This is a genomic window from Marinospirillum sp. (assembly GCF_014859565.1).
Window position 1 is genome coordinate 1 of sequence record NZ_JACUUA010000003.1, and the last position, 57,671, is coordinate 57,671.

Sequence of the window (57,671 nt, forward strand, 5' to 3'; positions counted from 1 at the left end):
CCGGGGCGCAGTACCAGCACACCAAACTCTTCAATATGATCGTTTTCATCTTCCTGGCTGCCGACTTCTATGGACAGACTGTTGCCTTTCAGGTGTTCGGGGTTGATCAGCAAGGTGGCAGGTAATCCCTGATCCCAGTTGATCTGGATTTCGGTCAGATCCGGCAGATCAATGACTTGTCCATCCGGGGTGACACCCTGCAAGCGTGGCAGCTGAGTCATGTGTTATCTCCTGTAAAAGCGGCTATAAAACATCAAGCATACACCTTGCAGTCATAACATGGCGAATTTACTGGAAGCCTGCCAGGGCTTCATCACTCGGCCAGAGGATTTGTTGTGTTTCTCCACGTTGCAGTACCAGACTGGAGCCTTCTACCTGTTTGGCAAAGTGTTTCAGGTGGGAAACATCTGCAGCCAGCATGTGAGCAGTCATTAAACCGTTGACTGGAGCTTCCAGTGCTGCAATGGATACTCCAACAAAAGAAAAGAAACGACGAACCCCAAAACGGTCATCCGCATAAATGCCCCCAGCTGCACGATCCACCTCGCTGTAAAACTCCAGTGAGTGGCGGGAGAAGTCGTGCAGCACTTTTAACATACGCTCTTGCCAGTCTGGACTACGACAGATGGCAACAAAGTCATCACCACCTATGTGGCCAATAAAATCATCATGCGGGTGCAGGTATTTTTTCAGGCTGGTGGCCAGGCTTTTTAACAGTTCATCACCCAAGGCATAACCATAGGTATCGTTAAAGACCTTGAAGTTATCCAGATCCAGATAACACACCAGTAGTGGTTGTTGCTCTTTTAACCAGTGATCCAGGGTTTCCTGAATCGGACCGTTGCCCGGCAGCAGGGTCAGCGGATTGGCCTGACGGGCATTACGCACTTTTAATTCAGTCATGGTGCGCAGTAAATCCACCACCTGACCGATGCCTTGATATTCTCCTTGGCGAGTGATAATAAAATCATCATCCAGGTGTTCGCGGTTGCGTTCGGTAATGCGTTGGCTGATTTCTTCCAGGCTGCGGCAGGCATCCATGATCAGGGGTTGGTCATGCATCAGCTGGCTGACCGGCTTACGGTAATTCAGTTCTTGTCCGAAGGGTCGCAGCAGGGTGGACATCAACTGGTGGCGCAATAGCAGTCCAACCGGTTGGTTGCGGTTATCCACCACCGGCAAGGAAAACAGCTCTTCATCCTGGCGGAAGATTTCCACAGCTTCGGCCACACTTAAATCCGGCTGGATACTGCGAACCTCACATAACAGACTACCAGCCTGTTCTTGGTGTTGCTCAAAAATCGGTGCCGGGCTTTTTGATGGCTCCAGCAGTTCACTGGCAATCTGGATAGCCGGACGTGACTGAGGGCGGGAGAAATAAAACCCCTGCACCAGTTCAATACCCAGCTCTTGCAACATCTCCAGTTCAGCACGGGTTTCCACACCTTCTGCAATCACTTCTGTGCCCAGAGATTTGGCAATATTGTGGATAAAGCGCAGGAAATCCTGTTTCACCTTGTCCTTGTGTAAACGATGTACAAAGTGCCGGTCCACTTTGACGTAATCAGGTCGTAATTCTGACCAGAGGCGCAGCCCGGAATAACCGGTACCCAGATCATCCAGTGCAATCTGAAAGCCCATGTCGCGGTAATGACCGATGGCTTTACGCATCAATTCAAAATCGTGGGTGGGCTGTTGTTCGGTCAGTTCAATCACCAGTTGGTGCGGCTGTAACCCCGCTCGCCGTACTCGATCCAGTGTTTGACCGGGTTCATGATCCGGCTGGGTGAGTACATCCGGTGAAACGTTGATGAACAACTTGCCAAGTAGTTGTTGTTGTGAAAATCCTTCCAACGCTTTTTCCCGGCTGAGGTTTTCCAGAGGAACCAGCAAACCTTCTTCCCGCGCTACTCGGAACAGCTCCAGTGGGTGATGCAGGTGGCTTTCCAGCGGGCCACGGGTCAGTGCTTCCCAGGCATAAATGCGTTTTTCGGTCAGGTTGATCAACGGCTGATACACCGCCAGCAGGCGTTTTTGCAGTAACAAACTCTGCAGCTCACTCAGTGGCGGCTCCTTGATCTGTGATTGGGCAATATCCGGGGTGTTGTCAGAGAGATAAGTTTTCATTTTTACTCTATTCAAGATCGGATTTTTGATGCTGGGTTGCTTCGAGACGCAAGTCTTCCAGCGTGGCTTCCATCAGATCCAGAAAACCATTTAACTGACTGGCCAGATAACCAATCTCATGGTGGTGCTGTTCGTGTTTTGCTCTGGGGGCAAGATTGCCTCGGCGGCACTGGTGCAGGGTTTCGCTGAAGTCCTGCAGGGTTTGCCAGAGGTGACGAATCACCTGCAGTAATAACAGCAGGCAGAACAACAATGCCGCTAGAGGCAAAAGAGCCCAGAGGGGCTGCCCGCTTATCACCAGCAGCAGGCTAATACCACCCAACAGCAAAGAGACCAGTAGCAGGCGGATGGTTCTGAGTTTTATGGTGTCAGGCAGTGAGTAACTCATGGTTTTTCTCCTGGAAAATGCGACGCATCACCTGAGATAAATCCTGTCCTTTTTGGGCCATCCAACTTTGAATGTGAAAGTGACTGGCTAGAGTACCGCCGTTGTTTTCCAGCATTAGAAGTTGCTGATAAAGAGGCTGGATTTTCTGTCTGATTGCTACAGGAACATAACGACAGATCAGGCAAAAACCAGTCAGTTGTTCCTGCTCATATTCTGGTGTAATGGAAATAAAAGCCCAGCAGGGTGTATCACTGTCATTTTTCAGCAGAAAAAAACCGGAAAAACTTTTGCCCTGGCTCATGTTCAGGTAAAGCGCATCCGTGATTACACGGGGCACCTGACGAGAAATCAGATGTGCCAGATGGCATTCGAGAAACTTTTCTGCCGGTCGTTGTGCCAGTTGTACAAACTCCGGGCCGATGTATTGCAGCATGCCAAACGGGTCAGTGTGCATGATGGCAATCAGGCTTTTACGACTGGTTTCAATTTTGCTTGTCAGGCTTGGTTGCTGGATATTCATAGTGCCTCCTAAAACAGTTTTAGTGCGGGGTTTTAGCCGTGAATACATACACCGTGATTCACAGCGCCCTGCTCGTGCAATTTCCTGGCACACTCCCAGGCAATGCTTTTGTCATTGGCAATGCCGATCACCAAAATCTTTTTTCCTTGCATCAACTGAGACATACACGTCACTCCTGTCAGCTTTCCGAGTCAGTACCTGTTACAGCGCCTAGGCTGCCTGCAACAGGTGACAGAAAAACAACGGGAATGTGATGAATTGCTGACAGTGGTCATTCATCTGTCTGTCATGGCAAAACCCTAATCTTTATTTTGATTAGAGCCTTCGGACAGGAGTCACAGTAATGATCAAAACAACCGATCTGCGTCAGAAGCTGCACGAACTGGTGAGTGGCAGTCAAAGCCGTTTGCAACAACTTGCCGAGTCGCTGCAGGAGGAAGAAGAACGTGCAGCGGATTTGTTATACAACCACCTGCTGGGGCGTGGTAGTGATCAGGTGTATGGCTTTCAGCGTTATATGCATTACACCACCGCCTTTAGTGGTGATCTGGTATTGGCGCGTTATTCTCCCGATGGACGTTTGCTGATTTTTCATGCCGATGCCAGTGGACATGGTTTGTCGGCCACCCTAACCTTGATGCCAGCGGCCAGTGCTTTTCGTGAAGGAGTTGATGCCGGAATGCCGCTGGATCAGTTGGTCAAATCCATTAACCAGACGTTGCACCAGCAGTTACCTGCCAATCGGTTTGTGGCAGCCACCCTGACCGAGATTCATTCGGCTGCCAAAAGCCTGACTGTCTGGAATGGAGCCATGCCACCCGTGTTGCTGCTGGGTCCAACCGGTGAGTGTGTGCGGCGATTTGAATCGGGCAATATGGCGCTGGGGATTATGGCGCAACCGGAACCACAATTGCAGTCTTGCCAGTTGCCTGCAACTGGGCGATTGCTGGGATTCAGTGATGGCCTGACGGATCAGCGTAATGCTGCGGGTGGTGTCTGGGGTGAACTGAGGTTATTACAAGTGCTGCAGGGGGATTCTGGCTCAGGGTTGTTACGTCGGATTATTGAAGACCTGCAGAATTTTTGTGGCAGCAGTTATTTTGATGACGATGTATCACTGTTTGTTGCTGAGGTGGGTCTGGTGTGTAGTAAAACCACCAGACACCATCCGGCAATATAAATCAGTGAGGCAATTGGCTCAGCTCTTTTTCAATATCCTGCTTGAGCTGCTGATTCATCTCTGCCAGTTGCTGGGCATCAGCCAGAGCTTTTTTGCTCAGCTCAGAAAAGAACTCAGCCTGTGACAGACTATAGTGATGGGCAGACTCACTATCCTTCACATCGGCAGCTTTTTTTAACTGCTCCAGCCCAATCAGGCTGTAACCTTCCAGTGCTTTTAACTGGGTATCCGTCATCACAGCCAGTTTATCCACCAGCAGGCTGTTAATACGACGTGCCGGACTCATCCACTCATGGCTCTGAGTCAGCAGGGGCTTCAGCATTTCATTGGAAAATAAAGGGTTGTTCAGCATCATGGTCAGACTCCTTGGCTAGGTTGGGGTGACACACCAGAAGCCTGACAGGGGATTGTTGCAGCTTGATGAAGGGCAGTGTATAGCTCGTCAGTGCAGAGACTTCTGCTGAATGACAGAACCTGCACAACCGTTAAGTGACAAAATCAGGTTCATTGGCGAAGGTTAACCGCTGGTTTTTTATCGCCGCTGAACTCGCGCTTGTATCCTCGACTTGTTACGCTTGCGCTTTTGCCGAAAGAGAAGGTGCTTAGCTTGTCAGTTTGTCCCCTGTGTTATTCAGAGCACACCGATTTATGGCATGCCCAAACACGTAAACCGCTGATCGGCCGGGAATATCACCGTTGTGCAGTGTGTGACCTGGTGTTTGTGCCTGACCACTTTCATTTGGATACCGCCGCAGAGCAGGCAGTGTATCAACAACATGAAAACAATCCGGCAGATGCAGGCTATCGTTGTTTTCTCGGGCGGATGTTTGAGCCGATGCAAAACCTGTTGAAGGCGAGCGGTAAAGCACCTGCCAATATACAGGGGCTGGATTTTGGTTGCGGCCCTGGCCCAACCCTGTCGTTGATGTTTGCTGAGGCAGGTTTTAACTGCCACAACTATGATCTCTATTTTGCTCATTATCCTGAGCTGTTGCAGCAGCAGTATGATTTTATCACCAGCACCGAGGTGTTTGAGCATCTGGCTCAACCGGCACAGGTGCTGGATCAGCTGTTGCGCTGCCTTAAACCGGGTGGACTGCTGGGCATCATGACCCAGCGACCGCGTGATCTGGCCGCTTTCAGTCAATGGCATTACCTGATGGATCCAACCCACATTACCTTTTTCAGCGAAACCTGCTTTGACTGGCTGGCAAAACACTGGCAACTGCAGCAGGTTCATCTGGGGCGGGATGTGATTATTTTAAAAAGCCTGCCCCAGGGGCAGGCTTTTATCTCGGACTAAACCGATGGGTGTTTATTTGCGGCGACGCTTACGCTCGGTGCGGGCATCTTTGGTGAGCTTGAGCTGACGAGCCTTGGCCGCTTCACGATCGGTTTTTTCTTCCGGTGCGTAGGGGTTGTCGCCACTGCGGAATTCAAAGCGCAGCGGGGTGCCGGTGACCTTCAAAATCTTGCGGAAGGTATTCATCAGGTAACGCTTGTAGCTGGTGGGCAGGGCATCGGTCTGGTTACCGTGCACCACAATGATCGGCGGGTTCAAACCACCCTGGTGGGCATAACGCAGTTTGATACGACGACCATTCACCATCGGTGGCTGGTGTTCACTGACCACATCCTGCAGCAGGGTAGTCAGGCGATTGGTTGTCCAGTGACTGGTGCAGGACTTGTAGGCTTTTTCAACCGAGCGGAATAACTCACCCACCCCCGTGCCGTGTAAGGCAGAGATGTAGTGCACATCGGCATAATCCACAAATTCCAGACGACGGCTGACGTCTTTTTTGATCTTGTCGCGGGATTCCTGATCCAGGTGATCCCACTTGTTAACGGCCAGTACCAGTGCCCGACCGGACTCCAGTACAAAGTTCAGCAGGTGCAGATCCTGATCCACCAGTCCAGTGCGACCATCAATCACCATCACCGCCACGTTACATTCCTTGATGGATTGCAGGGTTTTGACGATGGAGAATTTTTCTGCTATTTCCGTGACATTCTTGCGGCGGCGAATACCCGCAGTATCGACCAGCGTATAAGGCTTGCCGTTACGCTCAAAAGGGATGGTGATCGCATCACGCGTAGTGCCGGGCTGGTCAAATACAATAACGCGTTCTTCACCCAGGATACGGTTCACCAAGGTGGATTTACCCACATTGGGGCGACCAATGATGCCAAATTTCAGCTGGCGTGCGGCGTGTTTTTTGGATTCCTGCTCCAGTTCAACATCCTGTTCTTCAACACTGAGCAGGTCGACTTCACCCCATACAGGTTCTGTGGAAACAGGTTCCGGCATTGGCCCCAGCAACTCATCCAGCAGCCGGGTGATCATGGTACTAACCCCCCGGTTGTGAACGGCAGCAATCATCCAGGGTTCGGTGTTCATACCCAATGCATAAAACTCGGCACTGAAGGCGTGAGCATCCAGTCCATCGGTTTTGTTAACCACCAGATGGGCTTTTTTGTTGTTAACACGCAGGTACTGGGCAATCATTTCATCCGCAGCGGTCATGCCGGAACGGGCATCAACAATAAACAGCACCAGATCCGCTTCATCTATGGCGCGCAGTGACTGGCGTGCCATTTCAGCATCAATACCTTCTTCATCCCCACTGATACCACCAGTGTCGATGACAATGTAAGGACGTCCATCCACCTTGCCTTCACCATACTGGCGATCACGGGTCAGGCCAGGAAAGTCGGCAACCAGTGCATCACGGCTGCGGGTCAAACGATTAAAAAGCGTGGATTTGCCGACATTGGGTCGGCCCACCAGGGCAATAACAGGAGTCATGATGTTTATTTCTTCAGGGTAAACAGCCCAAGGCGGCCGCGTATGGAGTGCACCAGCAGTCGATCTTCATTAACCACTGGCGTTGCCCGGATACCATCCAGGTCAAAGTTGCGACGGCCTGTCAGTTCACCTGTTTCCGGATTAAGCAGATGGAGGTAGCCTTGAAAATCAGCAACCACCAGTGTGCCGGATAACAGAACAGGCTCTGTCAGTTCGCGGCCAAAAAGTGCATCTTGCATCCAGAGGCTGTTGCCACTGAACAGATCCAGCGCATGAATGCGGCTGGCTTCATCCACTACAAATACCTTTCTGTCATGGATGACCGGTGCATGATAACTGGATAAATCGCGGCTCCAGCGGCTGCGACCGGTAAAAGGGTCGAGCGCATGAGTCTGACCCTGATAAGAGTTGGCTATCAGTTGTCCTTCAGCAAGACGCGGCTGACCGTTTACATCAACCAGACGCTCAATATCGGTACGTCCCTGAGGCTGAGCAACACGAGCTTCCCAACGGGCTTGTCCGGTACGGTTATCTACAGCGACAACCTTGCCATTGGCAAAACCGGCAAAGGTTTGCAGGCTGGTGACCGTTGGTGTGGCGGTACCGCGCAGGGTTAATGCCGGGATCAGGCTGTCATGTAACCACAACTGCCGTCCGGTTTCGCGCTGAAATCCAGTCAGTTTACCGTCAGCGGTATGCACCACCAGCAGTTCATTGTGAATCTGGGCAGGGCTAAGGGCTTCACTGGACAGGCGCTCACGCCAGAGTTCATTGCCGGTGTTTAAATCAAGAGCCAGCAAATCACCGTTCTGAGTGGTGATATACAAAGTTGTGTTGTGCAGGGTTATACCTGAGCTGACACCAACTCCAAGGTCTTTTGACCAGAGCAGATCGGAGCGCAGAAAACCGCTGCGGGTTAGATCAAACGCCTGAACCTGTCCCTGTGCATCAGCAGCAATCAGATACTTGCCTTGCAGGGCAGGCAACAGCTGATAACCTCTCCAACGCTCACCATAACCCGAGTGATCCTGCCAGACACTGTGCAGTCGAGCTTCACCTGAATGTGATGGTAAGGGGGCTGGTGGGTACTGGGGTTCCGGCAGGCTACTGCAACCTGCCAGCAATACCGCCAGCAGGGTCGCAGTGATCCCTTTAAACAAGGTTTGATGCATCAGGCGTCCCCGTGGGCAGCCAGATTATCCAGCTTCATTTCCACCAGTGGTGCAGATTCACCTGCCGCACGGCTGGCATCCAGTGCACGCTGATAAGCTTCACGGGCTTGCAGAGCATCACCTTTGGACATCAGCAGATCACCACGCAGTGACTGGATTTCTGCAGTGAAGCCACCACTGTTGGGTACTTCCAGTAATACCAGGGCTTCATCAACCTGATCCAGAGAGTTCAGGATACGCGCCAGACGCAGGCGGGCAACCAGCTCAATGGCTTCTACACGGGTGGATTCCAGAGCAGAGCGCAGATGAGTCTGAGCCTGATCCAATTGATCACGTTCCACCGCCAGACGAGCGGCAAACAGGCGGGCGTAATCTGAATAAATGCTCTTGCTGAAGTCCGTGGTGAGGCGACGAATCAATTCATCAGCCTGCTGCTCACGGCTGTCACCCGTACCATTCATAACAATCTGGGTCAGATCGGTGTACAGCTGGGAGGCAGACTCAGCTTGGTTGACCTGATGACCTTCCCAGGCTTTCCATCCACCCACACCAGCGAGAGCGATGACAACACCGGCAATCATGGATTTTCCGTTTTTACTCCACCACTCTTTCAGGGATTCAAGTTGCTCTTCTTCACTACGCATAACGGATTTATCCTGAAGTTTATCAATGCAAAATGAGGGCTATCTTAACTGAGCTCAGCAGCTTTGCAAATGTTGATGCAGGAAACCTGCCAGATCACTCAATGCCACTTCGCTTTGTTCTTTGTTTTCGCGCAGGTATTTTACTGAAGCGACACCCCGCGCCATTTCATCTTCACCCAGTAATACCGCCAGGGCAGCACCGGATTTATCAGCTCGTTTGATCTGCTGTTTAAAACTGCCACCACCACAATGGGTCAGGATTCGCAGCTCTGGTTGTTCACTGCGCAGGCGTTCAGCCAGCAGCAGTGCATAACGATCAGCACCTTCACCGGAAGCCGCCATGTAAACATCCAGCTGTTGTTCCAGTTCTGCTGGAAAAACCGCCAGAGTCTCCAGTAACAGCACCAGGCGTTCCACACCCATGGCAAAACCAACAGCGGGTGTTGCCTTGCCACCCAGTTGCTCGACCAGTGCATCATAACGACCACCTGCACAAACCGTGCCTTGAGAGCCTAATGCAGTGGTAGTCCACTCAAATACAGTCTTGCCGTAGTAGTCCAGCCCTCTGACCAGTCGCGGATTAAGGGTATAGGTGATGCCAGCGGCATCCAGAAACTGGCAAAGACCGGCAAAATGTTGCCGACTCTCTTCATCCAGATACTGCTCAAAAGAAGGAGCATCCTGCAGAATTTCGCGGGTGCGGGTATCCTTGGAATCCAGAATGCGCAGCGGGTTGGTGCTCAGGCGACGCTGGCTGTCTTCATCCAGTTCACTTTTAAAGCTTTCCAGATAAGCGGTCAGTGCACTGCGGTATTCAGCACGGGCGGCAGAGCTGCCCAGTGTGTTCAGTTCCAGTGTTAGATGATCAAGAATCCCCAGATCACGCCATAAACGTGCCGACAGCAGAATTAATTCAGCATCAATGTCGGGGCCGTTAAGACCAAAGGTTTCCACACCGATTTGGTGAAACTGGCGGTAACGTCCTTTTTGCGGACGTTCGTGGCGAAACATCGGTCCTTGATACCAGAGACGCTGTTGCTGATTAAACAGCAGGCCATGTTGTTCAGCCGCCCGCACACAACCGGCGGTACCTTCCGGGCGCAGGGTGAGGCTATCACCGTTGCGGTCTTCAAAGGTGTACATCTCTTTTTCGACAATATCCGTGACTTCACCAATGGAGCGTTTAAACAGAGCGGTTTGCTCAACAATCGGCATACGGATTTCGCGGTAGCCATAACGAGACAGCAGCTGGCGTACCTTGCCTTCCAGAAACTGCCAGCGGGGGCTGACATCGGGGAGCAGATCGTTCATACCGCGTATGGCTTGAATCTTCTTGGACACTGATGATTTTCCTGTGATGATCTTGAAAATAATAAAATCGAGTCTTTAACCGCGCAGAATCAGTTGATCCAGGGCGGCTTGTTTTTCAGCGGCTTTTTCACGGATCAATTGCTCAAGGTGATCCACTAGGCCGTCACTGACAGTTTTACTGGCCGGTTTGCCGTCGATGTAAATCAGGTGTTGGGGTGAGCCGCCAGTCAGACCAAGATCCGCCTCACGGGCTTCGCCGGGACCATTCACCACACAACCGATTACTGCCACATCCAGCGGGGTCAGCAGGTCTTCCACACGATTTTCGAGTTCGTTCATGGTGGCGACTACATCAAAGTTCTGACGTGAACAACTGGGGCAGGCAATAAAGTTGATGCCTTTGCTGCGTAAGCGCAGACTTTTTAACAGATCAAAACCGACTTTTACTTCTTCCACCGGATCAGCTGCCAGTGAAACACGCAGGGTGTCACCTATGCCTTCCATCAGCAGGATACCCAGACCCACCGCTGACTTAACCGTGCCGGAACGCAGGCCACCGGCTTCGGTGATACCCAGATGCAGAGGTTGTTCCACCTCGCTGGCCAGCTGACGATAAGCAGCAACAGCCATAAACACATCCGAAGCCTTAACACTGATTTTGTATTCCTGAAAGTCCAGGCGATCCAGGTAGCTGGCATGGCGCAAGGCAGATTCCACCAGAGCGGCAGGGGTTGGCTCGCCGTATTTTTTTTGTAGGTCTTTTTCCAGTGAACCGGCGTTTACACCGATACGAATTGAAATACCTTTATCCCGTGCGGCTGCAACAACTTCACGCACTCGGGCTTCATTGCCGATGTTGCCGGGGTTGATGCGTAAACAATCCACACCCAGTTCCGCCACCCGCAGGGCAATTTTGTGATCAAAATGAATATCGGCAATCAGCGGTGTTTGTACCAGCTGACGAATTTTACCAAAGGCTTCTGCGGCTTCCATGCTGGGTACGGATACCCGCACCAAATCCACTCCGGCCTTTTCCATGCGACGTATCTGGGCAACCGTGGCATCCACATCACAGGTTTCTGTGTTGGTCATGCTCTGAACACTGATGGGTGCATCACCACCCACCAGAACGGAGCCGACACGAATCTGGCGGGACTTGCGACGTTGAATCGGGGAGGTGTGCTGCATGATGTGTACCGGATAGCGTGAGGAGTTAATCAATACGGGTTAATCAATACTGATGGAAGCATAGCCATTGGGACGAATGCGTGAGGTGAAGTCATAGGCTGCACCCCGGTAATAAACGGATGCTACATGGCCGTAACCAAATACCATGCGGAAAGGGGGTTGCCCTTCCAGCACGATGGCTTCACCTTCACGCATCAGACTGGCGTGCAGGATACGATCAGTCTGGTCGCGTACTTCCACCCAGCAATCACCACTGAAGCTGAGTGCAACCAGACGATCATTACCTAAGGTTGTTGATGCAACATCTGTACCTGACTCAAGGTTGCGTACCGAAACAACTGGAGGTAATGCCGGTGTGGCGGGAGAGGCCCGCTGCCTGACGACTGCTGGCGGTGGAGTGGATTCAGGTTCTGCTGGTTGCTGTTGTGGTGCATCAGCTGCCTCAATAGGCGTTTCATCACTGAGCTGAGTTTCAGTTTCTGAATTAGCTGCTTCCGGCTGCTCCAGTGGGGCAATGATGGTTTGCCCGTCCAGTGTCTCTACCTTGACTTCCTGACTGGAAACTCCCGGTAGATTTTCAACACTGCGGCTTTGCCACCAGATAATAATAATGCTGATCAACGCCAGCACCACCAGCACACTAAAGAGTTTAAACAGCAGACTACTGGTGTTCTTTTCCGGTTTCAGACTCTGTACCGGGCGGTTTTTTTCCTGTTCTTGCATCTCGGGATAATGAGCATGAAAACAACGCAGCACTTCTTCGGCATCAATGCCAAGAAAACGTGCATAGGCGCGTAGGTAACCCTTTACAAAGGTAGTGCTGTGTAGCGGCTCAAATTGTTCATTTTCCAGTGCTGTTACATAAGCCGGTAGAAAATTCAGTTTTAGTGCCACTTCTTCTTTGGAGAGGCCTTTGGCTTCACGTGCTTTTTTCAGAAGCTCGCCGGGACGACTGCAGTTAACCTGGTGGGCGTTATCGCCATCCGGGTGCTGCTGATTTTCTTGTTGCTGGTCTGTCATGATCTCTGGAATCCTCAGTTTGCAGGTTCCTGGTTATGGTTGGCTGAAGTCTTTAAAAGGTCTTCAATATACCGCTGCTCTGGTTGATTACCGGTTTTTTGAGCCAGATCAAGTGCGGCTCTAAGTGTGGGTTCGTCTCTGACACCTGCACTACGCAGAAAGTGCCAGTGTTGCTCTGCCCGGTTGAGTTGTCCCTGATCCAGGCGCAGCATCAATAATTCCCGGTGTGAATTCACAGCGCTGCGATTAAGTTCCACGGCGCGTTGAAAGTGATCAGTGGCAGCACTTTGTTGATTTAATTGCAGCTCAACATACCCCAGATTCTCAAAAATCATCGAACGATTGGGGTAACGGATGTCTTCACTGGCTTTTTTCAGCTCAGTCCGTGCCTCATCATAACGGCTTTGGCTGAATAAAAAAGCGGCATAGTTGTTTCTGGCAGCAGTTTTATGTGGGTCTGCTTGTAAAGTTTTTTTAAAGTAGTCATCTGCAAGCTGGTTTTCACCCTGCTCCTGCAGGCTTAAAGCCATGCCGTGCAGGGCTCTGGCATGGCGAGGTCGCAAGTCCAGTGCCAACTGAAAATCCTGCATGGCTCGTATCGGTTGATCAAATTCAAGGTAACCCATACCCCGGTTGGCATAAGCCAGAGCCTGTTTGTCAGGATCGGTTTGTTCCCAGGGTGGTGTTGTGGCGCAACCAGTCAGCAGGATCAGCAACAACAAGGGAATCAATTTTGACATCACATGACTCCTTAATTGGATGGTGGCAGATCCAGCTGGGTGGCGGCAATACGGTTCTGATCCGCATAACGGGCACTGCGACGGGTTTTATCCTGCACCCTGCCAACCAGCTGACCACAGGCTGCGTCTATATCTTCACCACGGGTGGTGCGTATCGGTGCTGAGTAACCCTGTTCGTGTAACCAGCTCTGAAAACGCATCACCTGATTACGCGATGGGCGTTCGTAGCCTGAGTCCGGAAAAGGGTTAAACGGAATCAGGTTGATCTTGCAGGGCAGTTGTTTTAACAGTGCTGCCAGTTCCAGTGCATGCTGCTGTTGGTCGTTGATTCCGGCCATCAGGGTGTATTCAACAGTAATCTCACGGGAGTCACCGCATTTTTTTAGATAACGCTTGCAGGCATCCAGCAGTTCCTGAATTGGGTATTTACGATTGATGGGCACCAGTTGGTTGCGCAGTTCATCATTGGGCGCATGTAAAGAGATGGCCAGTGAGACATCAATATCGTCGCCCAATTGATCCAGCTGGGGTACCAGCCCGGAGGTAGAGAGGGTGACACGGCGTTTGGACAGGCCGTATCCATTGTCATCCAGCATGATGCGCATGGCATCCACTGCTGGTTGATAATTCATCAGTGGTTCACCCATCCCCATCATCACCACATTGGTGACCGGACGATTACTACTGTCCTTGCGGGGGCCGAAGGATTTTTGCGCCACCCACACCTGTCCGATAATTTCAGCAGGAGTGAGGTTGCGCTGAAACCCCTGCTTGCCGGTGGAGCAGAAAGAACAATCCAGTGAACAGCCCACCTGTGAAGAAACACAAAGAGTGCGGCGATTGTCTCCAACCGGAATGAGTACCGCTTCAACATGGCTGCCATTACCCACTTCCAGTACCCATTTACGTGTACCGTCAGAGGAAATGTCTTCCAGCACCACCTTGGGTGGGCGGATTTCAGCACAGGCGTTGAGTTTTTCCCGCAGCACTTTACTGAGGTCGGTCATTTGTTCAAACGAATCAGCACAACGGTGGTGCATCCATTTCATGATCTGGGCAGCGCGGAATTTTTTTTCGCCCAGTTGCACAACAAAAAACTCCTCTAGCTGCGGCAGGGTTTTGCCCAGCAGGTTGATTTTTTCTGATGTTGAGCTGGTGGAATCGAAGCACGTCATGGTGATTGCCTGGTTACCAAAAGGGTGAAGTCTGGCTAAAAAAGGTCGGCGTTACAAGCAGCTGTTAAAAGCAACAAAAGGGCAGACGCTGGTCTGCCCTTCTGATTTTCGGTAAAAACGGATCAACCGCGTGGGCAGATTTCGTTGTCACCGAAGAAATAGGCAATCTCACGAGCTGCCGAAGTGGTTGCATCAGAACCGTGCACTGCATTGGCATCAATAGAGCTGGCAAAGTCAGCACGGATAGTGCCTGCAGCGGCTTCTTTAGGGTTGGTGGCACCCATCAGATCACGGTTTTTTAATACCGCGCCTTCACCTTCCAGCACCTGTACAACAACTGGACCGGAGGTCATGAAAGCAACCAGGTCTTTGAAAAAAGGACGCTCTTTGTGTTCGGCGTAAAAACCTTCTGCCTGTTCACGGCTCAGGTGTTGCATTTTGGCGGCGACAATCTGCAGGCCTGCTTTTTCAAAGCGCGACAGAATTTCGCCAATAACATTTTTGGCAACAGCATCGGGCTTAATGATGGACAGTGTACGCTCAACAGCCATGTAAATCTCCAGTGAGAGGGGTTATAAAAAATGTGGATTAAACTTTCGGCGTAATTATACGCTGAAGCTTTCTCCACAACCACACTCGTCTTTCACACGGGGGTTGTTAAAGCGGAAATAACGGTTCAGACCGTCTTTGACATAATCCACCTCCGTGCCATCCATCATTGGCAGACTGTCCTGATCCACAATCACCTTCACACCATGCTGCTCAAAAACCGCATCATTGGCTTCAATACGATCGGCAAAATCCAGCACATAAGAAAAACCGGAACAACCACTGGGTTTTATTTTCACACGCAAACCTTCACCCTCGCCGCGATCTTTAAGGCAGCGGGTGATGTGTTCAGCGGCAGCGGCAGAAATGGAAACGGACATGATGGTTTACCTCTTTAGTCTTGCATCTTCAGACGCTCAAGCGCCTGATTCAGTTGTTGTCCAGCGCTTCTGGCTTGATCCTGAGTTAGGTAACGCCCGAAGCTGAAGCGGATGGAACTAAGTGCCAGTTCACGCTCCAGTCCCAGTGCAGTTAATACATAAGACGGGTCAAGGCTGGCAGAGTTGCATGCTGATCCGGTGGAAACGGCAAGTTCTGGAAGCGCCATAATCAGCGTTTCCGCCTCAATACCGGGGAAACCCAGATTAAGGATGCCCGGCCAGTTGTCTGATCTGGCCGCATGCTGCTGATAAAAATCCGGGTTCAGCTGCTGCAAAAATTGCTCGCGGCAGCGGGTGATGTGTTCCCGGTCAGCCTGCAAACTAGCTTGTGCCATTTCAGCAGCCAGCCCCATGCCCACTAACTGATGGGTCGGCAGGGTGCCGGAGCGCATGCCACGTTCATGGCCACCGCCGTGAATGATAGCCTGCAGATGTACCGCAGGCTGGCGGCGCACATACAGTGCACCCACACCCTTGGGGCCATAAAACTTGTGGGCGCTGATTGACAGTAGATCCACCTGCAACTCATGAACATTAATTGGCAGTTTACCGGCGGCTTGGGCAGCATCGACATGAAAAAGTGCTGTGTGATCTTTTAGTAATTCACCCACCTGGGCTACTGGATTTACACAGCCCAGCTCATTGTTGACCAGCATCAGTGACACCATAAGGGTATTGGGTGTCAGCGCTTCAGCGACCTGTTCCACACGGATACAGCCTTGGGCATCGGGTTGCAAACGGGTAATCTTATAACCCTGAGCTTCCAGCCAGCTGCAAGTATCCAGCACCGCCTTGTGTTCCAGTGCCGAGGTGATGATATGCCGCCCCTTGTCCGGATTGGCACGTGCAGCACCAATCAAGGCCAGGTTATTGGCTTCAGTGGCGCCGGAAGTCCAGACCATTTCGCGCAGGTCGGCGTTAAGCAAGCCCGCCACCTGACGCCGGGCTTTTTCAACCGCTTGTTCCGCCTGCCAGCCTGCCAGATGTGAACGTGAAGCCGGATTGGCAAAACAGCCATCCAGCGTCAGGTATTCAGACATCAGCGCGGCGACTTCAGGGGCTGCCGGTGTGGTGGCTGCATAATCCAGATAAATCAAGGGGTTCATTACACAATCGAGCCTAGGAGTTAAACAGCAGAAAGGTGAATTTTTTCAGAAAAATTCGATGGACTCTGGAGCGGCTGGCTGGTGTTTTTTTCCAGTTTAGCCTTCAGGCCTTCCTCTTTTTCCACCAGCTCAGCCAGGCTGATGCCATTAAGAAACTGGTGAATCTGATCAGAAAGCTGGCACCACAGGTGATGAGTCAGGCAGGTATGACCCTGACGGCAATCACCCTTACCACGGCAGCGGGTGGCATCCACCGACTCATTCACAGCATCAATCACCTGGGCAATAAAAATTTCCGAGCTGTCACGTGCCAGCTGATAACCACCACCCGGGCCACGGACACTGGTGACCAGTTCGTTGCGGCGCAGTCTGGCAAATAGCTGCTCCAGATAAGACAAGGAAATTTCCTGTCGGCTGGAAATATCAGCCAGAGAAACCGGACCCTTGCGTGCATTTAGCGCAAGATCCAGCATGGCCGTGACCGCGTAGCGGCCTTTGGTAGTCAGTCGCATGAAAAAAATTTCCCTTAATAAAGGTAGGTGCACTGATTATGCAAAGACCGCGTATTTTAGTCAAGTAATGGCGTAATTTCAGTTGCTTTCCTGGCTGCGCAGGTAGTCCTCATAGTTGCCGTTAAAGTCGACAATGCCGGTCGGTGTCAACTCAATGATGCGGGTTGCCAGCGTGGAAACAAACTCACGGTCGTGGCTGACAAACAGCAGGGTACCGGCATAGTTTTCCAGCGCCAGGTTCAGTGATTCGATGGACTCCATATCCAGGTGGTTGGTGGGTTCATCCATCACCAGAATATTGGGACGCTGCAGCATCAGTTTGCCAAACAGCATGCGTCCCTGCTCACCGCCAGAGATCACTTTTACGGACTTGTCGATGTCTTTCTGGGAAAATAGCAAACGCCCCAGCGTGCCACGAATCACCTGCTCGTCGTCTTTTTCCTGCCCCCAGTAAGCCATCCAGTCATACAGGGGTTTATTCTGCTCAAACTCGTGAGCATGATCCTGAGCGTAATAACCGATGTTGGCATTCTCTGACCACTTCACCTTGCCGCTGCTGGGTTCCAGATCTCCCACCAGGCATTTCAGCAGCGTGGATTTACCAATACCATTGGGGCCGATGATGGCAATACGCTCACCCACATTGACCTGCAGGTTAAAACCGCGAAAGAGTTCTTCGTCGAAGGATTTGGACAGACCTTCCACTTCCAGCGCGGTACGGTGCAGTTTTTTGTCCTGCTCAAAACGAATAAACGGGTTCTGACGGCTGGAGGGTTTGATCTCGGCCAGCTGGATTTTGTCGATCTGTTTGGCACGGGAGGTGGCCTGCTTGGATTTCGAAGCGTTGGCCGAGAAGCGGCTGACAAAGGCCTTCAGATCCGCAATCTGGGCTTTTTTCTTGGCGTTATCCGCCTGCATCTGCTCGCGTGCCTGGGTGGAGGCCAGCATGTATTCGTCATAGTTGCCGTGGTACAGGCGCAGTTCGCCATAATCCAGGTCAGCCATGTGGGTGCAGACACTATTCAGGAAATGGCGGTCGTGCGAAATAATCACCATGGTGCAATTGCGCTGGTTCAGCACACCTTCCAACCAGCGAATGGTGTTGATATCCAGGTTGTTGGTCGGTTCGTCCAGTAGCAGAATTTCCGGATCAGAAAACAGTGCCTGAGCCAGCAGTACCCGCAGCTTAAAACCGGGGGCAATTTCACTCATCGGGCCGTAGTGCTGCTCTACTGGAATACCCACACCAATCAACAACTCACCGGCACGGGATTCAGCGGTATAACCATCCAGCTCGGCAAATTCACCTTCCAGTTCACCGGCACGAATGCCGTCTTCTTCAGTCATTTCTGCTTTGGAATAGATGGCATCACGCTCGGCTTTGATCGTCCAGAGTTCTTCGTGCCCCATGATCACCGTGTCGATGACACTGTATTGCTCGTAAGCAAACTGATCCTGCCGTAGCTTACCCAGGCGCTCGTTTGGCTCCTTGGACACATTACCGGCCGATGGTTCCAAATCACCACCGAGGATTTTCATAAAAGTGGACTTACCGGAGCCATTAGCTCCGATCAGGCCGTAACGGTTGCCGTTACCGAATTTGACAGAGACGTTTTCAAACAGTGGCTTGGCGCCAAACTGCATGGTGATGTTGGCCGTGGTCAGCAAGGGAATTTACTCAATTGGATGAACAGAAAAAATAAGAAGGGAAACAGGCTGCGCATTATGCCACAGCACCAGCCGTTACCAAAATGAACGACTGATGATTATTTGCCTGCAGGCGTATGTTGCAAGGTACTGAGCGGGTCGACCAGAAGCTGTAACAGGCCAGAGCGGCATTCAAAATAAACCACGCGGAAGGTATCAACATTCAGGCCGGCATCAGGCTGTTGATACCGGCCTTAATTCAGAGCTTGCAGAAAGCTTTTGGCCTGCTGCAGAACCATCACCTCGGTAGTTTCTGTTTCGATATCATGCAGAATCACCAGTTCACCACGCTGCAACTGTTGTTTCAGTTGAGTTGTCCAGTTCTGGATACCCTCTTCACTGGTGGTGTCATAACCCTGACGGGTGACAAACACCTCCAGCAGGGCATCCAGCGTGGTTGCTTCCAGCAGCGAAGACGGGATTTCCACAAAACGTTGGTGCATAGCAGAAAGTTACCTTTAAAACGAGCAGGGGCAAATATGAGATGAACAGTGTAACAAGTTGCAGTAGCTATTCCAGTTCAGACAAGCACTGCAGTAAACCCGCTTCATCCAGCACCGCCACACCCAGTGATTCCGCTTTAGTCAGTTTCGAACCGGCGGCAGCACCCGCCACCACACGGCTGGTCTTTTTTGAGACACTGCCAGAAACCTTGGCTCCCAGCGCCTCCAGCCGCTCTTTGGCCTGATCGCGGGTCAGGCTGTCCAGACTGCCGGTCAGCACCCAGGTCTGGCCGGTTAGCGGCAGGTCTTCGCGGCGGCGCTCGGCTTCTGGCCAAGCAATGCCCTGATCCAGCAAATCCTGTATGGTTTCCAAGTTATGGGGCTCAGCAAAAAAGGCGCGGATATGCTGCGCGACTATTGGGCCGATGTCATCCACATCCAGCAGCTCTTCTTTGCTGGCTTTCATCAGGGCATCCAGGGTGCCAAAATAGCGGGCTAGGTTGGCTGCGGTGGCTTCACCGACTTCACGGATGCCCAGTGCATAAATAAAACGCGCCAGGGTGGTTTGTTTGCTGGTTTGTAAAGCTTGCAGCAAATTGGATGCTGATTTTTCAGCCATGCGCTCCAGCGCGGCCAGTGGCTCCAGCTCCAGGCGATAAAGATCAGCGGGGCTTTTTACCCGCTCAGCATCCACCAGCTGCTCAATCAGTTTGTCACCTAGGCCTTCAATATCCATGGCCTTGCGACTGGCAAAATGTTTCAGCGCCTCCTTGCGCTGGGCGGCACAATACAGGCCACCAGTACAGCGATACACCGCCTCACCTTCGGCACGCTCCACATGGGAACCACATACCGGGCAAGCTGCTGGCACCTGAACTTCTCTGGCATCCGCAGGACGCTGTTCAATAATCACCCGGACAATTTGCGGAATCACATCACCGGCGCGGCGCACAATCACACTATCGCCGATGCGTACACCCAGCCGTGCCACTTCATCCATATTGTGCAGGGTGGCGTTGGATACGGTGACACCCGCTACCTGCACTGGCTCTAGCCGAGCCACCGGGGTGACAGCACCGGTACGTCCCACCTGAAACTCCACATCCAGCAGCTGGGTGATTTGTTCCTGTGCCGGGTATTTAAAAGCGGTTGCCCAACGCGGCTCACGGGCACGAAAACCCAGTTCGGCCTGCAGGCGTAGATCATTGATTTTTAGTACTGCTCCATCAATATCAAAGGGTAATTGATCACGCTGAGCCGCCAAGTTATCACAGAAATTCTTTAATCCGGCATAACCCTGCACACAACTCAACAGGCTGCTGATTTTAAAACCCCAGCCTTTTAACTGTTGCATGGCCAGCCAGTGGGTGGCGGCGGCAAAACCTTCACTGATCTGCGCTACTTGATAAGCGGTGAACTCCAGCGGGCGGGTGGCGGTGATACGTGGGTCGAGTTGACGCAGACTACCGGCAGCGGCGTTGCGTGGATTGGCAAGGGTTTTTTCACCGGCCAGACGTGCCCGTTCATTTATGGCTTCAAAAGTAGCACGTGGCATATACACTTCACCGCGTACTTCCAGCAGCGCTGGCAAGGGCTGATCGGGTGTTTCACGGCGCAGGCGCAAGGGGATGGAGCGCAGAGTTTTCAGGTTTTCGGTGATGCCTTCGCCCGTTTGTCCATCACCCCGCGTAACACCCTGCACTAACTGACCCTTCTGATAAATCAGGCTGATGGCCAGACCATCCAGTTTGGGTTCACAGCAGAATTCTGCTTGATCCACTGCCCGCCCCAGATCATCCAGCTCCCGCATCACACGGCTTACAAAAGCTTGTAGGCTTGCATCATCAAAGACGTTACCCAAGGACAACATGGGTACTTGATGAGTGACAGATGGAAAGGCTTTCAGTGGCTCGGCCCCCACCCGCTGGGTCGGGGAGTCCGCAGAGATTAGCTCAGGATGTTCACTCTCTAACTGTTGTAATTCACGAAACAGCCGGTCGTATTCAGCATCCGGCACACTGGGATCATCCAGCACATAATAACGGTAGTTGTGTTCGTTCAGCTGCTGGCGCAGCGACTGAATACGTTGATTAGCAGTTGCGGTAGTCATCTGGCAGGTATCCTGCAGGTCAAAGTGCCTGATTCAAATTCAGCTGAATCAGGTCTTGCCTGCTTTTCTGGCTTTCAGGCGGGTCTGGTGTTCAAAATCCTTGATGCGCTGGCGGTAGTGTTCCACCGTCTGCTGGGTCAGGTTACTGCGTTGTTCATCCTGCAGTTCTGCACCCCAGTGTTTTTCCATCACTCGAGCTGTTGCCAGCATTCGCTCAAAGACGGCCATGGGCTGACGTGCATTGGGCAGTGGCATCACCAGCACCAGACCTGCCGTGCTGAAGTCACTCATCTGTTCATCTTCAAAACAACCCGGCGCAAACATATTAACCAACGAAAAGCCAAGAACGGACTGACCATTCTTTTCTTCCACATAATGATAAAAACCGGACAAGCTCAAACGCATCCCAATGATGTCCATGAATTTTCTCAGATGAGAGCCGGGGAAGGGTTTGTCATCCGGTGCCTGAACATTGATGGTCAAAAACTCTTCAGCAACTGCCCAGGCACTTTTCTCCACATTCATCAGAAAAGCTGCGCGCAAGTGGTTTTCCTGATCTTCAGTATCATCTTCACTCTGGTAGGCTTCCAGTTCTGCTGCGGTTAAAGCAGGGGTTTCTTCAGCTGGCGCCGCTGCCCGGTCAGTACTGTGGGTTGATTGCATTCCTGCTGGCAGTTCCAGATCGACTAGGTCGTCCAAAGATTGAAATTGATCATCTAGGTTGTTTTCATATTCAAAGGCTTGGGGTTCATCTGCATCAGGCTCAGTGTGCAGCTGTTTACGATCCTGCAAGCGCTGCAGCTCACGTTGCTGTTCTTGCATGGAGCGCTTGGATTCAGCCACAAAATCAGGGTCCAGCTCAAACTGGCGGCGCATTCTTTCCCACGCCAGTTCTTCATCCTCTTCTTGACGGGGCTGATGATGCAGAGAGGTTTCAGCTTCAGCCCATTCGTTCTCAGCCTGAGGATCATCATCGGTGTCTACTTCAGAAAAAGCCGGCTGTTGGTGTTTATTCTGTTGATCCTGCGGCATTGACTCATCAGCAGGACTGAGTTTGTTACGCAGTACCGGAATAGGATCGTCATCAAAAACTTCGATCTTGTCAAAGAGGGGGTCAAGCTCTTGCTGAGCCGCAGAGTTTCTGGCGTCTTCATCCCGTATTCCGGGCAGCTCACGGGCAATTTGGGCACGGCGTTCGGCTTCTTCAGGGTCTTCATAATCATCATCAGCCTGACGACGAGCAGCACGCTTGCGGCGTAGGGCATCGAGCAGCACCAGTACAAAAACTACAGCACCCAGCAGTATCAAGCCTTCTTGCAAACCCATATAAAATTCTGCCTCTGCCCCTGAACCTTCAAAACACGGAATGTTACCAAGTTTATGTAAGGCTTACAGTAAAAATAACGTCAGCTTGCGACCATAGCAGAAGCTTCTTCAAGGTCAACACTCACCAATCTGGAGACACCTGGCTCCTGCATGGTGACCCCCATCAGCTGTTCAGCACTTTCCATCGCTTGTTTATTGTGGGTAATGTAGATGAATTGAATGCGACCGGACATTTCTTTCACCAGTCGTGCATAACGTCCAACGTTGGCATCATCCAGTGGTGCATCCACCTCGTCCAGCATACAAAAGGGTGCAGGGTTCAGCTCAAAAATGGAAAACACCAGAGCCAGCGCGGTCAGGGCTTTTTCACCGCCGGATAATAGATGAATGGTGGCATTTTTTTTACCGGGCGGTCGTGCCATGATGGCTACACCGGTTTCCAGCAGGTCATCACCGATCAACTGCAACCAGGCCGTGCCACCACCAAACACGCGCGGAAAAAGTTCCTGTAATCCCTGATTAACCTGTTCAAAGGTTTCCTTGAAGCGCAGACGGGTTTCCCGGTCGATACGACTGATGGCCTGATCCAGGGTATTCAGTGCATCTTCCAGTTCAGCATTCTGGGCATCCAGATAATCCTTGCGCTCAGCCTGCTGGTCGTATTCTTCAATGGCGGCCAGGTTGATGGCTCCCAGGCGACGAATGCGTTCTTGGGTATCTTCCAATTCTGCTTGCCAGCGGGATTCCAGTGCATCTTCCGGCAGCTGCTCCATCACCAAACGCAGGGTGAGATCCAGCTCACGCAGCTGCTCCAAATGGCTGTCACGCTTGACCATTAACCCCTGCTGTTGCAGGCGCTGTTGTTCCAGCAGGCCGCGCAGGCGATCCAGTTCCCGATCCTGCAGCGTGCGTTGTTGTTCCAGTTCCCGTTGTTCCTGTTGTGCCAGTTGTTGCACCTGCCGCAGCTGTTGTACCTGTTCTTCCTGCTGCTGGTGTTCTTGCAACAGATTATCCAACTGTTCGGTGTGTTCATCACCGGGTTCGCGTGCGGCTTCCAGCTCCAGCAACAGTTGCTGATGTTTTTCCAGCTGTGCCTGACGCTGGTGTTGCAGGCGCTGTAACGCCTGATTGGCCGCCTGCTCACGGGTGATTAATTGTTGTTGCCGCAGTCGGGCTTCCTGCAAGGCCTGTTGCTTTAGACGCGACTGCTGGCGGGCTGTATCACGCTGCTGCTGCAGGGTTTCGCGCTGCTGCTGACGGTTATCCCGCTGCTCAGTGTTGCTCTCTACCTGCAGCAGAGATTCCTGCCACTGGTGTTGATCCTGCTCCAGTTGCTCCAGCAGGTTATGTTGTTCCTGCTGCAGCTGGTGTAATTCTTCTTGCAGTTGCTGGCTACGCTGCTGACTGTGCTGGATACGGGTTTGCAGGCTGGCATGACTACTGCTGAGTTCCGCCAGTTGGGTCTGCAGGGGTTTGCGCTGTCGGGTTAATTCCTGCAGCTGGGTTTCACAGCTCTCCAGTGCCACAGCGGTCTGATCTTCCTGCTGTTGCAACACCTCCAGCTGTTGTTCCAGCTGCGCCTGTAATTCTTCCAGCCGTCGGATTTCCTGCTGTCTGGCCAGCACACCGGTATTCCTTGCCTGTTTCGCCTGCAAATGCAGGCCATCAACAAACATCTGTTCACCGCGTGGTGTGATCAGGCTATGACCGGGGGGTAAATTCTGGCGTGTTGCACTGGCCTGACTCAGGGTTTCACAGGTATGGATTTGTTGTAATCGAGCAGTCAGGCTGGCGGGTAGTTGCCGGGGATTATGGATTTTTTGCCACAGGCTAGGGTAGCTGGTTTCAACCATCGCTTGCCCCTGCTGATACAACAGCAGATCACCGGCAGGCAGATCCTGCAAACGCTCCGGCAAGTTGTTATCCAGTGGTACTTCACTGAGCAAAGCACTAAGACTGTCTTTTAATGCCACTTCGACAGCTTTTTCCCAGCCACTTTCGACTTGTAACACTTCTCCGAGGCGTGGCCAGTGATGCAGTTCCTGTTCTTGCAACCAGTGCTCCAGCTCAGCATCCTGTCCATCCAGCTCTGCCTGCTGCAAGGCCTGCAGTGAAGCTAACCGCCCCTGTTGCTGTTGCAGTTGGGTGGTTAACTGGTTCAGTTGCTGCCGCAGTTGTTTCTGTTGTTCCTGTAACTGGCTGCGTTCTTCGCGCCGAGTGTCTTCACTGGCATCCATTTCCAGCAGCCGATCCTGCAGGGCTTCACGCTCCATTGCCAGTTGTTCAACCTGTTCTTCTTCGTCACTGATGTCTGTCAGGCTGGTTTGTTGTTCCTGCAGACGGCTCATTCGTTCACGCAGGCTGTGCAGGCTGCGTTCATGCTGCTGGATACGCGCCTGTGCCAATGCGGCTTCACGCTGATCCTTTTCCGCACCCGATACAAAACTGTCCCAGCTGTGCTGCAGTTGATGCAGTTGTTCTTCCAGCTGATCCAGCGTTTCCTGCTCGATGGCATCCTGTTCCGCCAGCTCCTCCACCAGCGGGGTGGTTTCTGCCAGTTCTTCCTGCAACTGGATTAACAGTTCCTGATCCTGTTGTTGTTCTTCTTCCGCTTTACGCTGCTGCTGCGCCAGTTGCTCCAGCTCCACCTGTAACTGACGTTCACGTTGCTGGCGGTGTTGCAGACCCTGTTCCAGACGGGCAATTTGCAGGCTGGTTTCGGTGAGGGTTTTCTGGGCAAGATCCAGTGCATCACTGGCCTGAGCCTGACGTTCACGACTGGATTCCAGCCGAGCTTCACCTTGACGCAGGGTGACTAGGCAGGCTTCTTGCTTTAATTCCAATTCAGCCAGCTGTTCAAGGGTAGCCGCCAGTCGGTGATCCGCTTCACGCCAGCGCAAAACCGCCAGTTCGGATTTATACCGCCGTTCACTGGCTTTGAGTTGCTGAAAACGCCGTGCTGCCTCTGCCTGACGACCCAGACGTTCCAGTTGGCGACCCAGCTCATCACGCACATCGCTGAGACGCTCCAGATTTTCTTGGGTGCGTTTCATGCGGTTTTCGGTTTCGCGGCGGCGTTCTTTGTATTTGGAGATCCCTGCAGCTTCTTCCAGATACACCCGCAACTCTTCCGGGCGTGCCTCGATCAGGCGCGAGATCATGCCTTGTTCAATAATGGCGTAACTGCGCGCACCTAAGCCGGTGCCAAGAAACAGATCGGTGATATCCCGGCGGCGGCATTTGGTGCCATTCAGCAGGTAACTGGACTGGGCGTCACGGGTGACCACCCGCTTGACGGATATTTCAGCATACTGGGCATAAGCCCCGCCCAGTTTGCCTTCACGATTATCAAAAATCAGTTCGATTGAAGCCTGACCGACCGGCTTGCGATTACGCGAGCCGTTAAAAATCACGTCGGTCATGGATTCGCCACGCAGGTACTTGGCGGAAGACTCACCCATCACCCAGCGCACCGCATCAATGACGTTGGATTTGCCACAGCCGTTGGGACCGACAATGGCCGTCATGTTGCTTTTAAAACTCACCGTGGTGGGGTCCACAAAGGACTTGAACCCCGCCAGCTTGATGGCTTTCAGGCGCATGGATGTGGTTTTCCCTTACAACTGTCGGTTGATTTCCAGCTCCACGCGCTGCTGACCATCCACCTTCAGCACCTCGGTTTGTCCTTGCCAGTCACCTTCCTGAGCCTGAGGCGTGCCACCCATGGCTACACGCGCATGAATCACTACTCGTTCCACCGAGGACAACTTGTGATCCGGCATCATGGACTGTTTATCACTCAGTTGTACTGTGGCCGGTAAATCCGCCACACTCAGACGGGCAGCAGCAACCGGTGCACCTGTACCACCCTCCGGTTGTACAAAAATGAATACAGTAGCTCTGGGATCAGTCAGCAAGGAAGCAGCATTACTGAGGCTGACTGTCACGGCAAACAGCGGCCCTGTGCTGCCTTCCAATGGTTCCATACCCAGGCGTTGACGCACATCCTCAATCCCTTCACGTAGAGATTCCACCGCGGAGATATTACCTGCGCGGGGTAAAGCAGCTTCCCAGTGACGACGTGCGGCATCCCAGTCCTGCTGCTGGTAAGCGACCATACCCATAAAGCTGAGTGTCGCTGGGTCGTTCGGGTCCAGCGCAAAGGCCTGATCAATCAGCGCCTGAACTCTGGGTGTGGCTCTGCTGCCATCACGGAAATACAAAGCCTGCGCCTGTTGTGCCAGCAAACGTGCACTGGGGCCATCAATCCGGATGATTTCTTCGATTGCCGCTGCACCCTCTTCCAGCCGCCCCATATCCAGATAAATACGCGCCAGCAGTGACCAGCCTTCAACATCATCCGGGTTAGCTTTTACAGTATCTTCCAGGCGTTTTAACAGGCTACCAAAATCCTGCTGCCCTTCCCGTATCAACTGTTGCTGGGCAAAGTACATTTCCAGCCCCGGAACAGCACCAATACGACTGTACAACATCCATGAAAAAGCCAGCACTGCTGCCATCACCAGTACCAGACTACTGATCACCAGCGGTTTACCAGCAGTCTGCCAGGTTTGTTGTTTGCTGAACTGTGCATCATCCAGCAGCAGGTCTTCCACCTCGGCTTTCATCTGTGGGTAGGCATCACTTTCGATACGACCTTCCTGCAAATCCAGATCCAGCTGAGCCAGTTTTTGTTTGTAAAGGTCAATATTGGCCAGTTGCCGAGCATTTTGCTGACCGTGCAGCAAGACTGTCAGTTTTTCTCTGCGGACTGCTGGCCAGACCAGAAACAGTGCCGTCAGAACAGCCAGCAGGAAAAGTCCGATCCACAAGGGTGTCATGAGGATTCCTTGTTATTTTGTATAAAGTTTTTTTGTATGGCGTTGTTTGATTTAGGCTGTTGTTGCTCCAGCTCCAGTATCTGCTGCAGGCGCAGCTGACGCTCCGATGTGGAGGTTTCATTCACCACTGTGGTACTGGTGCCAGTTTTTCTGCTGCGGGCAAGAAAAAACACCAACAACAGACCTGCCAGTACCAGAAGGGGCGGCATAAACCATAACAGCCAGGTATCACTGCGAACCGGTGGACGGTACATGATGAACTCACCAAAACGTGCTTTCATGTAGTCAAAAACCTGTTCATCGGTATATCCCTCTTCAAGAGTGCGAAACAGCTCTTGTCGCATATCAAAAGCACTGGGTGAATTGGAATCCACTATGCTCTGGTTTTCACACTTGGGGCAACGTAGTTCTCCACCCAGCTGCTGAAAGCGCAGGCGATTGTTTTCACTACTGAAGTCATAAACTTCTATCGCCGCCTGCGAGGCAGAAAACACCAGTAACAACAGCAATAAAATCAGCGGACGTTTTGCCATTTGTGCACCTCCGGCAGGATCTTTCCATCAACCAGAGCTGGTGTAATCACCCCGGCGAGGTGGTAACGTACAATGCCTTGCCGATCAATCAGGAAGGTTTCCGGTGCGCCATACACACCCAGATCAAAGGCCAGTGCCCGCACACCATCCGGCTCAAACAGATTAAACGCGTAGGGATTACCCAGCTGTGCCAGATAGCGGAAAGCCTTCGGGCGTTCATCCTTATAGTTAAGTCCCACAACTGGCACACCCATCTGAGCCATACGCAGGATTTCATCATGCTCGTCATAACAGCTGGGACACCAACTGCCCCAGACATTCAGCAGAAACACTTCACCCAGCAGCTCATCACGGGTGATGATCCTGGACTCATCATCCAGCAGCGGCAAGGAAAAGTCCGGCAGGGGTTTATTCAGCAAGGCAGAATCCCGTGCACCCGGATCCATACTCAGCCCTTTGTATAAAAACACCCCCACCACGACAAAAATGATCAAAGGTATAAACAGCAGGAAACGTCTCATCATTTACTCCGTTTTCACGCCCTGAGCGGGTGGAAGAGATGCTACACGGGCGCGATAACGGCGATCACTGATGGCCAGAAAACCACCCAGAGCCGCTATAAAAGCACCCAGCCATAACCAGCGCACATAGGGTTTGTAATGAATACGCATGGCCCAGGCATCTTCTGCCAGCTCATCACCCATTGCCACATACACATCTTTCAACAGCCCCCAGTCAATCGCTACCTGAGTCATGGGCATACCCCGTACAGGATAAAGGCGCTTTTCCGGTGTCAGAGTGCTCAGCAGGCGTCCCTGACTGTTACGCACTTCAACAATGGCACGGTCAGCAATAAAATTGGGGCCTTCACGATGCGTTAGTTCGGTCATGGTGAAATGATAATCCTTGACCACCACTGTCTCACCCAGCGCCATACGCACATCCCGCTCTTCACCGTAGTTGGACACCATAGTGACACCCAGCACAATTAGAGCAGCACCGATGTGCCCCCAGAACATACCCCAGCGGCTGCGGGTGATGCCTTTCCAGCCATTTCTGCCGCGTGAAGCTTCCCATAAATCTCGAAGACTGGTGGTGACGACCCACAGGAACAAGGTCAGACCCAGTGCAACCAGCAGTCGCCATTCACCATCATACAGCCAGGGCAGCAGCACAAAACCCAGCACCAATGCAATAGCACCAGCCAACCAGACTTTTTTCTTCAGCTTTTGCCACTGCATGGCTTTCCAGTCTGTCATCGGCCCCAGACCCATAAACACACCCAGCAGCAGCATCTGTGGCACAAACAGGGCATTAAAATAAGGAGGACCTACCGATATTTTGCCTTTGCCCAATGCATCCAGCAGTAGTGGGTAGAGGGTACCCAGCAGCACCGTAATACAAGCCACCACCAGCAGAATATTATTAGCCAGCAGGAAAACGTCTTTTGATAACAGTGAATAACTGACTCGCGCCTTGAGGTTGGGAACCCGCAGAGCATAAACCAGCAGCGAAATGCCGACTGTAACAGCCAGCAGCACCAGCAGGAAAAAACCACGATCAGGATCATTGGCAAAAGCGTGAACAGAATTAAGCACACCGGAGCGAACCAGGAAAAACCCGACCAGACTGAGTGAGAAGGTGGTGATTGCCAGCAGTAATGTCCAGCTTTTAAACACCCCGCGTTTTTCAGTCACTGCCAGTGAGTGCATCAGGGCAGTACCGGTCAGCCAGGGCATGAAGGAAGCATTTTCCACCGGATCCCAGAACCACCAGCCGCCCCAGCCCAGTTCGTAATAAGCCCACCAGGAACCCAGTGCAATACCGGCAGTAAGAAACGCCCAGGCCGAGGTCGTCCAGGGACGGCTCCAGCGCGCCCAGGCTGAATCCAACTGGCCGGTCCAGAGTGAAGCCAGCGCAAAAGCAAAGGTGACCGCAAAACCAACATATCCCATATACAACAAGGGCGGATGGAATATCAGTCCGGGATCTTGCAGCATTGGATTCAGGTCTGCACCATCCATCGGAATACGTGGCAGAAAACGGTCAAACGGATTGGAAGTCAGGATCACAAACAACATCATGCCGATACTGATAAAACCCAGTACCGACAATACCCGCGACAACATCTCAACGGGTAGACCGCGACTCAGAGATACAGCAAAACTCCAGCCAGCCAGAATCCACAACCACAGCAACAGCGAGCCTTCGTGGGCACCCCAGACGGCACTGAATTTATAGTACCAGGGCAGTGCAGAGTTGGAGTTGTTGGCAACATAGATAACACTGAAATCATCCAGCAGAAAACTGGCGGTCAGGAAGGCAAAGCTGATAGTCAGCAAGGCAAACTGTGCCCAAACTGCCGGCTGGGCATAAGCCAGCCAGAGAGGCTGGCGGGTGAAGCTGCCAATCATAGGCAGCAAAGCCTGCACACAGGCCATTGCCAGTGCAAGAATCAGCGCAAACTGCCCCAGCTCTGGCAGAAAAAGAACATCCATTCAATACACCTTGTCAGGTCGGTGGGTCGAAAAATCAGTATTGTTGTTCGGCAGCGGGTGGTGCAAAGGGTGAGTGATCCGGCATCTGACCAGCTGCTTTTAGGGCTTCAGCCACTTCGGGAGGCATATAGTTTTCATCGTGACGTGCCAGCACCTGACTGGCCATCAGCTCACCCTGCTCATTAAGGCGACCAACAGCCACCACACCCTGTCCTTCGCGGAACAGATCCGGCAGGATCTTCTCAAAATTGATCCAGACCTCTTCGTTGTAATCCGTCACCGCAAAACGTACTTTCAGGCTGGAAGGATCACGCTGCACACTGCCTTCGACCACCATGCCACCCGCGCGGATCTCCCGATCCAGCGGCGCTTCACCCTGCACTATCTGAGTTGGAGCGTAAAACAGGTTGATGTTGGAGCTGAGTGCAAACAGCGTCAAACCCACGGCAATCGACACCGTGCCCAGCATCAAACCGATCAGCAACAGCTTTTGTTTACGTTTTGGTGTCATGCTTAAGTCACCCTTGATTACATTAAAAACGATTATTCCGCAGTGGAGCTTTCTGCCTGATAAGCAGCTTGCTCCCGTCGCAATTGACGCAGCAACTGCGCTTTAGTGCGTTTAAGACCCCACCAGGGCAGCAGGATATTTAAAACCATCAGCAACAAACTGATGCCAAACGAGCTCCACACATATAACGCGTGGCCACCCATATGAAGGAAGTCAGACAAGTTGTCAAAATACATAGTTCACTTCCGTTGCAAAATTTCGCGAACCCAGCCAGCTTTGTATTCGCGCCGCAGGATTTCCGCTCTGGCACGCAACAATACTGACCAGCCCAGCAAGGCATAAAAACCCAGTACCATAATCAACAACGGCACCCACATGGAGGCAGGCATGGCTGGTTTTTCTGTCAGGGTAAAGGTGGCGGGTTGATGCAGGGTATACCACCAATCCACCGAGTATTTAATGATAGGAATGTTGATCACGCCAACGATGGCCAGCAGTGCACAGGCTTTGGCAGCAACTTCCTGAGGTTTAACCGCTTCACGCAGTGCTATCACCCCCAGATAAAGAAAAAACAGGATCAGCATGGCTGTCAGGCGAGCATCCCACATCCACCAGGTACCCCAGGTTGGCACTCCCCAGATGGCACCTGTGACCAGCGCAATAAAGGTCATTGCGGCACCCACGGGAGCTAGCGCCTGTGCCACCACATCGGCCATTTTCATTTTCCACACCAGCAGCACCACACCAGCTACAGCCATCATTATGTAAACCGACTGCGCCAGAAAAGCGGCGGGCACATGGATGTAGATAATCCGAAAACTGTTACCCTGCTGATAATCCATCGGGGCATAGGCCAAACCCCAGACCAGTCCTACCGCCAGCAAAAGGACAGTGGATATTGCAAACCAGGGCAACCAGGTGCCGGTGATCTGATAAAACCATTTAGGCGAGCCAAGACGATGATAAAGCGTTTTCAGCCAGTTCCACACGTTCAGTTACCCTTTTGTTATTTTCATTCGCCGGAAACCGCAATCCGCAAGGCGGCTGCTATTGCCCAGGGCGCCAGTGCCAGCGCCAGCAGTGTTAATGCCGCCAGCAGGGCAAGGTGAGCGCCTGGTGGGTGACCACCAATCGCTGCCTGCATGGCTCCGGTGCCAAAAATCAGCACCGGGATATAAAAAGGCAGTACCAGCAGCGTCATTAATACCCCGGATTTGCCAACCCCAGTTGTCAGCGCAGCTCCTATGGCACCCACCAGCGTGAGCGCCAGACTGCCCAGCAACAGCGATAACATCAATACACCCTGCCCTTGCCAGGGCAAATAAAGCATCACCCCCATAAAAGGCGACAACAGCACCAGTGGCAGGCTACTCAGTAACCAGTGCACTGCCAACTTGGCCAGTGCCAAAGGCGCGGCAGGATAACCACTGACCAGCATTTGTTCCAGCGATCCATCCTGCAGATCCGGGCGAAACAAAGCATCCAGCGACATCAGCACAGCCAGTAATGCTGCCACCCAGAGCACTCCCGGTGCAACCGGCGCAAGGATTTCTTCGGTGGGAGAAATACCCAGTGGGAAAAGCACCACCACCAGTGCAAAAAACACCAGCGGATTAACCAGATCACCCCGCCGCCTAACTTGTAATCGCCATTCACGTTTTAAGGCTGCAGAAAAGACCACACCCAGCCCCGGCAAGTTCGTTTTTTTTGTCTGCAGGCGACAAAAAGCCGCAGCTTTTACTGTGCCAGTGACAAGCAAATCAGTCATGAGTGTGCACCCAGGTGTACTTTTCTTAATCCGGGCAGGGTTTCCAGTGCGTGATGACTGGTCAGTATCACTGCTCCGCCTTGATTGGCGTGAGATACCAGCAAGGATTCCATTGCGGTCACTCCATCTTTATCCAGCGCGGTAAAAGGTTCATCCAGCAACCACAGCGGACGTTGTGTGAACAACAGGCGTGCCAGTGCTACACGTCTTTTCTGCCCTGCCGAGAGGTGCTGGCAAGGATGATCTTCATAACCCTGCAAACCAACCTGACGCAGCGCCTGCTCCAGCAGGGCTTCATCCTGCAGGCCTTCCAGAGCAGCAAACCAGCTCAGATTTTCCAGCGGAGTCAGGTCAGCTTTGATACCGGCCAGATGACCAATAAACAACATCGACTGAAGAAATTCTTCCTGCTGATCCTGTATGGGTTTACCCTGCCAGTAGACCTCTCCTTCAGCATGGGGTAACAAACCCGCCAGCAGGCGCATCAGGCTGGTTTTTCCCACGCCATTGGGGCCTTCCAGCTGCAGGATGTCACCGAGATGAACCTCAAAATTCAGGTGTGAAAAAAGCACTCGTTCATCTCGCTCACAACTGAGCTGATGCACAGCGAGCAGGGGCACTGAACTGGTGGGTTGCTGGATATTCAAACGAGGAACCTTACAAAATTGCGGTTCAAATAGGTGCCACACTTTACTATGATCCCGCTTAAACCGCTACCCGACACGCGTGCCTAAGGCGGTCGCTTACAGGAGAGAAACCATGCAGGGTATGCCACTGACCACTACCAGCAGATCAGACAGCCTGCCAGCAGGCAGCCCTGTCAGTATGCGTGCAACACCGCTGGAAGGCCGACCACTTGCAAGTGGGCAGATCAGCAGTGGGCAGGTGATTTCCAGCCAACCAGCTGCACAGGGTGACGGCTACCGGGTGCAGGTACAGCTAACCAGTGGTGAACAACTGACACTGCGAACGGATCGCCCATTAGCGGAAGGACAACAATTACAGCTGCAAGGCCGCAATGATGGCCAGCTGCAGCTGCGCTTGCTACCCCCAACTCCTGCCACAGTTGCCAGTCGATTACTGGCTCAGCTTCCGGCACTGCAAATTCAGCTCAGCGGTACCAACAACTTGCAATTGCCGGTTGGCAGCGGTATTCGTGGTGAAGTCAGCAGCAGCCTGACACAAGGCGGCAGGCAACTGGTTTCCTTACAACTTTCCTCTGGGCAGACACTGCAGCTACCTTTGGATCGTCCGCTGGCTACCGGCCAGCAGATCCACCTGACCCGCACCGAAGCAGGCTTGGAGTTGCGGTTACTGACCCGTGAAATGGCACAGCAGCTGGATCAACTGCTGCCAGCCCAGAATCCCGGCAGCAATACGGCATCAAACCGTAACACACCACCACCTGCCAGTTTGCAGACTCTGCTGGAAATGGCCGGTGCACAACTCAGGCAAGCCCTGCCTCGTCAGGCACCCTTGTCACAACCGCTGCAACAGCTGGCACAACTGGTCAGACAACTACCAACCACACCCGGTAATGAGACCCCACGCACGGCGGATCGCCCGGTAACCACAACCAACAGTAGCACCAGCCCACAAACCAGCAATCCGGTGAATACCCTCCGAGAGCATCTGGGTGGATTGTTACGGCTGATACCTCAGGGCAATCAACCCCCTACAGCCAATGCCCTGCAGCAGTTTATTCCGTTCAGCGGATTGCTGCTGGAAGCCAATATCGCTAGAGGAGCTCAGACCTCTCCGACTGGTGGTGATCTTAAACTCTTATTGCAGCAAGCCAGCGCTCTGATCCGGCAGGGTGCCTTGCAGGGACAGACCAGCACCCCCAGACAACAACAGGTAACCCAGCAGATAGCCCAACAGCTGCAGGCTGCTGAATCTCGTATTCAAGTTTTACAGCAAAGCAGCTTACAGGCTACCCAAGCCACTCATGAGCGGGGGCAGCCAGGCCAGATACTGCAGTTGGATTTGCCTTATGCTATTCGTGGTGACTGGTTTCAGGCACAGCTGGAAATTCGCCGCTGGATTGATGAAAAGGATGCGGAGGCGGCATTGGAAGAGCTGGAGCGTCAGACACGCTGCTGGGAAGTACAGCTGAGTTTTGATTTACAGGATTGGGGTAAAATTCATACCCTGCTGCGTCTCAAGGGTGAGCAGCTGAAAGCGGACATCTGGGTGGAATCAGAAACAGCCTTTGCACCGATCAGTCATCAGGCTGAATTATTGGAGGCACGATTACGCAGAGTGGGTGCAGAAGTTGAGCGGGTGGATTGTCATCTGGGCACACCTTCCAAACTGAAAAATAGCACAAACAACCAGCAAATCATTGATACACGGATATAAGCATGCGACTGACACCCCAGGCACCCCGTCGACCCAAACGCGCCATGGCGCTGCAATATGATGGGCTGGGTGCACCACGCCTGACAGCAAAAGGCTGTGCAGAAACAGCAGAAAGGATTATGGCAATTGCGGAAGAACACGGCATCCCGATTTATGAAGATCCGGGGTTAGCCGCTGCTCTGGCACATCTGGAGCTGGGCGAGGAAATTCCTGAATTATTGTATCTGGCAATTGCGGAGGTACTGGCGTTTGTATACGGGCTGGACACACTCAAGCAGAAAACATCCAGACAGCCCGGGGTTTAATTCATGCTGTAGTGCTCTTCCCTGATTGGCCTTTCTTTCTGGGCTTTTAATTCAGTGTGCACCAGTGTGATCAATTCAGCTTCAACCCTGGCAAGACCACAGTTCTCTATCAGGTCTTCAGCCGTGGCGCCCATTTCTACCAGACGCACCGCATAGGCATAAGGCAGGCTACCGGGGTCACGCTGTTCAAACTCCATTTGACGTTCCATGGTGGAGTTCAGTCGTTTTTCAACCTCCACCAGTCGCTGCCCAACACCAATGGAACCACTGCCCATGGCATGGGTTTCATTACGCAAAGCCTTGACCAGCAGGTAGGTTTCATTGCGTGCATCAGTCAGGCGCTCTTTCAGTTGTCGTATGTGTGAAAAACACACCAGTGACAACCCCAGACCCAGAGCAGCCAGCAATAAAGCAAACAATTCAAACCAACCCGGTAAAGGCATCAGATGGCTGCCAGCTCAGACCACTCTTCTTCTGACATCAGCTTGTTCAGCTCGACCAGAATGAGCAGTTCATTGTTTTTGTTGCAGACACCCTGAATGAACTTGGCACTTTCTTCGTTACCAACATTCGGTGCAGTTTCAATTTCAGACTGCTTGAGGTAAACCACCTCGGCAACAGAATCAACCATAATACCTACAACCTGCTGATCGGCTTCAATGATCATGATACGTGTAGCATCACTGACATCACTGGGCGGCAGGCCAAAACGCTGGCGGGTATCAATGACAGTGACCACATTACCGCGCAGGTTGATGATGCCCAGCACGTAATCTGGAGCACCGGGAACGGGTGCAATTTCTGTATAACGCAGAACTTCTTGAACCATCATGACATTAATGCCATAGGTTTCTTCAGCCAGACGGAAGGTCACATACTGGAGTACCGGATCAGAAGTGCTTTCAGTCTGAATTTTTTGTGGGCTAGACATGGTTCAATCCTTTCGTTCAGAATTTGGGAAACACCCATGAGTTGTTATGCTAATACACCTCTGCAGGGAAGAACAGCACTCTTCACACCCAGATTACTGCTCCACCTGCAAAAGCGGCTAATCATCCAAATCTTTTAAAGCACTCAGGTTGGCAGGCTCCATCTGGCCATGACCTTCCCGAAGCAGTCGATCAAATGCGGCTACATCAATCAGCGCACACATATGATCAATGACAGTTCCAGCCAGCCAGGGGCGTTTGCCCAGCGAAGTACGCCAGCGCACTTGATCCGGCTGCAGTGAAATGGAGCGATCCACAGCATTACACGACAAACCCCAGGCACTGTTGTGAATACGAATGATCAGTTTATACGGCTCAGGATTACTGGTAATCAACGCTGGCGGCAACACCCACTGGGCCGTATCCACCATACAAACATTCATATTGTTTGAGCGCAACATGCCAATAAACCAGTCTGGCTGACCAAACAAGGGAGTGGGTTCTTTTTCAATCTTGATGATGCCACCCAACTCAACCAGTGGCACCGCAAGGGTTAAACCTTTCACCTTGAATAACAAACACTCAAAACGCTCCTGCGCCCAGACCGGACGACCATTTTTCCAACCCGGAGGTGATGGCGGTTGATCGGGAACCTGAGGAGTATCCGGAGTCACTACCGGTTGTGCAGCCTGAATTTCTGGTTTAGATTCAGCAACTACAGGCTCAGCAAGCACTTCTGCAGCAATCGGTTCAGGTTCTGCAATAATTGGCGCAACAACAGGCTCAGGTTCTGTTATGACCGGCTCCGGCAGAGGATCAGGTAGTTTCAGATCAGGTAAAATCACCTGAGGTGTTGTAACAACCTCCGCCATCACCGGACGTGCCGGCTCTGCAGCAGCCTGTCTGGCACGAACCATAGAATCACTGAGTTGACGTGCCTGCAGGGATTCTTCCCGCCGCGGGCTGCTCGGCTCAAGATAGTCATCAATCACCTGGTCATCGTCAGATGGATCTTCACGCAGCAGTGCCTCAAGATACCCTTCAATCGCCTGCTGGGGTGTTTCATGCCAGCTCATCAGCCATCCTCCTGCTCTGAAGCGCTCTGACGACGAAGCTCATTTTCTTTTTCCTGCAAAAACTTCAGTAAAACCGTATAGGCATGTACGCCACGGCTGTTGGGGTCAAGCATGGATGCGGGCATACCCGCCACACTGGCATCACGGAACTTGGTATCCACCGGCACCATAGAGTGCCAGATCACGTCACCATAGGTGTTACGCAACAACCGCAGGCTTTGAATGGATGCCTGAGTACGGCGATCATAGAGTGTTGGAACCACGGTGTAGGGCAAAGCCTGTTTGCGCGCTTTATTGATCATTTTCAGGGTACGCATCATGCGCTCCAGACCTTTGATGGCCAGGAACTCGGTCTGCACAGGAATAATCAGCTGTTCGCAAGCCGCCAGAGCGTTGATCATCAGCAAACCCAGCACCGGCGGGCTATCAATCAATACATAGTCAAAACGGTTCCACAGCTGTGCCAGCGACTTGGCAATCACCAATCCCATACCACTTTGACCACTCATCTGGCGTTCCAAGGTAGCCAGTGCCGTGGAGGCAGCAATGATTTTCATCCGGTCATGGCCAGTATCCAGCAACAGACTGGCCGGTAAGGACTCGGGAACCTGCTTGTGCTGAAAGAGGTCATAGACACTTCTCTCAACGCTATCAGGATCGTATTTAAAATAACTGGTCAGCGAGCCGTGTGGATCAAGATCCAGCAGCAATACCTGATGGCCACGGTCGGCAAGAATACCGCCGAGAGTCACGGCTGTCGTGGTTTTGCCAACACCGCCTTTTTGATTAGCAACTGCCCAGACATGCATACCCGTTTCAACTCCTGTTGACCACCTGAGCTCAGGTGACGTCGCTGATTAACTTGTCGGTGATATCCGCAAGATTGATTATTTCATCGACCAGCCCAGCTTTGGCTACAGCCATGGGCATCCCATAAATGACAGAGCTGGCTTCATCCTGTGCCCAGATCACTGAACCCGTTTCTTTTAACATTCTGCAGCCTTCACGCCCATCAGCACCCATTCCGGTTAGCACTACTGCCAGTATCTTGCCCGGGTACACACTGGCAGCCGACCCGAAGGTGACATCAACACAGGGTTTGTAATTGAGCCGCTCGTCACCTGGCAAAATTCTGATACTGCCGCGTTTATCAATCATCATCTGCTTGCCACCAGGCGCCAGCAATGCCAGTCCAGGTTTCAGTTGATCTCCATCCGCTGCTTCTTTCACTTGAATCTGACACAGGGTATTCAGCCGGTCAGCAAAAGCCCCGGTGAAGGTGGATGGCATGTGCTGAATCAAAACTATAGGGGCAGGGAAGTTGGCTGGCAAACGTGTTAAAACCGTTTGTAATGCCATGGGACCACCCGTAGATGTTCCAATCATCACCAGCGAAAAATGGCGTGGCTGTGCCCTGGGTTTGCTCGCTGGAACCAGACTGGCCTTGGCCGCTGCTCGTTCTGCCTGCTGGTGTTCCTGATTTTTACGTGCTTCTTCGCGGCGAGCAGCAATCCGGTCGGCAAGCGATCCTCGCCTTACCTCTGCTACAGGTTGACGCGAAGCCACCGCAGGCGCTGGTGTGGCGGCAGCTCTACCGGCTGGTGCAGCCGAACGTCCAATACGGGATGTACGGCTACGAGCAACTGTAATAATTCGCTCACAGAGCACCTTGGCCATCTTCTCAGTATTACGAGAAATATCCTCAAAGTTTTTCGGTAGGTAATCCACCGCTCCGGCTTCAAGTGCATCCAGAGTGATACGAGCACCTTCATGGGTCAGCGATGAAAACATCAATACAGGAGTCGGTTGCTGCGCCATGATTTCGCGTACTGCAGAAATGCCATCCATCACCGGCATTTCGTAATCCATCGTGATAACGTCAGGCTTCAGTTCCAGCGTTTTCTCAACAGCTTCCTTACCATTTGAGGCCGTTCCTATCGCTTTGATGCGCGGGTCTGTCTCCAGCAGTTCACAGACTCTGCGCCGAAAAAAACCTGAGTCATCAACCACCAGAACGGTGATTGGCATGTTTCTCTCCCAACCTGTTATTTGTTTCAGCGACGGCCTGTGTAGTGTTTTAATAATCCCGGAATATCCAGAATCAGTGCTATCCGACCATCACCGGTAATGGTCGCCCCGGCAAGTCCTGGAGTACCATGTAACATGGTGCCCAGAGGTTTGATCACCACTTCTTCCTGCCCGATCAGATCATCCACTACAAAACCAACCTGCTGGTTGCCTATGGAGACAACAACCACATGCGCTTCTTTTAATTCTTCACTGGATATACTCCGCTTGGAGATATCCCGTACCAACCAGCGGCGCAGATAAAACAGCGGTAGCGTACGTTCACGGATAATAATGACTTCCTGACCATCAATCTTGTTGGCCCTGGAAATATCCAACTGGAAAATTTCGTTGACGTTAACTAGCGGCAAGGCAAAAGTCTGATCCTGCAGCTTGATCATCAGAGTTGGCATAATCGCCAGCGTCAAAGGCACTTTAATGATAATTTTGCTGCCTTTACCCAGCTCGGACCAAACGTTAATGGTACCGTTAAGCTGGGAAATCTTGGTTTTCACCACATCCATGCCCACACCACGACCGGATACATCTGAGATTTCATCCTTGGTGGACAGGCCGGCAGCAAAAATCAGATTAAAGGCTTCCTGATCATTCAGACGATCAGCAGCATCCTGATCCAGCTGGCCTTTTTCTACTGCCTTACGCTTGAGCACCTTCGGATCCATACCAGCACCATCATCAGAGATGGTCAAAAGGATATGATCCCCTTCCTGCTCGGCAGCCAAAATAACTTTACCAACCCGATCTTTGCCCATTTTTTCGCGTACATCGGGCATCTCAATACCGTGGTCAGCCGAGTTGCGTACCAGGTGAACCAGCGGGTCAGCCAGTGCTTCAACCAGGTTTTTATCCAGATCGGTATCTTCACCAATCATTTCCAGTGTCATTTCTTTGTTCATTTTCCGTGACAGGTCACGGATAACACGCGGGAAACGACCAAAAACTTTCTTGATAGGCTGCATCCGGGTTTTCATTACCGAGGACTGCAGATCAGCAGTAACTACATCCAGATTGGCTACTGCCTTGGCCAACTCACTGTCTGTGCTGTCAGAACCAAGGCGTACCAGACGGTTGCGCACCAGAACCAGCTCGCCCACCATATTCATGATTTCATCCAGACGGGATGTATCAACACGAACCGTATTGTCGGCAGCGGGTTCTTTTTTGGCAGGAAGTTTGGCTTGAACAGCAGGCGCTTTGTCTTCAGATACAACAGCAGGAGCAGGAGCAGGAGCAGGAGCAGGTTTGGGTGCCGGTTTTGGCGCTGCCTTTGGTACAGGTGCTGCAGTAGTTTCAACAGCTCCAGGCCCCTTACCTTTACCATGTAGTTGATCCAGCAAAGCATCAAATTCATCTTCCGTGATCAGGTCATCACCAGCTTTTTTAGCTGCAGGTGGTGGTGTTGGCGCAGCAGCCGGCGCCTCAGCACCCGGCCCTTTGCCTTTACCGTGCAGCTGATCCAGCAGAGCATCAAATTCATCTTCCGTGATCAGGTCACTGTTAGCTGCTGCTGCCGGTGGTGCCTGTTCTGTACCAGCATGACGTTCTTTTTCCATCGCCGCACGGTCTTCAGGACCAAGGGCATTCAGCAGGCTTTCAAATTCAGCGTCGGTGATATCACCATCTGCAGCTGCTGTCGCTACTGGTACTGGATTATCTTCGGATGGAGCACCAGGAGGTGCGCCCGCTTCATCTTCCGGTAAAGCGTAATATGCCAGGGATTCCAGCAGTGCCTGATCAGCCGAGTCAGGAACTTCGTTGGCTCGAACCGTCTCAAACATTTCATTAACAGCGTCAAGAGCACTGAGAACCGTATCCATCAACTCGGGTGTGACCCGGCGCTGATTCTTGCGGAGAGTATCAAATACGTTTTCTGCATTATGGCAGCATTCAACCAATGGAGTGATTTGCAAAAAACCTGCACCCCCCTTTACGGTATGAAAACCACGGAAAATGGCATTCAGCAGTTCGGGGTCATCCGGGGATTGCTCCAGGTCGACCAACTGCTCAGAAAGCTGTTCCAGAATTTCGCCTGCTTCTACAAGGAAATCCTGCAGAATATCCTGATCTGCATCGAGACTCATCCATCGGCTCCTTTAAAACCCGAGACTGGAGAGAAGGTCATCAACCTCATCCTGACCTGAAACAACATCAACACCACATTTTTCGGCATTAACGACAGGGCCTTCAGGAAGCTTTTGGTCAATGACCTCAGTATTTTTAATAGCATCCGGATGCCGGATACCCGTTATTCTGTCCACTTGGCTGGCCATACGCACCAGATTGACCAGACTATCTTCAACCTCATGCACCAGGGTAATCACTTTTTTCACGACCTGACCAGTAAGATCCTGGTAATCCTGTGCCAGTGTGATTTCACTGAAATTATTGCCCAGGGTTGCTGACTGTGTTTCCGTGCTGATCAGAAAGGAGTCCATTCTTTTGTACAGATCCCTGAATTCCTGGGGTTTCATTTCTCGTCGTATTAATCGTACCCATTCTGCACGCAAGGCACTGGCTTCACGACCTAGAGCATCAGCAATCGGCACACATTCTTCAACCTTATCCATGGTTCTGTTGGCGGCATTTTGGGTCAGTTTGATCACGTAGTTCAGGCGATCGGTTGCATCCGCCATTTCAGAGAGCTCACTGAGCTGCCCCATGACATCAGGAGTTTCCAGGTGGAAATCCCTGATGGCATCATGCAGCGCCCGTGTCAGTTGCCCAACCTCCTGGAACAGATTACGGTTGCGGGCATCATTGATCGTCTCAAGCAGATTGACCGCATCAGCTAGATCCCCCTGCTCTATTTTATCAACCAGTTCACTTGTTGCACTGCGTAGCAGCTCTTCAAAGTTTTCCGGCTGATGTTTCTGATCAGTCATGCATCCACCCTGACTCAGGATTCAACACAAAAAAGCGACTATTTTTGAATGCGTTCAAAAATTTTCTCGATTTTTTCCTTCAACACTGCCGCTGTGAAAGGTTTAACAATGTAACCGTTCACACCGGCTTGTGCTGCAGCAACAATCTGTTCACGTTTGGACTCTGCTGTCACCATAAGAATCGGCAGGTCTTTCAGATCCGGATCAGCGCGTACATGTTTTAACAGGTCGAAACCTGTCATACCAGGCATATTCCAGTCTGTTACCAGAAAATCAAAATTACCGGTATTTAGCATGGGAATAGCAGTAAGACCATCATCCGCTTCAAAGGTATTGTTAAAACCCAGATCGCGAAGCAGATTTTTGATGATTCGTCTCATAGTGGCAAAATCATCCACAATGAGAATTTTCATGTCTTTATTCAAGGCAACCTCCGTTAAACCTTGCAAGCAGCGGTAATGATTATAGTACAACCAAGCCTGAAGAAAGGCATGCTATACATTTTTCCAATCAGCAAGCCTTCCGCGCAAACGCGCCGCAGCTTGACTTAAAATCTGACTGATACGGGATTCACTCACGGAAAGAATGGCACCTATCTCCTTCAGATTAAGCTCTTCGTTATAGTACAGCGAAAGTACCATTTGTTCACGCTCAGGCAAAGCTGAAATTGCATTAGCCAGCGATTCCTGAAAGCGTGATTCCTGCACTTCAGCGAATGGTTCCGCACCATTTTTGTCCGGAAGCTCAAACGCAGAATTCTCCTGACTGCTCAACTCATCAAAGCTGAACAGTCTTGAACCTGATGTATCTGCCAGAAACTGGTTGTATTCCTCTAACGAAACACCCATTTCTGCTGCGATTTCATGATCCTGCGCTTCACGTCCGGTGCGAGATTCAACACTGCGAACGGCGTCGCTGACTCGCCGGTTATTTCGGTGCACCGATCTTGGCACCCAGTCCTGACGGCGCACTTCATCCAACATGGCACCACGGATACGGATGGAGGCAAAGGTTTCAAAACTGGCACCTTTTTCAGCATCAAAGTTTCTTGATGCCTCAATTAATCCCATCGATCCGGATTGCAAAAGATCATCTCGCTGTACACTGGAAGGCAGACGCGCAAGCAGATGGTATGCAATTCTGCGCACCAGTGACGAGTATTGCTCAAGCAGCTTGGAATCTGCAAGCTGCTGATTACGCGAATAAAGATTAAGGCCTTTTGTTGCTGTCATTCATCAGCCCGCTGTCGTCCAATCACACTTCTTCATTGCGCTCAACGTCTCTGGCAAAACGTGCCAGCAATGACGCAGGGCTTGCCAACTGCACATCGTCAGGGATTCTCTGTCCGTTGGTGATATAACTGACCGGCAGACGTTTTTCCAGTACCAGTCCCAGTACCTCTCCCAAATTTACCGCTTCATCCAACTTGGTTAGCACACAACCATTCAAACCGGCCTCACGATACGCCTCATAGGTATCCAGCAGCACACCCGCCTGACTGGTTGCCGGTAACACCATAAAACGTCGGATACGTGCTTGTGTGGATCCCAGAAGATTCATTTGAGCCTGTAAATTGGGATCACGAACATTCAAACCGGCAGTATCAATCAACACAAGGCTTTTATTACGCAGGGATTTAAGAGTCATGTCCAGTGCATTATTTTCGTCAACCACCCGCACTGTGACACCCAGAATACGGCCAAAGGTACGTAACTGCTCATAAGCAGCGATGCGATAACAATCGGTGGTGACCAGCGCCAGTCCTTCAGCGCCATGCTTGAGTACATAACGTGCAGCCAGTTTGCCAAGCGTGGTTGTCTTACCTACTCCTGTAGGTCCCAGCAGTGCTACTACACCACCCTTATCAATAAACTCTTCATCCAGGGTCTGCACTTCACCCTTAAGGCGCTCCAACACCTGCTGCCATGCTGCACGGCTGTCTGTTTCTGCATCCAGCACCAACAGTTTCAGCAATCGTTTTACGTAGCCATCACTAAAACCTGCTCGCAGCAAGCGGGATCGAACCAGTGCCTCAGTAGGATTACGCAATGCATCCTGCTCACGCAGCTGATCCCGAACCAGCTCTCGCAGACTCTGGATTTCAGATTGCATGGCCTTCATGGCCAGATCACCCTGACTGGTTGAGGTGCTTGTCGAACGAGGTGAAAAGTCTTCCGATGCCATACCTGAGTCCTGCCCAAGTCCGGGTGTAAATCCCTCGGAGAGATTACCCAGCTGGCGCATTCTGGCTTTTTTCTGAAAGGCATTTTCAGTCAACCCAGAATCAAAGCGGGCACCGGAAAGAATGCGCTGACGTGCTTCATCCAGCTCACGTTGCAGGGCATCACCCTGATCGGCCTGTTTTAAAGCATCAGAAAAATTACGCGGAGTTTCATCCCCCTCATAATCGAGCGCACAGACTATTTCGACACCGTTTTCAACCTTGCGATTGGAAACTATCACTGCATCGGCACCCAGTTCTTCACGAACCAGTCGCATAGCCTGCCGGGAATCTGCCCCGAAAAAGCGCTTTACCCGCATTCAAAAACCTCGTTAGCCTGCGTCCAGTGTCAACTCACTGACCAATGGTTGCAACAATGGTAATTTGTTTGTTATCCGGTATTTCCTGGTACGACAGCACATGTACGTTCTGGATACCATAACGTACAAAGCGTGCCATAACCGGCCTGACTGGTGCTGCAGTAACCAACACAGCAGGATTACCGGCCATTTCCTGCTGTTGCGCCACCTCACTGAGAGACTGCTGCAACTTCTCAGCCATGGCAGGCTCCAGTATAAGCTGATCCGTTTCACCGCCCTGCTGTGCGGCCTGTTGCACACTTTTAAGCAGCAACTGTTCCAACTGGGGCTCCAGTGTAATAACCGCCAGGTGATCACTCGGACCGGTTATGGCCTGAACAATGGAGCGGGACAGCATGACACGAACCGCTGAGGTTAGCTGAATCGGGTCACGAGTCGTATGCGCCGCCTCGACTAGTGCCTGCGCAATGGAACGAAAATCTCTGACCGGCACCTGTTCTGTCAGCAAGTTTTGCAATACTTTCAACAATATTGATAGGGTAACACTGTCCGGAACCAGCTGCTCGGAAAGTTTTGGTGCTGTTTGTGCCAGCATTTCGAGCATTTTTTGTACATCGTCATGACCAATCAACTCATGGGCATAATCATGCATCACCTGATTCAGCTGGGTAGCAATTACAGTACTGGCATCCACCACGGTATAACCCAGCGTTTGAGCTTCTTCGCGCTGGCTTGGATTGATCCACACCGCTTCCAGTCCAAAAGCTGGGTCACGTCCTTTAATACCATTAATGGGGCCGTAGACCTGACCGGGATTGATGGCCATTTCCCGCTCTGGGTGAACTTCGGCCTCACCCACGGTAACGCCCTTCAGAATAATGCGGTAACTGTTAGGTGTTAAATCCAGGTTGTCTCGGATATGAACCGAAGGCATTAAAAAACCCAGATCCTGCGAAAGTTTTTTACGGATACCTTTGATGCGACCCAGCAATTGCCCACCTTGGGTCTTGTCAACCAGCGGAATCAGGCGATAACCCACTTCCAGTCCCAGCAGGTCAACAGGTGCAACATCCTGCCAATTGAGTTCTTTCTGATCAATCACGTCCGGATCCGGTGTAATTGGCAGGCGACTGGCCGCCATTTCGGTTGCCTTTTTCTCATCCAGCTTTTTCTGAATGATCCGGTGTATCATCCAGGCACCACCACCAGCCAGTGCCGCCAAACCCAGAAAAGCCACATGAGGCATACCAGGAATCAAACCCATAATAGCCATCAGTACAGCAGCAACTGCCAGAGCCTTGGGAGTACCAAACATCTGGGTCGAAATTTGGGTCGAGAGGTTTTGGCTGGAGTTAACACGCGTCACCATGATTGCAGCCGCTACGGACAACATCAGTGACGGAATCTGTGCTACCAGGCCATCACCAATGGTCAACAACACATAACGTTCAGCAGCCACTGCAAAGGTCAGATCGTGCTGCAGCATACCAATCAGCAGACCGCCCACCACGTTGATCACTAGAATCATGATGCCAGCAACAGCATCACCACGGACAAACTTACTGGCACCATCCATGGAACCGTAGAAATCAGCTTCTGAAGCAATTTCTTCACGCCGTGCCTTGGCTTCAGCCTGATCAATCAAACCGGCATTCAAGTCAGCATCAATGGCCATCTGTTTACCGGGCATGGCATCCAGAGTAAATCGGGCACTAACCTCGGAGATACGACCAGCCCCCTTGGTGATAACCACAAAGTTGATGATCATCAGGATCATAAAAACGATGGCACCCACCACGTAGTTGCCACCGATCAATACCGAGCCAAAGGCCTCGATGACCTTACCGGCAGCATCACCCCCCTCATGGCCGTTTAACAGCACGATACGGGTGGATGCCACGTTCAATGCCAGCCGGAACAGGGTGGCAACCAGCAGGATGGTGGGGAATACCGCAAAATCCAATGGCCGCAAAGAATATACAGCCACCAGCAGAATCACAATGGCAAAAGCGATGTTAAAGGTGAAAAAAACATCCAGCAGAAATACCGGTATCGGCAGGGTCATCATGCCCAACAGTGCCAACAGCAGAATGGGAATACCTATCTGGCTTTTGACAGCGCTCTGCAGAAAATTCTGAAACTGAGTTCGATCCATGGTTCACCTTGTAACATTACATACACCGATGCCAGTCAGCACCGATGCAGAAGTATGCCAAGATATGACCATGAAATAAACTCATGATCCTTATCCGTGCTGAGTAGAATTGTAAATCAGTCGGGACCCGGATCCAGTTCCGGCGGGACTTCAACACGCGGCACACTGGCAGGACGCTTGGCTTTTCCGGTTTTATGCTGTTTAAGCTGGAAAACATAGGCCAATACCTGTGCCACTGCCATATAAAGAGTATGCGGGATTTCATCACCAATTTCTGTGGAAAAATAAATGGCTCGGGTCAAGGGAGGCAGCTGTAACACCGGTATTTCATAATGGTCGGCAATTTCACGAATTTTTGCCGCAATGTGATCACTGCCTTTTGCCAGTACCTTAGGAGCACCATTACCCAGCTCATCATATTTGAGCGCCACCGCATAATGAGTCGGGTTGGTGATCACCACATCAGCCTGTGGCACATCAGCCATCATACGGCGTTGTGCTATTTCCATCTGCATTCTTCTGATTCGGCTTTTTACCTCTGGCTTACCCTCGGTGTTCTTGTATTCATCCTTGACCTCCTGCCGGGTCATTTTTAACTTTTCATTGTGTTGGTGCAATTGCCAAGGAATATCAATTAATACCACTAGAATCAAGGACAGACTGATTGCCAGAAAAGACCAGATCACCAGATAACTGCCTTTGGCTATGGCCGGCTCCAGCGCCATGGCACCTAGACTGGCAAATTCCTCCTTTAAACCCCAGATAATGATAAAAGCGGTGGTGCCGACCAACAGGACTTTGGCCACTGACTTTACAAACTCCACCAAAGAATTTTTTGAGAAAATCCTCTTAATCCCTGAAATAGGGTTCAATTTACTGAACTTGGGTATCAGTGCTTTAGCTGTCATATTCCAGCCACCCACAATAATCTGGGAAAGAGCACCGGCAAAAAAGAGCACAATCAGCAGTGGCAGGACAACTCCTATGGCATGCCAGACAGAGGTGCCAAAGTGGCTAAACATCGCATCATGAGTGATCACGTCATAACGTTGCAGATCAAAATTGAAGGCAAAAATGTCCAGTGCTTTGTTGCCCATCCAGGCACCAAAAACCAGCATTGCCATTCCTCCGCCCAACAACAGCAAAGCAGTACTGAGCTCTTTGGAGCGTGCCACCTCACCATCACGACGAGATTCTTCACGCTTTTTCGACGTGGGTTCTTCTGTTTTTTCTTGCCCATCCTGATTCTCTGCCATCAGCTCAGCTCCAGCCAAACGCGCAATAAATCAAAGATATCCCGTGACATACGGTCAAAGTGAAACAGGTACTCGGTACTCCAGATCCACAACTCCAGCAGACCCATCAGCATCATTACTGGAAAGCCGATCACAAAAATATTCAGTTGCGGTGCCGCGCGTGTCACTACACCCAGTGCCACGTTCACCACTAGCTTGGCAATAATAATAGGTAAAGCCATCAGTAGTGCACCAGCAAACAGCCAGCCACCCTGTACAACAAGCAACCAGGCGCGTTCACGATTTAACCCTTCCATGCCAATAGGAATAATGGTGAAACTTTCAGCCAGGGTGTAAATCACCACCAAATGACCACCTACAGCCAGAAACACCAGGTTGGTCATGATCACCATATACTGGCTGAGTACTGTGACGTTGATTCCGCTGGTTGGGTCAGCCATCTGTGCCATACCCATACCAATTTGCATCGCCACAATCTGACCAAAAATAATAAAAACCTGGAACAACAGCTGCACCATAAAACCCAGACTGATACCTATCAGCAACTGCTGTGCTACCAGCAGCCAAGTTTGAGGTGACAAGGCATCCATGACTGGTACTGGTGGCAGCAAGGGCATCAGTAGCAGAGTCACCATAAAAGACAGTCCGATACGCACGCGTGGCTGCACCATGTTGGCACCAAAAATCGGCACCACCATAAAAAAACCGCCGATACGGAAAAAAGGCCAGAGAAAAGTGCCTATCCAAGCGGTCAGTTCTGCATCGGTCAGCAGCGGCATGGAGGCATCAACCAATCATGTAGGGGATATTCTCTGCTAGACGCTGAAAAAACTCCATCAGCATACGCAGTATCATCGGGCCTGCCACAATCAGCGCCAGCAGTGTAGCCATCAGGCGGGGAAGAAAACTGAGGGTTTGTTCGTTGATCTGGGTTGCCGCCTGAAATACGGCCACTGCAAGTCCAACCAGCAGGCTGGGTACCACACCGATGGCAACAATGGTAATCACCAAAAACAAGGCTTGTCGCAACAGATCAACCACTGCTTCGGGGGTCATAAGCTTCTCCGATCAGTAACCATAACTGGCTGCCAGAGTGCCCATCACCAGTGTCCAGCCATCCACCAATACAAACAGCATGATTTTGAATGGCAAAGAAATGATGATGGGTGACAACATCATCATACCCATAGCCATCAAAATACTAGCCACTACCATGTCCAGTATAAGAAACGGAATAAACAACATAAACCCGATCTGAAAGGCAGTTTTCAGCTCACTGGTGACAAATGCAGGAACCAGCACCACAAAAGGCACATCTTCAGGTGATTCAATCACATCATAACCACCAATACGGGCAAACATATCCAGATCCACCTCACGGGTCTGGGATAACATAAATTCCTGGATGGGTGCCCTGGCCAGCTGCACGGCTTCCAGCGGCGCTACTTCTTCAGCGATATAAGGCTGCAGCGCTTCAGCATTAATGCGCTCCCAGACTGGTGTCATAATAAAAAAAGTCAGAAACAACGCCAGACCGAGAAGAATCTGATTAGAGGGCGTTTGCTGCAAACCCATGGCCTGACGCAGAATCGACAGCACAATAATGATTCGGGTAAAACTGGTCATCATAATCAGGATCGACGGCAGCAGTGTTAGTGCCGTCATGATCGCCAGAATCTGGATGGTTACCGAGTAGGTCTGACTTCCGTCATCATTCTGCACCATACGCAGCGCTTCAATACCCGGTGCTTGTGCCATCACGTCCAGCGGCAGCAATAACAACAGCGCTAATGCTAGCCAGCTAGTCTGTTTTACCCGCATCATTTTTATTACTCTCCGGAACCTTATTGGTCGGCTGCACATGATCGGTTGTTCTGGATTTCCATTGTTTTAGCAGCTGGGCAAAGGGTGCGGGGGTCTGCTCTGCAGTTGGCTTGATGGGATCATCCAACTGATGCAGGCAGGTGATCTGGTGGCTAGTGACACCCAACACCAGTTGCTGATCACCAACCTGAACCAGCAGGATTTTTTCTCTGTTACCCAGCTGTAATACTGCCAGTACCTTCATCGCCCCACCTGAGGCCATGGCACCAGGTACCAGACGCAGGCGTTTTGCCAGCCAAGCCAGAAAAAACATCAACAATAAAACAACCAGTAATCCCAGCGCAATCTGAGTGGCAGCAGAGCCAACACCCGGCATAGGACGATCACTGGCCGCCAGCAATGGCTGGCAGAACAAACCAAACAAAAGCAGCAGACAGGTGAAACCTGTCCGCTGCAAAGTGGCAAACCACAATTTGAACTGCATCAGATCTTCAACGCAAACGTTTAATGCGCTCAGACGGACTGACAACATCCGTCAGGCGGATGCCGAACTTTTCATTCACCATCACCACCTCGCCATGGGCGATCAGTGTACCGTTGACCTTCACGTCCAGCGGCTCACCCGCCAGTCGATCCAGCTCAATCACCGAGCCCTGGTTTAACTGCAGCAAGTTGCGTATGGCAATTTCTGTGCTGCCGACTTCCATGGCAATGGTTACCGGGATATCCATGATGACTTCAAGATTCGGGTTGTCACCGTCAAAACCGACCGAGTCGTCCTCAAGATACTCCAGCGGCGCAGATTGAATATCATCTTCCGTCAACTGATTTGTATCGGAAGCCTCTGCAACAGCCTGCTCTTCCAAAGCCGCACCCCAGTCATCATTTGCATCCAGACCATCGTCCGCAGCTGCTTCAGACTGTTCGTTCATTGCTGATGCCCAGTCATCATCGGTACCTGACTCATCCAGTGCTGATGCCCAGTCTTCGTTATTTTCTTCTTCGCTCATATTCCATTCCTAACTGCTGCAATACTGAATCAGACAGTGCTGATTAACGTACCAGCCTGATTTGTTCTTTGATCTTCAGCGCAAGATTCTCGCCAGATCGCCCCATTTTGCATTTAAATACTGGTACACCATTGGCTTGCAAAGTCACATGATCCGGCAGGTCAATCGGAATGATGTCACCTGCTTCCAGGTGCACCAAATCTCTAAGTGTTAAACCCTTTTCTGCCACTTTTACATTCAAGGGTATTTTTGCTTCCATGATATCGGCTCGTAATGCTCTGACCCAGCGCTCATCAATATCGTCCACATCTGACTGAACACCAGAATCCAGCTCTTCACGCACCGGTTCAATCATTGAATAAGGAATGGTGATATGCAGGTCACCACCACCACCATCCAGCTCAATATGGAAGGTGCTGACCACCACCACTTCACTTGGACTAACAATGTTAGCCATCGCCGGGTTAACTTCAAAACCGATGTATTCGAAGTTCAGTGGCAACACAGTTGCCCAGGCTTCTTTTAAGTCTATAAAAACCTGTTCAAGCACCTTTTGCACAATACGGATTTCAGTCGGGGTAAATTCCCGGCCTTCGATCTTGGCGTGACGACCATCTCCACCAAAAAAGTTATCCACCAGCTTAAAAACTAGTTTGGCATCCATAACAAACAGAGAAGTGCCACGCAAAGGACGAATTTTCACCAGATTAAGACTAGTGGGCACATACAGGGTGTGTACGTACTCACCAAACTTCATGATCTGCACACCACCGGAGGCAACATGAGCACTGCGCCGCAACAGGTTAAACAGGCTGATACGGGTATAACGTGCAAAACGCTCGTTGATCATTTCCAGTGTGGGCATTCGCCCACGGACAATACGATCCTGACTGGTGATGTCATACGTCTGAACATCGCCTGCACCTTGAGCGGCTTCGGAAGGATCCGGCAGATCATCATCATCCACACCATGAAGGAGTAGGTCTATTTCATCCTGCGATAGCAGATCCTGAACTGCCATATAATCTCACCTTAGTCAGTCAAACGGATACCAAGTGATACCGGACTCAGTTATTGCATTACAAAATCGGTAATCAACACTTCATCAATTCGTACATTTTCCCGTTCCACTACACCCTGCACCACTTCTGCGGCAGTCATCTGCAATTGCAGCTTGCCTTCGGGTGTTTGTAGTGTCTGGTAGTCCTGTCGTGTAAACAGCATATTCAGATTATTCTTGATCAGCGGCATATGCTTTTCTATGGCCTGAGCAGCCTGCTGATTCGGTGCCTTGACCGCCAAAGAAATCTGCATAAAACGTTGACGGCGATCAGATGAAACCAGTGGTGCTACAAAGGGTTCTTCAAACGTATAATAAAAGGCAGTATTAAGGCTAGGCTGATTGCTGCCGGGCATCAGTGAAGTTCTTTCCTCTCCTGATGAGTCACGATCTAGAAAGAACAGGGTGCCACCAACGGCCAAAGCGGCAATGATTGCTAACCCGACAACCAAACCACCAATCAATATCAATTTATTGCTCTTGCCTTCTTGCTCTTCAGCCATAGCCTACTCCTCAGATTAGCATCCATTTGTCCACACAACGCCCAGAAAAAGTATCATGCGATATTTCAGGCGTAATAGTCTATCAGACCTAACGGCTGATTCAGCACTGGTATCTGTTCCAGTCCATTTTCCAAGTCTGATCCTGCCAGCGACTGCCCGGCAGATCCTGATCCGGAATGATCACCTTCACCATCCTGACCGGCAAAAGACTCTTCTGATACCTGAGCATCCGCCAGCATCAAACCTTCTGATTCCATCATTTGTTTAAGATGTGGCAGGGATTGTTCCAGCAGTTCTCTAGCATGAGCATTCGGAGCCTGGAATATAATACTGGCCATATCACCCTGCATACGGATCTGCACACGAACACTGCCAAGATTAGGTGGATCAAGACGCATCTCGGCCACTTGCATGTTTTTTGCATTCATCATGCTGATACGATTCGACAGTGCCTGAGCGTTCGCTTGAGCAGCTGCGTGAGTCATCATCGGCAGAGGAGGCAGTCCCGCGGCCAACCGCGCCATATTCTGTGCAGCAGCAGGAGACTGAATACCTTGCAACCCTTGACCCGCCGATTGCAGCAACTGTTGCAGTGAGTCACTGCCGCGCGACACAGTAGGTACTGCGGTAGCATCAGCACGACTCAAACGGCTGACCACATCAGCAAAACGCTCGGGGCGAGCATCCTGCTGCCGCGAATCTTCTTTACCCGGCGGTGAATCACCTCTGGATGCATCAGAGCGTGCTGCAGTATCCATCTTGATACCAATGTCTTTTGCAGAGGTCACCGTACCTTCGGTACCTCTGGTGGCACTAGTATCCGTCATCAGTTTTAACTCACCCGCTGCTCCGGCGGGTGATTGAATGGCAGCCACCTTGCTGAAATCCACATTCGAACTTGCCAGATCCTGAACCAACTGATTAAAACCCGTGATCAACGCCGCAGCGTTGTTTTTATCTTCCGTCAACTGAGCCAGCAGCTGCTGTAATTGTTCTGGCAATAAATCCTGCAACCCATCAGGGTTTTCTTTGAGTGTTTGCTGCAAGCCTTGTAGCTCTTCAGGTGTCAGGGATGCCAACCAGGATCTTAACTGTTCAAGCAAGGCTTCTTGCTCCTCAGGTGGAAGAGCGGCAAGAAAATTCCGCGCCTCCTCCTCCAGCGGCAAGGTTTCGCCACTTGATGCATCTCTAGCTGGCACCCGTTCCACATTTCGATTGCTGCGCTCAACCCCCTGTCCCTGCTGACTGGCAATAGAGGCATCTGAACGTGAGGGAGACCTTGATTCCTGCTGCCGCTCTTCATTCAGACGCGCTTGCAGATGGCCTTTGAACTCGGACTGATGAACTCGGCTTCTTTCCTGTATTCGTGCAGAGTCAGCTTGTACTGGCTTGCTATCCAGAAGAAAGTTGAGTGTTGTTGTTGGATTCATTGCCAAAATTTCCCCGGTTTTACTCTGTCAGAAACAGAGCCTGAACACACTTTTACCGTGAGCTAAGCATGAAGTGTGCCAGCATTCAGGAACGCCTTGCAAAACGACTGGTCGTATATTCATCCGTCTGCTTTTGTTCCTGTCGTGCATCCAGCCATTCCTGCTCTTTTCGTGCAGCATCCATAACACTGGAGACAGCCTGGGCGCGGGCTCGGGTTTTAATCCAATGCTCGGTCACTTTTTCTTTTTGTTGCAACAATAGGGTAATCTGCTCATTCTGCTGTATCTGAGCTGATTCGAGTCGCTGGATAAACAGCTGATAACGCATCACTGCCTGAACATCCATACGCCGCCCTGGTTGATCACCACCTCGCATCAACTGCAGATACTCTGACTCATAGTTTTTCAGCAGACCTTTAGTGGCTTCTTCCTGCTCAATTTTCTGATTCAGATATCCCAGGGCGCGCGCAGCTTCATCCACCTTACCCTGAGCAAGTTTGAGTACCGGCTGTAGACGTTTTTCGCGGCTCATTTATTCACCTCAGTGCGCTTGGGGCGTCATGTTTTTTGCCAACAATTCCAACCGCTGATGACTGGTCAGCAGATCCATCTGCTCACTCAAAGGTTGCTGCAGAAATTGCCGCATCACGGGCATCAGTGTAATTGCCAGATCTATTTCAGGATCACTGCCACGGGTATAAGCACCAACATTAATCAGATCACGGTTTTGCTGGTAACGGGCATAAAGTTGTTTAAAACGGTAAACCCTCGCCAGCTGCTCCGGAGAAACTATCTGTGGCATGGCACGACTGATTGATGCTTCGATATCAATAGCCGGGTAGTGACCTTCTTCTGCCAGTCTGCGTGACAGTACCACGTGACCATCCAGGATGGCGCGTGCTGCGTCAGCAATTGGATCCTGTTGATCATCACCTTCTGTTAATACAGTATAAAAGGCCGTAATTGATCCCTGCCCTTTGGCTGCATTACCGGTACGTTCAACCAGTTGTGGAATACGCGCAAATACTGACGGTGGATAACCCTTGGTAGCCGGTGGTTCACCCACCGCCAGTGCAATTTCCCGCTGCGCTTGAGCATAACGTGTCAGAGAATCCATCAGCAGCAGTACACGCTTGCCCTTATCACGATAATACTCCGCAATACTGTGAGTTAGCTGGGCAGCACGTAATCGCATCAAGGGTGCATCATCTGCAGGAGAAGCAATCACCACAGAACGAGCCATGCCTTCCGGCCCCAGTATCTGCTCGATAAATTCTTTGACCTCTCGCCCCCGCTCACCAACCAGCCCAACCACAGTAATATCCGCTGCCGTAAAACGAGTCATCATGCCCAGCAAAACAGATTTACCAACACCACTGCCGGCAAACAGACCCATCCGCTGACCCTCACCAACCGTCAGCAAAGCATTAATTGCACCAACACCCACATCCAGCGGTGTATCTATCGGATGACGATCAAGAGGATTGATGGGCTTGCCGTTCAGACTGGCCTCACCCTCAACAGCCAGAGGCCCACGTCCATCCAAAGGACGCCCGTAACCATCCAATACGCGACCCAGCAACCCGAAGCCCACTGGTACATTCATGGCTTGCATATTCGGTGTCACTCTGGCACCAGGGCGCAAACCTTCCGCCGTTTTGAGCGGCATCAAAAACACGTGCTCGCCGGAAAACCCCACCACTTCAGCCTCAACCGGCTCACCACGGGTAGATTCAATATAACAATAAGAGCCAACCGGGAGGTTGCAACCCACGGCTTCGAGTGTCAGCCCAACCATGCGCACCAGGCGACCTTCCACCAGCGGCTCATCTGTGCGGAGCTGCTGTTGATAAGACTTCAGGCGTTCAGCCAGGCTGGAATTAACCATTGAGCTTTTCCTGATCATCAGGATCACTGCTCTTACCCTGATCTTCGTTCAAATCGTCCAGCCAGGTGTTTTCCAGCACATCTTCAAGGTAACGATCATCATGAACTGACTCAGGAGCCCACACCTTGTCGACCGCTTTAACAGGCTCTGCAGATACATCTGTTGCTGCATCGGTTGTTGATTCGGCAGAGTCAGAAAAACTATCCAGAAAGTCTTCCAGCTCCACTCCATCAGAATCAGCAGGCAGGTCTTCTGTTGGCTCGACTGTTTCTTCCTGAGCGGATTGAACCAGATTATCCAGCGCCTTTTCAAAGAAGTCGTCTTCTTCATCTTCGGTCATATGAAGAGTGTCTGGCTGCTCGGAGGTGATGTTTTCTTCTACAGGAGGCAAAGCTGAGTCAGACTCTGCTGAAACACTTGTATCAACCAGCTCTGGATCAGCTACAACTGGGTCAGATACTGACTCCGAAACCACGGGTTCTTCCGGTGTTTTTTGTTGCGGATCCAAGGTTTCCTGATGCTGTTCAGGAGCATCCGGCTCAGCTGATTTTTCAGCATCCAGTGCAGGAATATTTCTGGGTGTACCGCTTCGCTGCAGACTGACACGGGATACAGCCTCAGCAGCTGCTGGTACAGCTGTTTCCGCAGGTTCAGTCAAAGCATCAAGCTCTGATTCCTCCGCTGTTGCCGGCTGGTCAGGTGCCAAGGAAGTCGGTGCAATCGGCGCTGCAGGCGCTGGCTCCTGAAAGGACAGCTCATCTAACGGAGCAGTATCAGGTGTTGCAAACACATCCTGAGGCAAGGGTTGCAAATCAACATCTGCTGATTTGTAACCACCTTCCATTAGGCTATCAATGATTTTTTTATAGCGATTTTCGAGGGTAGAGTCGACTAAGCTTTGTAATGTCTCAATCCGCGCGCCACCAGGTGCAACACCGGGATCACCAACTAAACGGTATTCTTCCAGTAGATCCTGGCAGGCTGCTTCAGCCAGGGGCATGTCATCAGGGTTAAGGAATATTCTCAGTCGCTGATGCCCTGCAGGCAGTGCAGCAACCGACTCTTTTAACACTTCAGCCAGAAAGCTACGATCCAGACTGATTTCGCGACGTAATAATGATCGAGAGATCAGGTCAACCAGAGACAATAACGCGTCTTCCACCTCTTGATCCAACTGCTGTAGTGGGCCTTGTAATTGTTCAATCAGACCCTGAAGACGTGCCAGCTGTTGATCCACCTCGTGCTGAGCCTGATCCAGCCCTCGCTGATATCCAGCTTGAAATCCGGATTCCTGACCTGTTGCTTCACCTTCCTGATAACCCAGCGCACGGCCTTCTTCATATCCCTGCTGGCGGCCTTCTTCAAAGCCTGTGCTGAAACCCCGCTGACGGGCTTCCTCACGGAGTGCTTCGATTTCTTCTGCCGTTGGGGGTTGGGGTATTGCTTCTGCGCTACTGTCTTCCGTTTCCTCCGCCTGCAACTCATCCAAGCGCTGTGCAATACGACGGCGTACACCTGTTAAATCAGGCATTTCCCAGCGCTGGTAGGCTACATTTTCGTTAGCAGGAATACGTTTTTTGTTCTGCACTCAATCATCCCCAAATCTAGTCCAGAAACTGAAACCCGACTTAACAAACCGACCCGATCTGATTAGACCAGCTCATCGCCACCAGCAGCAAGGTTGATGGTACCGTCTTCAGCAAGGCGACGCGCCACACCCAGAATTTCTTTCTGTGATATTTCAACTT

At 51.5% G+C, this 57,671-nt stretch carries 60 protein-coding genes (1 of these 60 running past the window's edge); 4 read left to right on the forward strand and 56 right to left on the reverse strand.

Going from position 1 to position 57,671, the window contains the following annotated elements:
• The 5 genes from IBX50_RS00865 to IBX50_RS00885 form a co-directional block, all read right to left on the reverse strand.
• A partial coding sequence (locus tag IBX50_RS00865; RefSeq protein WP_292252609.1) for a hypothetical protein occupies positions 1-221 on the reverse strand: 221 nt, incomplete at its 3' end.
• A gap of 67 nt (positions 222-288) precedes the next feature.
• Entirely contained in the window at positions 289-2,127 is a 1,839-nt protein-coding gene (locus tag IBX50_RS00870; RefSeq protein ID WP_292252610.1) for a GGDEF domain-containing protein, read from the reverse strand.
• Between the two features lie 7 nt (positions 2,128-2,134).
• The gene (locus tag IBX50_RS00875; RefSeq protein ID WP_292252611.1) at positions 2,135-2,515 is read right to left on the reverse strand and encodes a hypothetical protein; all 381 of its coding nucleotides are present in this window, start codon (positions 2,513-2,515) and stop codon (positions 2,135-2,137) included.
• The gene (locus IBX50_RS00880; protein ID WP_292252612.1) at positions 2,496-3,035 is read right to left on the reverse strand and encodes a hypothetical protein; all 540 of its coding nucleotides are present in this window, start codon (positions 3,033-3,035) and stop codon (positions 2,496-2,498) included. The genes IBX50_RS00875 and IBX50_RS00880 overlap by 20 nt, the downstream gene beginning before the upstream one ends.
• A 32-nt stretch (positions 3,036-3,067) precedes the next feature.
• A complete protein-coding gene (locus IBX50_RS00885; RefSeq protein ID WP_292252613.1) occupies positions 3,068-3,199 on the reverse strand; it encodes a hypothetical protein in 132 nt (43 codons plus the stop codon).
• A gap of 179 nt (positions 3,200-3,378) precedes the next feature.
• On the opposite strand from IBX50_RS00885, the gene IBX50_RS00890 reads away from it, so the two are divergent.
• On the forward strand, positions 3,379-4,215 hold the full coding sequence (locus IBX50_RS00890) for a PP2C family protein-serine/threonine phosphatase (RefSeq protein ID WP_292252614.1): 837 nt from the start codon (positions 3,379-3,381) through the stop codon (positions 4,213-4,215).
• Between the two features lies 1 nt (position 4,216).
• Here the strand turns inward: IBX50_RS00890 and IBX50_RS00895 are convergent, their stop codons facing one another.
• Positions 4,217-4,570 (reverse strand): phasin family protein, encoded by a 354-nt coding sequence (locus tag IBX50_RS00895; RefSeq protein WP_292252616.1) that lies wholly within the window; start codon positions 4,568-4,570, stop codon positions 4,217-4,219.
• A gap of 243 nt (positions 4,571-4,813) precedes the next feature.
• On the opposite strand from IBX50_RS00895, the gene IBX50_RS00900 reads away from it, so the two are divergent.
• The gene (locus tag IBX50_RS00900) at positions 4,814-5,518 is read left to right on the forward strand and encodes a class I SAM-dependent methyltransferase (protein WP_292252617.1); all 705 of its coding nucleotides are present in this window, start codon (positions 4,814-4,816) and stop codon (positions 5,516-5,518) included.
• Between the two features lie 12 nt (positions 5,519-5,530).
• On the opposite strand, the gene der is transcribed toward IBX50_RS00900, so the two are convergent.
• From der to ccmA, 26 genes are all read right to left on the reverse strand, one after another.
• Entirely contained in the window at positions 5,531-7,021 is a 1,491-nt protein-coding gene (gene der / locus IBX50_RS00905; RefSeq protein WP_292252618.1) for a ribosome biogenesis GTPase Der, read from the reverse strand.
• Positions 7,022-7,026: 5 nt separating this feature from the next.
• Positions 7,027-8,193 (reverse strand): outer membrane protein assembly factor BamB, encoded by a 1,167-nt coding sequence (bamB, locus tag IBX50_RS00910; protein WP_292252619.1) that lies wholly within the window; start codon positions 8,191-8,193, stop codon positions 7,027-7,029.
• Positions 8,193-8,837: a tetratricopeptide repeat protein gene (locus tag IBX50_RS00915; RefSeq protein ID WP_292252620.1), complete on the reverse strand. Its 645-nt coding sequence runs from the start codon at positions 8,835-8,837 to the stop codon at positions 8,193-8,195. The genes bamB and IBX50_RS00915 overlap by 1 nt, the downstream gene beginning before the upstream one ends.
• A 54-nt stretch (positions 8,838-8,891) precedes the next feature.
• On the reverse strand, positions 8,892-10,178 hold the full coding sequence (gene hisS / locus IBX50_RS00920) for a histidine--tRNA ligase (RefSeq protein WP_292252621.1): 1,287 nt from the start codon (positions 10,176-10,178) through the stop codon (positions 8,892-8,894).
• A 45-nt stretch (positions 10,179-10,223) separates the two neighbouring features.
• Positions 10,224-11,336 (reverse strand): flavodoxin-dependent (E)-4-hydroxy-3-methylbut-2-enyl-diphosphate synthase, encoded by a 1,113-nt coding sequence (ispG, locus tag IBX50_RS00925; protein WP_292252623.1) that lies wholly within the window; start codon positions 11,334-11,336, stop codon positions 10,224-10,226.
• Positions 11,337-11,375: 39 nt separating this feature from the next.
• Positions 11,376-12,356, reverse strand: coding sequence for a RodZ domain-containing protein (locus IBX50_RS00930; RefSeq protein WP_292252626.1), 981 nt, complete (start codon positions 12,354-12,356; stop codon positions 11,376-11,378).
• A 14-nt stretch (positions 12,357-12,370) separates the two neighbouring features.
• Positions 12,371-13,096, reverse strand: coding sequence for a tetratricopeptide repeat protein (locus IBX50_RS00935; RefSeq protein WP_292252627.1), 726 nt, complete (start codon positions 13,094-13,096; stop codon positions 12,371-12,373).
• 11 nt (positions 13,097-13,107) lie between these two features.
• Positions 13,108-14,271 carry a 23S rRNA (adenine(2503)-C(2))-methyltransferase RlmN gene (rlmN, locus tag IBX50_RS00940; RefSeq protein WP_292252629.1) on the reverse strand — a complete coding sequence of 388 codons (1,164 nt, stop codon included), beginning with the start codon at positions 14,269-14,271 and terminating at the stop codon, positions 13,108-13,110.
• A gap of 122 nt (positions 14,272-14,393) precedes the next feature.
• Complete coding sequence (ndk, locus tag IBX50_RS00945) at positions 14,394-14,822, reverse strand: nucleoside-diphosphate kinase (RefSeq protein ID WP_292252631.1); 429 nt, start codon at positions 14,820-14,822, stop codon at positions 14,394-14,396.
• A gap of 54 nt (positions 14,823-14,876) precedes the next feature.
• Complete coding sequence (locus IBX50_RS00950; protein ID WP_292252633.1) at positions 14,877-15,200, reverse strand: iron-sulfur cluster assembly accessory protein; 324 nt, start codon at positions 15,198-15,200, stop codon at positions 14,877-14,879.
• A 14-nt stretch (positions 15,201-15,214) separates the two neighbouring features.
• Positions 15,215-16,366, reverse strand: coding sequence for an aminotransferase class V-fold PLP-dependent enzyme (locus tag IBX50_RS00955; RefSeq protein WP_292252634.1), 1,152 nt, complete (start codon positions 16,364-16,366; stop codon positions 15,215-15,217).
• Positions 16,367-16,386: 20 nt separating this feature from the next.
• Positions 16,387-16,878, reverse strand: coding sequence for a Fe-S cluster assembly transcriptional regulator IscR (gene iscR, locus IBX50_RS00960; protein WP_292252635.1), 492 nt, complete (start codon positions 16,876-16,878; stop codon positions 16,387-16,389).
• Positions 16,879-16,956: 78 nt separating this feature from the next.
• The gene (locus tag IBX50_RS00965) at positions 16,957-18,546 is read right to left on the reverse strand and encodes an ABC-F family ATPase (RefSeq protein ID WP_292252642.1); all 1,590 of its coding nucleotides are present in this window, start codon (positions 18,544-18,546) and stop codon (positions 16,957-16,959) included.
• Between the two features lie 233 nt (positions 18,547-18,779).
• Positions 18,780-19,028: a YheU family protein gene (locus IBX50_RS00970; protein ID WP_292252643.1), complete on the reverse strand. Its 249-nt coding sequence runs from the start codon at positions 19,026-19,028 to the stop codon at positions 18,780-18,782.
• A 67-nt stretch (positions 19,029-19,095) separates the two neighbouring features.
• On the reverse strand, positions 19,096-21,138 hold the full coding sequence (gene ligA, locus IBX50_RS00975; protein WP_292252644.1) for an NAD-dependent DNA ligase LigA: 2,043 nt from the start codon (positions 21,136-21,138) through the stop codon (positions 19,096-19,098).
• Positions 21,139-21,186: 48 nt separating this feature from the next.
• Positions 21,187-22,464 (reverse strand): cell division protein ZipA C-terminal FtsZ-binding domain-containing protein, encoded by a 1,278-nt coding sequence (locus IBX50_RS00980; protein ID WP_292252645.1) that lies wholly within the window; start codon positions 22,462-22,464, stop codon positions 21,187-21,189.
• An 80-nt stretch (positions 22,465-22,544) separates the two neighbouring features.
• Complete coding sequence (smc, locus tag IBX50_RS00985) at positions 22,545-26,066, reverse strand: chromosome segregation protein SMC (RefSeq protein ID WP_292252646.1); 3,522 nt, start codon at positions 26,064-26,066, stop codon at positions 22,545-22,547.
• A gap of 15 nt (positions 26,067-26,081) precedes the next feature.
• Positions 26,082-27,305, reverse strand: a complete 1,224-nt coding sequence (gene ccmI, locus IBX50_RS00990) for a c-type cytochrome biogenesis protein CcmI (protein ID WP_292252648.1) — start codon at positions 27,303-27,305, stop codon at positions 26,082-26,084.
• Complete coding sequence (locus IBX50_RS00995) at positions 27,302-27,838, reverse strand: cytochrome c-type biogenesis protein (RefSeq protein ID WP_292252649.1); 537 nt, start codon at positions 27,836-27,838, stop codon at positions 27,302-27,304. Before IBX50_RS00995 ends, ccmI begins: the two co-directional genes overlap by 4 nt.
• Positions 27,820-28,362 (reverse strand): DsbE family thiol:disulfide interchange protein, encoded by a 543-nt coding sequence (locus IBX50_RS01000; RefSeq protein ID WP_292252650.1) that lies wholly within the window; start codon positions 28,360-28,362, stop codon positions 27,820-27,822. The genes IBX50_RS00995 and IBX50_RS01000 overlap by 19 nt, the downstream gene beginning before the upstream one ends.
• The gene (locus IBX50_RS01005; protein WP_292252652.1) at positions 28,363-30,336 is read right to left on the reverse strand and encodes a heme lyase CcmF/NrfE family subunit; all 1,974 of its coding nucleotides are present in this window, start codon (positions 30,334-30,336) and stop codon (positions 28,363-28,365) included. It lies immediately after the preceding gene.
• Between the two features lie 34 nt (positions 30,337-30,370).
• Positions 30,371-30,847 (reverse strand): cytochrome c maturation protein CcmE, encoded by a 477-nt coding sequence (ccmE, locus tag IBX50_RS01010; RefSeq protein WP_292252653.1) that lies wholly within the window; start codon positions 30,845-30,847, stop codon positions 30,371-30,373.
• A gap of 32 nt (positions 30,848-30,879) precedes the next feature.
• Complete coding sequence (gene ccmD / locus IBX50_RS01015) at positions 30,880-31,083, reverse strand: heme exporter protein CcmD (RefSeq protein WP_292252654.1); 204 nt, start codon at positions 31,081-31,083, stop codon at positions 30,880-30,882.
• Between the two features lie 3 nt (positions 31,084-31,086).
• Positions 31,087-31,836, reverse strand: a complete 750-nt coding sequence (locus IBX50_RS01020) for a heme ABC transporter permease (RefSeq protein WP_292252656.1) — start codon at positions 31,834-31,836, stop codon at positions 31,087-31,089.
• 23 nt (positions 31,837-31,859) lie between these two features.
• Complete coding sequence (gene ccmB, locus IBX50_RS01025; RefSeq protein ID WP_292252657.1) at positions 31,860-32,615, reverse strand: heme exporter protein CcmB; 756 nt, start codon at positions 32,613-32,615, stop codon at positions 31,860-31,862.
• A complete protein-coding gene (ccmA, locus tag IBX50_RS01030; RefSeq protein ID WP_292252659.1) occupies positions 32,612-33,262 on the reverse strand; it encodes a cytochrome c biogenesis heme-transporting ATPase CcmA in 651 nt (216 codons plus the stop codon). The genes ccmB and ccmA overlap by 4 nt, the downstream gene beginning before the upstream one ends.
• A 112-nt stretch (positions 33,263-33,374) precedes the next feature.
• Here ccmA and IBX50_RS01035 point away from each other — a divergent pair, with 112 nt between their 5' ends.
• The gene (locus IBX50_RS01035; protein WP_292252660.1) at positions 33,375-34,976 is read left to right on the forward strand and encodes a flagellar hook-length control protein FliK; all 1,602 of its coding nucleotides are present in this window, start codon (positions 33,375-33,377) and stop codon (positions 34,974-34,976) included.
• 2 nt (positions 34,977-34,978) lie between these two features.
• Positions 34,979-35,281: an EscU/YscU/HrcU family type III secretion system export apparatus switch protein gene (locus tag IBX50_RS01040; protein WP_292252661.1), complete on the forward strand. Its 303-nt coding sequence runs from the start codon at positions 34,979-34,981 to the stop codon at positions 35,279-35,281.
• On the opposite strand, the gene IBX50_RS01045 is transcribed toward IBX50_RS01040, so the two are convergent.
• The 24 genes from IBX50_RS01045 to fliG form a co-directional block, all read right to left on the reverse strand.
• Entirely contained in the window at positions 35,278-35,724 is a 447-nt protein-coding gene (locus tag IBX50_RS01045; protein ID WP_292252662.1) for a DUF2802 domain-containing protein, read from the reverse strand. The genes IBX50_RS01040 and IBX50_RS01045 overlap by 4 nt on opposite strands.
• Positions 35,724-36,212, reverse strand: a complete 489-nt coding sequence (locus IBX50_RS01050; RefSeq protein WP_292252663.1) for a chemotaxis protein CheW — start codon at positions 36,210-36,212, stop codon at positions 35,724-35,726. Before IBX50_RS01050 ends, IBX50_RS01045 begins: the two co-directional genes overlap by 1 nt.
• Positions 36,213-36,329: 117 nt before the next feature.
• Positions 36,330-37,286, reverse strand: a complete 957-nt coding sequence (locus tag IBX50_RS01055; RefSeq protein WP_292252664.1) for a chemotaxis protein CheW — start codon at positions 37,284-37,286, stop codon at positions 36,330-36,332.
• Positions 37,286-38,095, reverse strand: coding sequence for a ParA family protein (locus IBX50_RS01060; RefSeq protein ID WP_292252665.1), 810 nt, complete (start codon positions 38,093-38,095; stop codon positions 37,286-37,288). Before IBX50_RS01060 ends, IBX50_RS01055 begins: the two co-directional genes overlap by 1 nt.
• A gap of 31 nt (positions 38,096-38,126) precedes the next feature.
• Positions 38,127-39,314 carry a chemotaxis response regulator protein-glutamate methylesterase gene (locus IBX50_RS01065; protein WP_292252666.1) on the reverse strand — a complete coding sequence of 396 codons (1,188 nt, stop codon included), beginning with the start codon at positions 39,312-39,314 and terminating at the stop codon, positions 38,127-38,129.
• A gap of 26 nt (positions 39,315-39,340) precedes the next feature.
• Positions 39,341-41,455 carry a chemotaxis protein CheA gene (locus IBX50_RS01070; protein WP_292252668.1) on the reverse strand — a complete coding sequence of 705 codons (2,115 nt, stop codon included), beginning with the start codon at positions 41,453-41,455 and terminating at the stop codon, positions 39,341-39,343.
• A gap of 12 nt (positions 41,456-41,467) precedes the next feature.
• Positions 41,468-42,256, reverse strand: coding sequence for a protein phosphatase CheZ (locus tag IBX50_RS01075; protein ID WP_292252670.1), 789 nt, complete (start codon positions 42,254-42,256; stop codon positions 41,468-41,470).
• Positions 42,257-42,294: 38 nt separating this feature from the next.
• Positions 42,295-42,681 (reverse strand): chemotaxis response regulator CheY, encoded by a 387-nt coding sequence (locus IBX50_RS01080; RefSeq protein ID WP_292252671.1) that lies wholly within the window; start codon positions 42,679-42,681, stop codon positions 42,295-42,297.
• Between the two features lie 69 nt (positions 42,682-42,750).
• On the reverse strand, positions 42,751-43,488 hold the full coding sequence (locus IBX50_RS01085) for an RNA polymerase sigma factor FliA (RefSeq protein WP_292252672.1): 738 nt from the start codon (positions 43,486-43,488) through the stop codon (positions 42,751-42,753).
• Between the two features lie 22 nt (positions 43,489-43,510).
• The gene (gene flhF / locus IBX50_RS01090; RefSeq protein ID WP_292252673.1) at positions 43,511-44,797 is read right to left on the reverse strand and encodes a flagellar biosynthesis protein FlhF; all 1,287 of its coding nucleotides are present in this window, start codon (positions 44,795-44,797) and stop codon (positions 43,511-43,513) included.
• A gap of 34 nt (positions 44,798-44,831) precedes the next feature.
• Complete coding sequence (gene flhA, locus IBX50_RS01095) at positions 44,832-46,952, reverse strand: flagellar biosynthesis protein FlhA (RefSeq protein ID WP_292252674.1); 2,121 nt, start codon at positions 46,950-46,952, stop codon at positions 44,832-44,834.
• A 116-nt stretch (positions 46,953-47,068) separates the two neighbouring features.
• Positions 47,069-48,208: a flagellar biosynthesis protein FlhB gene (flhB, locus tag IBX50_RS01100; RefSeq protein ID WP_292252675.1), complete on the reverse strand. Its 1,140-nt coding sequence runs from the start codon at positions 48,206-48,208 to the stop codon at positions 47,069-47,071.
• Positions 48,208-48,987 carry a flagellar biosynthetic protein FliR gene (gene fliR, locus IBX50_RS01105; RefSeq protein WP_292252676.1) on the reverse strand — a complete coding sequence of 260 codons (780 nt, stop codon included), beginning with the start codon at positions 48,985-48,987 and terminating at the stop codon, positions 48,208-48,210. The genes flhB and fliR overlap by 1 nt, the downstream gene beginning before the upstream one ends.
• A gap of 7 nt (positions 48,988-48,994) precedes the next feature.
• Positions 48,995-49,264 (reverse strand): flagellar biosynthesis protein FliQ, encoded by a 270-nt coding sequence (fliQ, locus tag IBX50_RS01110; protein ID WP_292252678.1) that lies wholly within the window; start codon positions 49,262-49,264, stop codon positions 48,995-48,997.
• A 12-nt stretch (positions 49,265-49,276) separates the two neighbouring features.
• Positions 49,277-49,966, reverse strand: a complete 690-nt coding sequence (gene fliP / locus IBX50_RS01115; RefSeq protein WP_292252704.1) for a flagellar type III secretion system pore protein FliP — start codon at positions 49,964-49,966, stop codon at positions 49,277-49,279.
• Positions 49,967-50,009: 43 nt separating this feature from the next.
• The gene (gene fliO / locus IBX50_RS01120; RefSeq protein WP_292252679.1) at positions 50,010-50,516 is read right to left on the reverse strand and encodes a flagellar biosynthetic protein FliO; all 507 of its coding nucleotides are present in this window, start codon (positions 50,514-50,516) and stop codon (positions 50,010-50,012) included.
• A gap of 7 nt (positions 50,517-50,523) precedes the next feature.
• Positions 50,524-51,042: a flagellar motor switch protein FliN gene (fliN, locus tag IBX50_RS01125; protein WP_292252680.1), complete on the reverse strand. Its 519-nt coding sequence runs from the start codon at positions 51,040-51,042 to the stop codon at positions 50,524-50,526.
• 43 nt (positions 51,043-51,085) lie between these two features.
• Positions 51,086-52,063, reverse strand: a complete 978-nt coding sequence (gene fliM, locus IBX50_RS01130) for a flagellar motor switch protein FliM (protein ID WP_292252681.1) — start codon at positions 52,061-52,063, stop codon at positions 51,086-51,088.
• Between the two features lie 50 nt (positions 52,064-52,113).
• Positions 52,114-52,605 carry a flagellar basal body-associated FliL family protein gene (locus IBX50_RS01135; protein WP_292252682.1) on the reverse strand — a complete coding sequence of 164 codons (492 nt, stop codon included), beginning with the start codon at positions 52,603-52,605 and terminating at the stop codon, positions 52,114-52,116.
• A 65-nt stretch (positions 52,606-52,670) separates the two neighbouring features.
• Entirely contained in the window at positions 52,671-54,035 is a 1,365-nt protein-coding gene (locus IBX50_RS01140; RefSeq protein ID WP_292252683.1) for a flagellar hook-length control protein FliK, read from the reverse strand.
• Between the two features lie 85 nt (positions 54,036-54,120).
• The gene (fliJ, locus tag IBX50_RS01145; RefSeq protein WP_292252684.1) at positions 54,121-54,567 is read right to left on the reverse strand and encodes a flagellar export protein FliJ; all 447 of its coding nucleotides are present in this window, start codon (positions 54,565-54,567) and stop codon (positions 54,121-54,123) included.
• A gap of 9 nt (positions 54,568-54,576) precedes the next feature.
• Positions 54,577-55,923: a flagellar protein export ATPase FliI gene (gene fliI, locus IBX50_RS01150; protein ID WP_292252685.1), complete on the reverse strand. Its 1,347-nt coding sequence runs from the start codon at positions 55,921-55,923 to the stop codon at positions 54,577-54,579.
• Positions 55,916-57,511: a FliH/SctL family protein gene (locus IBX50_RS01155; RefSeq protein ID WP_292252687.1), complete on the reverse strand. Its 1,596-nt coding sequence runs from the start codon at positions 57,509-57,511 to the stop codon at positions 55,916-55,918. The genes fliI and IBX50_RS01155 overlap by 8 nt, the downstream gene beginning before the upstream one ends.
• A gap of 62 nt (positions 57,512-57,573) precedes the next feature.
• Positions 57,574-57,671, reverse strand: the final stretch of a protein-coding gene (gene fliG / locus IBX50_RS01160) for a flagellar motor switch protein FliG (RefSeq protein ID WP_292252688.1). Its footprint extends 919 nt past the window's final position; the window shows 98 of its 1,017 coding nt (coding positions 920-1,017); its start codon lies beyond the right edge, outside the window — the gene reads right to left on this strand; the stop codon is at positions 57,574-57,576.

Bases quoted from the DNA above. Each gene is read 5' to 3' on its own strand.
- bamB (WP_292252619.1), bottom strand. From the start codon at position 8,193: ATGCATCAAACCTTGTTTAAAGGGATCACTGCGACCCTGCTGGCGGTA.
- fliQ (WP_292252678.1), bottom strand. From the start codon at position 49,264: ATGACCCCCGAAGCAGTGGTTGATCTGTTGCGACAAGCCTTGTTTTTG.
- ndk (WP_292252631.1), bottom strand. From the start codon at position 14,822: ATGGCTGTTGAGCGTACACTGTCCATCATTAAGCCCGATGCTGTTGCC.
- IBX50_RS01035 (WP_292252660.1), top strand. From the start codon at position 33,375: ATGCAGGGTATGCCACTGACCACTACCAGCAGATCAGACAGCCTGCCA.
- fliM (WP_292252681.1), bottom strand. From the start codon at position 52,063: ATGGCAGTTCAGGATCTGCTATCGCAGGATGAAATAGACCTACTCCTT.
- fliI (WP_292252685.1), bottom strand. From the start codon at position 55,923: ATGGTTAATTCCAGCCTGGCTGAACGCCTGAAGTCTTATCAACAGCAG.
- flhF (WP_292252673.1), bottom strand. From the start codon at position 44,797: ATGCGGGTAAAGCGCTTTTTCGGGGCAGATTCCCGGCAGGCTATGCGA.
- IBX50_RS00915 (WP_292252620.1), bottom strand. From the start codon at position 8,837: ATGCGTAGTGAAGAAGAGCAACTTGAATCCCTGAAAGAGTGGTGGAGT.
- IBX50_RS00890 (WP_292252614.1), top strand. From the start codon at position 3,379: ATGATCAAAACAACCGATCTGCGTCAGAAGCTGCACGAACTGGTGAGT.
- IBX50_RS01055 (WP_292252664.1), bottom strand. From the start codon at position 37,286: ATGAGCTGGCATGAAACACCCCAGCAGGCGATTGAAGGGTATCTTGAG.
- flhA (WP_292252674.1), bottom strand. From the start codon at position 46,952: ATGGATCGAACTCAGTTTCAGAATTTTCTGCAGAGCGCTGTCAAAAGC.
- ispG (WP_292252623.1), bottom strand. From the start codon at position 11,336: ATGCAGCACACCTCCCCGATTCAACGTCGCAAGTCCCGCCAGATTCGT.
- IBX50_RS01000 (WP_292252650.1), bottom strand. From the start codon at position 28,362: ATGATGAGACGTTTCCTGCTGTTTATACCTTTGATCATTTTTGTCGTG.
- IBX50_RS01075 (WP_292252670.1), bottom strand. From the start codon at position 42,256: ATGACTGATCAGAAACATCAGCCGGAAAACTTTGAAGAGCTGCTACGC.
- fliO (WP_292252679.1), bottom strand. From the start codon at position 50,516: ATGCAGTTCAAATTGTGGTTTGCCACTTTGCAGCGGACAGGTTTCACC.
- IBX50_RS01045 (WP_292252662.1), bottom strand. From the start codon at position 35,724: ATGCCTTTACCGGGTTGGTTTGAATTGTTTGCTTTATTGCTGGCTGCT.
- iscR (WP_292252635.1), bottom strand. From the start codon at position 16,878: ATGCGACTGACTACCAAAGGCCGCTACGCGGTCACGGCCATGCTGGAT.
- der (WP_292252618.1), bottom strand. From the start codon at position 7,021: ATGACTCCTGTTATTGCCCTGGTGGGCCGACCCAATGTCGGCAAATCC.
- ccmB (WP_292252657.1), bottom strand. From the start codon at position 32,615: ATGACTGATTTGCTTGTCACTGGCACAGTAAAAGCTGCGGCTTTTTGT.
- IBX50_RS00895 (WP_292252616.1), bottom strand. From the start codon at position 4,570: ATGATGCTGAACAACCCTTTATTTTCCAATGAAATGCTGAAGCCCCTG.
- flhB (WP_292252675.1), bottom strand. From the start codon at position 48,208: ATGGCAGAGAATCAGGATGGGCAAGAAAAAACAGAAGAACCCACGTCG.
- ccmE (WP_292252653.1), bottom strand. From the start codon at position 30,847: ATGACACCAAAACGTAAACAAAAGCTGTTGCTGATCGGTTTGATGCTG.
- rlmN (WP_292252629.1), bottom strand. From the start codon at position 14,271: ATGACGTGCTTCGATTCCACCAGCTCAACATCAGAAAAAATCAACCTG.
- ccmD (WP_292252654.1), bottom strand. From the start codon at position 31,083: ATGTATTTTGACAACTTGTCTGACTTCCTTCATATGGGTGGCCACGCG.
- IBX50_RS01070 (WP_292252668.1), bottom strand. From the start codon at position 41,455: ATGAGTCTCGATGCAGATCAGGATATTCTGCAGGATTTCCTTGTAGAA.
- IBX50_RS01005 (WP_292252652.1), bottom strand. From the start codon at position 30,336: ATGGATGTTCTTTTTCTGCCAGAGCTGGGGCAGTTTGCGCTGATTCTT.
- fliP (WP_292252704.1), bottom strand. From the start codon at position 49,966: ATGGCACAAGCACCGGGTATTGAAGCGCTGCGTATGGTGCAGAATGAT.
- IBX50_RS00935 (WP_292252627.1), bottom strand. From the start codon at position 13,096: ATGTCAAAATTGATTCCCTTGTTGTTGCTGATCCTGCTGACTGGTTGC.
- ccmI (WP_292252648.1), bottom strand. From the start codon at position 27,305: ATGACACCCTTGTGGATCGGACTTTTCCTGCTGGCTGTTCTGACGGCA.
- IBX50_RS00995 (WP_292252649.1), bottom strand. From the start codon at position 27,838: ATGGCAAAACGTCCGCTGATTTTATTGCTGTTGTTACTGGTGTTTTCT.
- fliN (WP_292252680.1), bottom strand. From the start codon at position 51,042: ATGAGCGAAGAAGAAAATAACGAAGACTGGGCATCAGCACTGGATGAG.
- IBX50_RS01060 (WP_292252665.1), bottom strand. From the start codon at position 38,095: ATGCATGTCTGGGCAGTTGCTAATCAAAAAGGCGGTGTTGGCAAAACC.
- IBX50_RS01135 (WP_292252682.1), bottom strand. From the start codon at position 52,605: ATGGCTGAAGAGCAAGAAGGCAAGAGCAATAAATTGATATTGATTGGT.
- IBX50_RS00955 (WP_292252634.1), bottom strand. From the start codon at position 16,366: ATGAACCCCTTGATTTATCTGGATTATGCAGCCACCACACCGGCAGCC.
- IBX50_RS01065 (WP_292252666.1), bottom strand. From the start codon at position 39,314: ATGCCAATCACCGTTCTGGTGGTTGATGACTCAGGTTTTTTTCGGCGC.
- IBX50_RS00885 (WP_292252613.1), bottom strand. From the start codon at position 3,199: ATGTCTCAGTTGATGCAAGGAAAAAAGATTTTGGTGATCGGCATTGCC.
- IBX50_RS00880 (WP_292252612.1), bottom strand. From the start codon at position 3,035: ATGAATATCCAGCAACCAAGCCTGACAAGCAAAATTGAAACCAGTCGT.
- ligA (WP_292252644.1), bottom strand. From the start codon at position 21,138: ATGACTACCGCAACTGCTAATCAACGTATTCAGTCGCTGCGCCAGCAG.
- IBX50_RS00970 (WP_292252643.1), bottom strand. From the start codon at position 19,028: ATGCACCAACGTTTTGTGGAAATCCCGTCTTCGCTGCTGGAAGCAACC.
- IBX50_RS00930 (WP_292252626.1), bottom strand. From the start codon at position 12,356: ATGACAGACCAGCAACAAGAAAATCAGCAGCACCCGGATGGCGATAAC.
- smc (WP_292252646.1), bottom strand. From the start codon at position 26,066: ATGCGCCTGAAAGCCATCAAGCTGGCGGGGTTCAAGTCCTTTGTGGAC.
- IBX50_RS00980 (WP_292252645.1), bottom strand. From the start codon at position 22,464: ATGGGTTTGCAAGAAGGCTTGATACTGCTGGGTGCTGTAGTTTTTGTA.
- IBX50_RS01040 (WP_292252661.1), top strand. From the start codon at position 34,979: ATGCGACTGACACCCCAGGCACCCCGTCGACCCAAACGCGCCATGGCG.
- IBX50_RS00875 (WP_292252611.1), bottom strand. From the start codon at position 2,515: ATGAGTTACTCACTGCCTGACACCATAAAACTCAGAACCATCCGCCTG.
- IBX50_RS00950 (WP_292252633.1), bottom strand. From the start codon at position 15,200: ATGTCCGTTTCCATTTCTGCCGCTGCCGCTGAACACATCACCCGCTGC.
- fliR (WP_292252676.1), bottom strand. From the start codon at position 48,987: ATGCCGCTGCTGACCGATGCAGAACTGACCGCTTGGATAGGCACTTTT.
- IBX50_RS01050 (WP_292252663.1), bottom strand. From the start codon at position 36,212: ATGTCTAGCCCACAAAAAATTCAGACTGAAAGCACTTCTGATCCGGTA.
- IBX50_RS01085 (WP_292252672.1), bottom strand. From the start codon at position 43,488: ATGACAGCAACAAAAGGCCTTAATCTTTATTCGCGTAATCAGCAGCTT.
- IBX50_RS00870 (WP_292252610.1), bottom strand. From the start codon at position 2,127: ATGAAAACTTATCTCTCTGACAACACCCCGGATATTGCCCAATCACAG.
- IBX50_RS01140 (WP_292252683.1), bottom strand. From the start codon at position 54,035: ATGAATCCAACAACAACACTCAACTTTCTTCTGGATAGCAAGCCAGTA.
- fliJ (WP_292252684.1), bottom strand. From the start codon at position 54,567: ATGAGCCGCGAAAAACGTCTACAGCCGGTACTCAAACTTGCTCAGGGT.